The sequence below is a fragment of the Methylobacterium sp. D54C genome (assembly GCF_053345595.1).
Genome location: NZ_JBKFAK010000017.1, coordinates 1 through 57671, shown reverse-complemented (window position 1 = coordinate 57671; position 57671 = coordinate 1). Strand labels below are relative to the sequence as shown.

General features: G+C 70.5%; 47 protein-coding genes (1 of these 47 running past the window's edge). 29 read left to right on the top strand and 18 right to left on the bottom strand.

Annotation, left to right across the window (positions count from 1 at the left end):
- The 3 genes from ACLBYB_RS24310 to ACLBYB_RS24300 form a co-directional block, all read left to right on the top strand.
- Window positions 1-218 carry the final stretch of a GntR family transcriptional regulator gene (locus ACLBYB_RS24310; RefSeq protein ID WP_020096173.1) on the top strand. Its footprint begins 415 nt before the window's first position, so 218 of the gene's 633 nt are visible here — the last part of the coding sequence; its start codon lies beyond the left edge, outside the window; the stop codon is at window positions 216-218.
- A gap of 95 nt (window positions 219-313) precedes the next feature.
- On the top strand, window positions 314-1837 hold the full coding sequence (locus tag ACLBYB_RS24305; RefSeq protein WP_447700318.1) for an aldehyde dehydrogenase: 1524 nt from the start codon (window positions 314-316) through the stop codon (window positions 1835-1837).
- Window positions 1838-1920: 83 nt separating this feature from the next.
- On the top strand, window positions 1921-3327 hold the full coding sequence (locus tag ACLBYB_RS24300) for an MFS transporter (RefSeq protein WP_447700317.1): 1407 nt from the start codon (window positions 1921-1923) through the stop codon (window positions 3325-3327).
- A gap of 46 nt (window positions 3328-3373) precedes the next feature.
- Here the strand turns inward: ACLBYB_RS24300 and ACLBYB_RS24295 are convergent, their stop codons facing one another.
- The gene (locus tag ACLBYB_RS24295) at window positions 3374-3808 is read right to left on the bottom strand and encodes a YybH family protein (protein ID WP_020096170.1); all 435 of its coding nucleotides are present in this window, start codon (window positions 3806-3808) and stop codon (window positions 3374-3376) included.
- Between the two features lie 66 nt (window positions 3809-3874).
- Window positions 3875-4426 (bottom strand): lipocalin-like domain-containing protein, encoded by a 552-nt coding sequence (locus ACLBYB_RS24290; protein ID WP_447700316.1) that lies wholly within the window; start codon window positions 4424-4426, stop codon window positions 3875-3877.
- A gap of 410 nt (window positions 4427-4836) precedes the next feature.
- Between ACLBYB_RS24290 and ACLBYB_RS24285 the strand changes: the two genes are divergently transcribed.
- Window positions 4837-6927 carry a prolyl oligopeptidase family serine peptidase gene (locus ACLBYB_RS24285; protein WP_447700315.1) on the top strand — a complete coding sequence of 697 codons (2091 nt, stop codon included), beginning with the start codon at window positions 4837-4839 and terminating at the stop codon, window positions 6925-6927.
- 743 nt (window positions 6928-7670) lie between these two features.
- Here the strand turns inward: ACLBYB_RS24285 and ACLBYB_RS24280 are convergent.
- From ACLBYB_RS24280 to ACLBYB_RS24265, 4 genes are all read right to left on the bottom strand, one after another.
- The gene (locus tag ACLBYB_RS24280; RefSeq protein ID WP_020095857.1) at window positions 7671-7904 is read right to left on the bottom strand and encodes a hypothetical protein; all 234 of its coding nucleotides are present in this window, start codon (window positions 7902-7904) and stop codon (window positions 7671-7673) included.
- Window positions 7905-7923: 19 nt separating this feature from the next.
- Complete coding sequence (locus tag ACLBYB_RS24275) at window positions 7924-8118, bottom strand: hypothetical protein (protein ID WP_128083422.1); 195 nt, start codon at window positions 8116-8118, stop codon at window positions 7924-7926.
- A gap of 91 nt (window positions 8119-8209) precedes the next feature.
- Window positions 8210-8332, bottom strand: coding sequence for a hypothetical protein (locus ACLBYB_RS24270; protein ID WP_331297492.1), 123 nt, complete (start codon window positions 8330-8332; stop codon window positions 8210-8212).
- Between the two features lie 216 nt (window positions 8333-8548).
- Complete coding sequence (locus ACLBYB_RS24265) at window positions 8549-8716, bottom strand: hypothetical protein (protein ID WP_020095859.1); 168 nt, start codon at window positions 8714-8716, stop codon at window positions 8549-8551.
- A 412-nt stretch (window positions 8717-9128) separates the two neighbouring features.
- On the opposite strand from ACLBYB_RS24265, the gene ACLBYB_RS24260 reads away from it, so the two are divergent.
- Together ACLBYB_RS24260 and ACLBYB_RS24255 are read left to right on the top strand one after the other, a co-directional pair.
- Window positions 9129-9347, top strand: coding sequence for a hypothetical protein (locus ACLBYB_RS24260; RefSeq protein WP_020095860.1), 219 nt, complete (start codon window positions 9129-9131; stop codon window positions 9345-9347).
- A gap of 279 nt (window positions 9348-9626) precedes the next feature.
- On the top strand, window positions 9627-9917 hold the full coding sequence (locus ACLBYB_RS24255) for a hypothetical protein (protein WP_026605349.1): 291 nt from the start codon (window positions 9627-9629) through the stop codon (window positions 9915-9917).
- A 61-nt stretch (window positions 9918-9978) separates the two neighbouring features.
- Here the strand turns inward: ACLBYB_RS24255 and ACLBYB_RS24250 are convergent, their stop codons facing one another.
- Window positions 9979-10893, bottom strand: a complete 915-nt coding sequence (locus tag ACLBYB_RS24250; protein WP_010685278.1) for a manganese catalase family protein — start codon at window positions 10891-10893, stop codon at window positions 9979-9981.
- 223 nt (window positions 10894-11116) lie between these two features.
- Here ACLBYB_RS24250 and ACLBYB_RS24245 point away from each other — a divergent pair, with 223 nt between their 5' ends.
- The 7 genes from ACLBYB_RS24245 to ACLBYB_RS24215 all read left to right on the top strand — a co-directional run bounded on the left by ACLBYB_RS24245 (window position 11117) and on the right by ACLBYB_RS24215 (window position 18635).
- Window positions 11117-11326: a hypothetical protein gene (locus ACLBYB_RS24245; protein ID WP_020095863.1), complete on the top strand. Its 210-nt coding sequence runs from the start codon at window positions 11117-11119 to the stop codon at window positions 11324-11326.
- A 131-nt stretch (window positions 11327-11457) separates the two neighbouring features.
- Window positions 11458-12630, top strand: coding sequence for an alpha/beta fold hydrolase (locus ACLBYB_RS24240; RefSeq protein ID WP_447700314.1), 1173 nt, complete (start codon window positions 11458-11460; stop codon window positions 12628-12630).
- 129 nt (window positions 12631-12759) lie between these two features.
- Entirely contained in the window at window positions 12760-14061 is a 1302-nt protein-coding gene (locus tag ACLBYB_RS24235; protein ID WP_447700313.1) for an MFS transporter, read from the top strand.
- A 234-nt stretch (window positions 14062-14295) separates the two neighbouring features.
- The gene (locus ACLBYB_RS24230; RefSeq protein ID WP_447700312.1) at window positions 14296-15714 is read left to right on the top strand and encodes an FAD-binding oxidoreductase; all 1419 of its coding nucleotides are present in this window, start codon (window positions 14296-14298) and stop codon (window positions 15712-15714) included.
- Window positions 15715-16143: 429 nt separating this feature from the next.
- A complete protein-coding gene (oxlT, locus tag ACLBYB_RS24225) occupies window positions 16144-17445 on the top strand; it encodes an oxalate/formate MFS antiporter (RefSeq protein ID WP_447700311.1) in 1302 nt (433 codons plus the stop codon).
- 279 nt (window positions 17446-17724) lie between these two features.
- A complete protein-coding gene (locus ACLBYB_RS24220; RefSeq protein ID WP_020095868.1) occupies window positions 17725-18426 on the top strand; it encodes a GntR family transcriptional regulator in 702 nt (233 codons plus the stop codon).
- A gap of 26 nt (window positions 18427-18452) precedes the next feature.
- Window positions 18453-18635, top strand: a complete 183-nt coding sequence (locus tag ACLBYB_RS24215; RefSeq protein ID WP_020095869.1) for a hypothetical protein — start codon at window positions 18453-18455, stop codon at window positions 18633-18635.
- Between the two features lie 50 nt (window positions 18636-18685).
- Here the strand turns inward: ACLBYB_RS24215 and ACLBYB_RS24210 are convergent, their stop codons facing one another.
- From ACLBYB_RS24210 to ACLBYB_RS24195, 4 genes are all read right to left on the bottom strand, one after another.
- Window positions 18686-20026, bottom strand: coding sequence for a peptidoglycan-binding protein (locus tag ACLBYB_RS24210; RefSeq protein ID WP_447700310.1), 1341 nt, complete (start codon window positions 20024-20026; stop codon window positions 18686-18688).
- A gap of 184 nt (window positions 20027-20210) precedes the next feature.
- Window positions 20211-21515 carry a cytochrome P450 gene (locus ACLBYB_RS24205; protein ID WP_447700309.1) on the bottom strand — a complete coding sequence of 435 codons (1305 nt, stop codon included), beginning with the start codon at window positions 21513-21515 and terminating at the stop codon, window positions 20211-20213.
- Window positions 21516-21574: 59 nt separating this feature from the next.
- On the bottom strand, window positions 21575-22714 hold the full coding sequence (locus ACLBYB_RS24200) for a helix-turn-helix transcriptional regulator (RefSeq protein ID WP_020095872.1): 1140 nt from the start codon (window positions 22712-22714) through the stop codon (window positions 21575-21577).
- Window positions 22715-22868: 154 nt separating this feature from the next.
- Entirely contained in the window at window positions 22869-24737 is a 1869-nt protein-coding gene (locus tag ACLBYB_RS24195) for a di-heme-cytochrome C peroxidase (RefSeq protein WP_447700308.1), read from the bottom strand.
- 412 nt (window positions 24738-25149) lie between these two features.
- Here ACLBYB_RS24195 and ACLBYB_RS24190 point away from each other — a divergent pair, with 412 nt between their 5' ends.
- Entirely contained in the window at window positions 25150-27972 is a 2823-nt protein-coding gene (locus ACLBYB_RS24190; protein WP_447700307.1) for a hypothetical protein, read from the top strand.
- Window positions 27973-28791: 819 nt separating this feature from the next.
- Here ACLBYB_RS24190 and ACLBYB_RS24185 read toward each other — a convergent pair.
- On the bottom strand, window positions 28792-29010 hold the full coding sequence (locus tag ACLBYB_RS24185; protein ID WP_020095876.1) for a hypothetical protein: 219 nt from the start codon (window positions 29008-29010) through the stop codon (window positions 28792-28794).
- Between the two features lie 261 nt (window positions 29011-29271).
- Between ACLBYB_RS24185 and ACLBYB_RS24180 the strand changes: the two genes are divergently transcribed.
- Complete coding sequence (locus tag ACLBYB_RS24180) at window positions 29272-29937, top strand: phosphatase PAP2 family protein (RefSeq protein ID WP_447700306.1); 666 nt, start codon at window positions 29272-29274, stop codon at window positions 29935-29937.
- Window positions 29938-29951: 14 nt separating this feature from the next.
- Here the strand turns inward: ACLBYB_RS24180 and ACLBYB_RS24175 are convergent, their stop codons facing one another.
- Complete coding sequence (locus ACLBYB_RS24175) at window positions 29952-30113, bottom strand: DUF1127 domain-containing protein (protein ID WP_244540816.1); 162 nt, start codon at window positions 30111-30113, stop codon at window positions 29952-29954.
- 384 nt (window positions 30114-30497) lie between these two features.
- Between ACLBYB_RS24175 and ACLBYB_RS24170 the strand changes: the two genes are divergently transcribed.
- Genes ACLBYB_RS24170 through ACLBYB_RS24150 form a run of 5 tightly spaced genes read left to right on the top strand, consistent with a single transcriptional unit; the run spans window position 30498 to window position 35185 of the window.
- Window positions 30498-30995: a MarR family winged helix-turn-helix transcriptional regulator gene (locus ACLBYB_RS24170; RefSeq protein WP_447700305.1), complete on the top strand. Its 498-nt coding sequence runs from the start codon at window positions 30498-30500 to the stop codon at window positions 30993-30995.
- Window positions 30992-33034 (top strand): FUSC family protein, encoded by a 2043-nt coding sequence (locus ACLBYB_RS24165; RefSeq protein ID WP_447700304.1) that lies wholly within the window; start codon window positions 30992-30994, stop codon window positions 33032-33034. Before ACLBYB_RS24170 ends, ACLBYB_RS24165 begins: the two co-directional genes overlap by 4 nt.
- Window positions 33031-33240 (top strand): DUF1656 domain-containing protein, encoded by a 210-nt coding sequence (locus tag ACLBYB_RS24160; protein WP_056524255.1) that lies wholly within the window; start codon window positions 33031-33033, stop codon window positions 33238-33240. The genes ACLBYB_RS24165 and ACLBYB_RS24160 overlap by 4 nt, the downstream gene beginning before the upstream one ends.
- A gap of 57 nt (window positions 33241-33297) precedes the next feature.
- On the top strand, window positions 33298-34245 hold the full coding sequence (locus tag ACLBYB_RS24155; RefSeq protein ID WP_020095882.1) for an efflux RND transporter periplasmic adaptor subunit: 948 nt from the start codon (window positions 33298-33300) through the stop codon (window positions 34243-34245).
- 52 nt (window positions 34246-34297) lie between these two features.
- Complete coding sequence (locus ACLBYB_RS24150) at window positions 34298-35185, top strand: VOC family protein (RefSeq protein WP_447700303.1); 888 nt, start codon at window positions 34298-34300, stop codon at window positions 35183-35185.
- Between the two features lie 248 nt (window positions 35186-35433).
- On the opposite strand, the gene ACLBYB_RS24145 is transcribed toward ACLBYB_RS24150, so the two are convergent.
- The 3 genes from ACLBYB_RS24145 to ACLBYB_RS24135 all read right to left on the bottom strand — a co-directional run bounded on the left by ACLBYB_RS24145 (window position 35434) and on the right by ACLBYB_RS24135 (window position 36951).
- On the bottom strand, window positions 35434-35883 hold the full coding sequence (locus ACLBYB_RS24145) for a DUF6691 family protein (protein ID WP_042673736.1): 450 nt from the start codon (window positions 35881-35883) through the stop codon (window positions 35434-35436).
- A gap of 3 nt (window positions 35884-35886) precedes the next feature.
- Window positions 35887-36312, bottom strand: a complete 426-nt coding sequence (locus ACLBYB_RS24140) for a YeeE/YedE family protein (RefSeq protein WP_447700302.1) — start codon at window positions 36310-36312, stop codon at window positions 35887-35889.
- Window positions 36313-36627: 315 nt separating this feature from the next.
- A complete protein-coding gene (locus ACLBYB_RS24135; protein WP_020095886.1) occupies window positions 36628-36951 on the bottom strand; it encodes an ArsR/SmtB family transcription factor in 324 nt (107 codons plus the stop codon).
- Between the two features lie 599 nt (window positions 36952-37550).
- Between ACLBYB_RS24135 and ACLBYB_RS24130 the strand changes: the two genes are divergently transcribed.
- Window positions 37551-43910, top strand: coding sequence for an autotransporter outer membrane beta-barrel domain-containing protein (locus ACLBYB_RS24130; RefSeq protein WP_447700301.1), 6360 nt, complete (start codon window positions 37551-37553; stop codon window positions 43908-43910).
- A 185-nt stretch (window positions 43911-44095) separates the two neighbouring features.
- Here the strand turns inward: ACLBYB_RS24130 and ACLBYB_RS24125 are convergent, their stop codons facing one another.
- Together ACLBYB_RS24125 and ACLBYB_RS24120 are read right to left on the bottom strand one after the other, a co-directional pair.
- Window positions 44096-45553, bottom strand: coding sequence for an FAD-dependent monooxygenase (locus ACLBYB_RS24125; protein WP_447700300.1), 1458 nt, complete (start codon window positions 45551-45553; stop codon window positions 44096-44098).
- Between the two features lie 114 nt (window positions 45554-45667).
- Window positions 45668-45892 carry a lipase family protein gene (locus ACLBYB_RS24120; protein ID WP_427509013.1) on the bottom strand — a complete coding sequence of 75 codons (225 nt, stop codon included), beginning with the start codon at window positions 45890-45892 and terminating at the stop codon, window positions 45668-45670.
- Window positions 45893-46083: 191 nt separating this feature from the next.
- Here ACLBYB_RS24120 and ACLBYB_RS24115 point away from each other — a divergent pair, with 191 nt between their 5' ends.
- The 8 genes from ACLBYB_RS24115 to ACLBYB_RS24080 form a co-directional block, all read left to right on the top strand.
- Window positions 46084-46488 (top strand): hypothetical protein, encoded by a 405-nt coding sequence (locus ACLBYB_RS24115; RefSeq protein WP_244527014.1) that lies wholly within the window; start codon window positions 46084-46086, stop codon window positions 46486-46488.
- Window positions 46489-47169: 681 nt separating this feature from the next.
- Window positions 47170-47991 carry a hypothetical protein gene (locus ACLBYB_RS24110; protein ID WP_447700299.1) on the top strand — a complete coding sequence of 274 codons (822 nt, stop codon included), beginning with the start codon at window positions 47170-47172 and terminating at the stop codon, window positions 47989-47991.
- 301 nt (window positions 47992-48292) lie between these two features.
- A complete protein-coding gene (locus ACLBYB_RS24105) occupies window positions 48293-48607 on the top strand; it encodes a hypothetical protein (RefSeq protein ID WP_020095892.1) in 315 nt (104 codons plus the stop codon).
- Between the two features lie 390 nt (window positions 48608-48997).
- The gene (locus ACLBYB_RS24100) at window positions 48998-50647 is read left to right on the top strand and encodes an ABC transporter ATP-binding protein (RefSeq protein WP_447700298.1); all 1650 of its coding nucleotides are present in this window, start codon (window positions 48998-49000) and stop codon (window positions 50645-50647) included.
- Window positions 50648-51217: 570 nt separating this feature from the next.
- Window positions 51218-51727, top strand: a complete 510-nt coding sequence (locus tag ACLBYB_RS24095; protein WP_447700297.1) for an RNA polymerase sigma factor — start codon at window positions 51218-51220, stop codon at window positions 51725-51727.
- 72 nt (window positions 51728-51799) lie between these two features.
- A complete protein-coding gene (locus tag ACLBYB_RS24090) occupies window positions 51800-52747 on the top strand; it encodes a FecR family protein (RefSeq protein ID WP_091981566.1) in 948 nt (315 codons plus the stop codon).
- Window positions 52748-52864: 117 nt separating this feature from the next.
- On the top strand, window positions 52865-55498 hold the full coding sequence (locus ACLBYB_RS24085) for a TonB-dependent siderophore receptor (RefSeq protein WP_447700296.1): 2634 nt from the start codon (window positions 52865-52867) through the stop codon (window positions 55496-55498).
- 444 nt (window positions 55499-55942) lie between these two features.
- The coding region (locus ACLBYB_RS24080) for a S8 family serine peptidase (protein ID WP_447700295.1) at window positions 55943-57671 on the top strand (1729 nt) is incomplete at its 3' end.

The following is a 57671-nucleotide window of genomic DNA, read 5'->3' as shown; positions in this document are numbered from 1 at the left end:
TGCGCGACCTCGTCGAGCAGGCGGACCGGCTGGTCCGGGTCAGCCTCGACGGTATCCGCGGGCGCGACCCGGCGCAGCTGGTGGACGAGCACGCCGCCATCATCGACGCCGTGCAGCGCCGCGACGGGCGCGGGGCGCGCCGCCTCGTGCGCGCGCACGTCGCCCAGGCCGAGCGCCGCATCCTGACCGCCCTGGAACGCAGCGCGATCGTCCTCTGAACGAGGTCGCGCCCGGCGCGGAGCCGAGGGACGCGGTGGAACACGACACCGGGCCCGACCCGGCCCGACAACGGACCCGACACGGGAGAGACGCCATGACCCTGCACGCGCCGGAACCGACCGTCGAGACACGGGGCAACTTCATCGACGGGCGCGAGGTCGAGGCCGGCGACGGCGCGCTGATCGACGTGCGCAACCCCGCCACCGGCGCGGTGATCGCCCGGATCCCCAATTCGGGGCCGGCCGACGTCGACCGGGCGATGCGCGCGGCCCGGGCGGCCTTCGAGGGCCGGGAATGGGGCGGGATGGACATCCGGGCGCGCGCCCGGCTGGTGAACAGGCTCGCCGACGCGTTCGAGGCCAACCTCGACACGCTCTACCGGCTGGAGACCACCAACAACGGCCGGCCGGTCAACGAGACCCGGGCGCAGCTCTCGCGGCTGCCGGACTTCTTCCGCTACTTCGCGGGCGTGGCGCTGGCGCGGCGCGACGACGTCATCCCGGTCGAGGGCAACTACCTCAACTACACCCGCCGCACCCCGATCGGCGTGGTGGCGAATTGCACGCCGTTCAACCACCCGCTGATGATCCTGTGCAAGTCGCTGGCGGTGGTGCTCGCCACCGGCTGCACCACGGTGGTCAAGCCCTCCGAGTACACGCCGCTCACGACCCTGAAGCTCGCGCAGATCTTCACCGAGGCCGGCCTGCCGCCGGGCGTGTTCAACATCGTGCTGGGGCTCGGCGCCTCGACCGGCAAGGCGCTGGCCGAGCACGGCGACATCAACAAGCTCGTGCTCACCGGCGGCACCGAGGCCGGCCGGATCGCCGGCTCGGCCGCCGCGAAGGTCTTCGCCCACCAGACCATGGAGCTCGGCGGCAAGACCCCCGTGATGGTGTTCGACGACTTCGACGTCGAGCGGGCGGTGAACTACGCGGCCTTCGGCGCCTTCATCGGCGCCGGCCAGACCTGCGTCTGCGGCAGCCGCCACCTCGTCCAGGCCTCGATCTACGACGAGTTCGTGGAGCGGCTCGCCGCCAAGACCGCCGCGATCCGCCTCGGCGACCCCTTCGACCCGGCGACCCAGCTCGGGCCGGTCATCTCCGAGCGCCAGCGCGAGCGGGTGCTGGCCTATGCCGGCTACGGCCGCGACCAGGGCGCCCGCGCGGTGGCGGGCGGGCGGGCGGGCCGGGTGCCGGGCTTCGAGGGCGGCTACTTCGTGGAGCCCACCGTGTTCGCGGACGTCACCGCCGACATGCGCATCTTCCAGGAGGAGGTGTTCGGGCCCTTCACCAGCGTCACCCGCTTCGAGGACGAGGCCGACGCGCTCCGGCTGGCCAACGACTCGCCCTTCGGCCTCGCCGCGGCCGTGCGCACCCGCGACGTCGCCCGGGCCCACCGGGTGGCGCACGCGGTCAAGGCCGGCATCGTCTGGATCAACGACCACCACCGCCTCGACCCGGCCTCGCCCTGGGGCGGGGTCGGCGACAGCGGGCTCGGCCGCGAGTGCGGGATCGAGAGCTTCAACGACCATTTCGACGTGAAGAGCGTGATGGTCGCCACCGGCGACGGGCCCTTCGACTGGTACCGCGACACGGCCGGCCAGCGCCGCCTGAACTGACGACCGGCGGCGCGGGGGATGCGAGGTCCGCGCCAGACGGGCCCCTTCCGCGCCGGCCCCGAACCCGAGGAAGGAAACGCCCCATGTCCGAAGCCGTGAGCCAGGCGGTCAACGCCGGAGGCCGCCTCGACCGCCTGCCGATCGGCCCGTTCCACCGCCGCATCATGTGGCTGATCGGGATCGGCATGTTCTTCGACGGGTTCGACATCTACATCGCCGCCACCGTGCTCGGCGCGACCCTGAAGAGCGGCTTCTCGACCCTGCCGCAGAACGCGTGGTTCGTCTCGGCCACCTTCGTGGGGATGATGGCGGGCTCGTTCCTGACGGGCTTCTTCGGCGACCGCTACGGGCGCCGCTTCACCTACCAGGCGAACCTCCTGGTCTTCGGGCTGGCCGCCATCGGGGCGGCCTTCGCGCCCAACATGACGGTGCTGATCGTGCTGCGCTTCATCATGGGCGTGGGGCTCGGGGCCGAGAACGTCGTGGGCTACTCGACCATGACCGAGTTCGTGCCGGCACGCTCGCGCGGGCGCTTCCTCGGCCTCATGGCGGTGTTCGTCGTCACGGGCCTGCCGGCCGCCTCCCTGATCGGCTACCTGATCATCCCGACCTTCGGCTGGCGGGCGATGTTCGCGCTGGGCGGCCTCGGGGCGCTCGCCGTCTGGTACGCCCGCAAGAGCCTGCCGGAATCGCCGCGCTGGCTCGAGGCCGTGGGGCGCCACGCCGAGGCCGAGGCGCTGATGCGCGCGATCGAGGCCGAGGCGGCCCGCGGCGCGCCCCTGCCGCCCGCCGCCGCGGCCGCGCCCGTCACGCAGCTCGGGCTCGCCGCCCTGTTCCGGCCGCCGCTGCTGTCGCGCCTGCTGCTGGGCTGCCTGTGCCTCGTGGTGATCAACACCCTGCTGTACGGCTTCGTGACCTGGCTGCCGACCTTCTTCATCCGGCAGGGCCTCTCGGTGGCGACCTCCTTCGGCTACGCGCTGCTGATGGGGCTCGGCGCGCCGGTGGGCAGCGCCATCGGCGCCCTGACCGCCGACCGCTGGGGCCGCAAGCCGACGATCATCGGCGCCTCGGCGACGGCCATCCTGTTCGGGATCCTCTACCCGATGACCCTGGACCCGGTCCTGCTGCCGCTGGTCGGGTTCGGGCTGACGGTGCCGATCTACGTGCTGGTGGCCCTGCTGTTCGGGATCTACATCCCCGAGCTGTTCCCGACCGAGGTGCGCCTGCGGGCCTCGGGCCTGTGCAACACGGTCGGGCGCGGGGCGACCATCGTGACGCCCTTCCTGGTCGTGACCCTGTTCGAGGCCTACGGCATCGCGGGCGTGACCGGCCTGATGATCGGGCTGCTCGCCCTGCAGATCGTGGCGGTCGCGGCCTTCGGCGTCGAGCCGCGCAGCCAGAGCCTGGAGAGCCTGGAGGCCGGCGTCGCGCCGGCCGAGGGCGGCCCGGCCGCCCGGGCGCGGGGCACGGTTCCGCGCCCGATCCACTGAGACCGGGAGGCGCTCCGCCCGGCCGTCCCCCGGCTGGGCGGAGCGATCAGTTCCAGGTGTGCAGGACCGTGCGCCAGGCGCCGTCGCGCTTCTCCAGCACGTTCACCCAGTTGCCCTCGAACTTCTTCTTCGCGCCCCCGTCCCCGGGGCCGGTCATCTCCCAGCGGCCGGACACGATGAGCAGGTTGTCCTTCGGCAGCGCGGATTTGACCGTCGTCTTGTGCTCGTCCCATCCCTTCGCCTTCAGCCCGGCGAAGAACTTCTGGATGCCGTCGCTGGTCTGCGGCGCGCCCTTCGTGACGACGATCGCGTCGGGCGTGTAGAGCTTGGCCAGCGCGTCCATGTCGCCGCCGTTATACGCCGCGTCCCACTGGCTCGCGGCGCTCTGCGCGTCGGCCTGGACGGTGTCCGACCGGCACAGGCTCGGCGTCATCAGGGCGACAGCGAATACGGTCGCGTGCAGGACGTGGGGACGCAGCATGTCTTCCTCCATCGTGAAATGTTCTGGTTGATGAGAGCGTGACGGCACAGGATCTGCGGGGGCGGGCTAAGGGTATTTCTCCCAGGTGAGCGTGATGACGCTCATCCTGCCGTCGACGTTGAACTTGAACGGCACCGTCGTGAGGACGAGCCGCCCGTTCTCCTGCGCGACGTGCCGGACCTGGGAGGTCCCGGTCCAGGCCTCGTTCCAGGACGTGTCGATGTCGTGGACGATCCGGTCGCCCTCGAGCCGGTAGGTCCCGGCATAGGCGAAGAAGGTCTTGTGGAGCTTGATCCGGTCCGCGTCGGACATCTTGTCGTTGGCGATCGGCCGCTCTCGGCCTTCGTGGGCGCAGACCACCATCATGCGCCCGTCGAGGCCGTAATGGATCCATCCGGTCGGCTTCGGGCCGCCGTAGGCGTCGATGGTCTCGCCCGTGTCCACGATCCGGCGCGTGGCCGCGGCGAGGCGCCAGGTCCCGACGACCGCGTCCGCGTCCACCGCCCATCCGGGCGAGGTGCCGAGACAACCCGAGACCAGGACGGCGGCGCCCGCGACGCCGACCATCGCCGCCTCGGCGAGCCGAGACCTGCGCAACCCCTGTTCGACGACGCGCATCGCAGCGACCCCCGGTAAGGCCATGGGGACTCAGAGCACGAACCAGACCGTACGCGACAGAACCATCATTGAATACCATGATCGGTGCGAATGCAAGGCATATGTGCTGATTTGATAAAAACGAAAACAGTCAAAGATCTGATATGGTCCGAATGGTGCTGGAAAGATAAGTATAGATGCGCCCGAGAGACCTGCGCGGCCTGCCGGCCGAGTCGACGGCGCGCGCGGAGGCGACGTTCGGGAGGGGGATCGGCCGCCCGCATGCGGAAACGTCCTGATCCGCGTGTCTGGATCGTCCTTTCCACCTGCGCGAGGCGTGCGAACATCTGCGCGTCCGAGACGATTGACCGCTCATCGGGAGAATGCCGCGCGCCTATCGAGGGTGGCGCGCAGGGGCTACGCTCCCACTGATGTCCGCGGCAACCGACCCCCACCCCGACCCCAGGCCGACCCTCGCGCGGCCCGACGACGATCCGTACCTCTGGCTGGAGGAGGTCGACGGGCCCGACGCGCTCGCCTGGGTCGAGGCGCGCAACGCGGAGACGCTCGCCCGCTACGGCGATGCCGGCTTCCTCCGCGACCGCGACATCGCCCGCGCGCTTCTCGACCGGCCGGACCGCATCCCGTTCGTCCAGCGCTTCGGCACTTGGCTCTACAATTTCTGGACGGACGGCGCGCATCCCCGCGGCCTGTGGCGGCGCGTCGACGCGGCCGGCTACCGCGCCGCGGTCCCGGACTGGGAGATCCTGCTCGATCTCGACCATCTCGCGGCGACGGAGGGCGAGGACTGGGTCTGGGCCGGGGCGACGATCCTCAGGGACGCGCTCGATCGCGCCCTCGTCCGCCTCAGCCGCGGCGGCAAGGACGCGGCCGTGATCCGCGAGTTCGATCTGGACACCCGCACCTTCGTGGCCGACGGTTTCGTCCTGCCCGAGGGCAAGGGCGGCGCGACGTGGCTCGATCGCGAGACGGTGCTCCTGTCGAGCGCCCTCGGCCCGGGCATGGCCACGCGGTCCGGTTACGCGCGCACCGTTCGGCTCTGGCCGCGCGGCACGGACCCGCGCGACGCGTCCGTCCTGTTCGAGACCGCCGAGACCAGCATGGCGGTCTGGGGCGCGTCCGACCGGCAGGCCGGGACCGAGCGGATCACGGTCGTCGAGCAGCTCGGCTTCTTCGACGCGGCTGTCCATATCGGCGATCGCGGCGGCCTGCGCGCGCGCCTCGACCTGCCCACGCATGCCGGGGTCCAGCTGCACCGCGACCACCTGTCCGTGCGGCTGCGGCGGCCCTGGACGGTGGACGGCGTCGCGCACGACACCGACACGGTGCTGGCGATCGCGCTCCCCGACCTGCTGGCGGGAGGCCGCGCCTTCACGGTCCTCTGGCAGCCGGACGCGCGGCTCGCCCTGCAGAGGGTGTTCTGGTCGGCCGGACGGCTGATCGTGGACGTGCTCGAGGACCTGCGTCCCACCTACCGGGTCTTCGAGCCGGGGCCGGGCGGCTGGACCGAGCGGCCCCTCGCCGGCCTGCCCGCCCTCGGCTCCGTCCATCTCTGGCCCCTCGACGGCGATCCGGAGCGGGCGGACGGAGCCCTGCTGGCGCTGGCCCAGGATCCGGTGACGCCGCCGGCGCTGCTCGCCTTCCCGCCCGCGCTCGATGCCCCGGCCGTCCTGCGTCGGGCGCCCCCGGCCTTCGACGCGCGCGGCGTCCGGGTGACGCGCCACGAGGCCCGGTCGGCGGACGGGACGCGCGTGCCCTACGTCCAGGTCGGACCGGAGGCCGAGACCGGTGCGGCCCCCGTCTACCTGACGGCCTATGGCGGGTTCGGGCTCTCGCGCCTGCCGGATTACCAGCCCGTGCTGGGCAAGCTCTGGCTGGAGCGGGGCGGCACCTGCGTGACCGCCAACATCCGCGGCGGCGGCGAGTTCGGCACCCGGTGGCACCACGCGGGCCGGCGCGAGGGCAAGGCCCGGGCGCACGACGACTTCGCCGCGGTGGCCGCCGATCTCGTCGCCCGCGGCGTGACGCGGCCGGGGCGGATCGCGGCCGAGGGCGGCTCGAACGGAGGCCTGCTGATCGCCAACATGCTCACCCGCTACCCGGAGCGGTTCGGGGCGCTGGCCTGCACGATCCCGCTGATCGACATGCGCCGCTACACGAAGCTCCTGGCCGGCGCGAGCTGGATCGGGGAGTACGGCGATCCGGACGACCCGCAGGACTGGGCGTTCCTGTCCGGCATCTCCGCCTACCACGCCGCCGAGGCCGGGCGGGCCTACCCGCCGATCCTGCTGGCCACGAGCCGCGGCGACGACCGCGTCCATCCCGGCCACGCGCGGAAGATGGCGCAGAAGCTCCGCGTCCTCGGCTGCGACGTCGCCTTCTACGAGCCCGCGACCGGCGGGCACGGCGCCGGCAAGGACAGCGAGCAGACGGCGGCGTTCCGGGCGCTGGGGCTCACCTTCCTGCGCCGCGCCATCGGATGGGATGACCCGGTCGCGTGAGCGCGGCCTCGATCCGAACCGCGGCATCGTCCGGGTCCGCATACGGGAACGGCGGGGCTCTCGCCCCGCCGCTCACGCCGTCCGTTCGGGCAGTCCGTCGCCCGGGCGGCCCCGAGGACCGCCGCGGCTCAGAAGCCCATCAGCACCCCGGCCGAGCCGGTCACCGTCATCGCGAGGCCGCCCAGGAAGGCGCCGATCATCGCGTAGGAGAAGCCCTTCAGGACCATGTCGTGCACGCCTCTCATCGAGCAGCGGGTCTCGGGCGAGACCCGGGATCACCGCCGGGATCACCGCCGGGATCACCGACTGCAACGATGATGCCGCATCGGCCGAGCGCGTGCGGTGCGAAGAGTCACGCTGCACCGCGGAACCGTTCGGCGCGCGTTCAGGCGGCGACGGTCAGCGAGACGGCCGCCGGGCCCGTCTCGCTCACGCGAAATGGGCCGGCAGGCTGAGGGCCTGCGCGTAGGTCACGAGGGCGACCGCGCCGGCGATCAGAGTCGCGGCCAGGGCAATGCGGTTGGTCCAGGTCATCGTCGTCTCCATCGGGTTCGCGACTGTGTTCGCGGTGTGATCCCGATGTACGCCCAAGCTTTCAGGTCCGGCGTGTCCCGGAACACCTGCAGGGCCACCGCTCGCGCACGGATCCCGGGCCGCGCACCGGCCGGAGGCGGGCTGGGAGGCCGCCTCCGGGCTCGGAGGGCCCCGCAGAGCGGGACGGGACCCTGATCCGCCGGCCCGCTCTATCCAGCCCCCGCGCCCTGATCCGCGTTGGAGGCGACCGTGAAACCCTCGCGATCGAAGACGGTGTAGAGGATGCCGGCCGGATCGAGGCCGAGACCCCCGATATGCGCGATCGCCGCTTCCTTGGCCTCGGCCAGCGTGCTGAACGGGTCCGGCAGCTGATACATCCGTGAGGCCTGCTCGGCGCCGTCGATCCGCACCGGCGGCGTGGTGATCTCGACCGTGTAGGGCACGACGACTGTCCGCCTCGACCTAGTGGAACACGCCGAGGAAATACAGCAACAGGATGATCGGCAGCGGGATTCCCAGCAGCCACAGCAATCCACCGCGCAGCATTCGCGCCTCCTCTATGTCGACAATCGCACCGAAATATCGGCCGGTTCGAGATTGGAACGCGCGAACATCGGAAAGGGATGCACAATACTGGTGCGAATGCTCGGAGCGCACCTTCGGTAGAGCTGCGTGAGATCTGCAGGCGTCCCGCCCCGCGCGGATGGCCGTCCGCGCCCGACCTCCGCCCGGCCGCGGCTGGGACGGCTCAGCGATGCAGCGCGGCGATCCAGTCCCTCAGCGGATCCACCACGTAGGCCATCCAGGTCCGCGCCCAGGCCAGGGCAGGGCGGTTCGCGTCGATCGGCCGGGCGGCCATCAGGGCCGCCACGTAGGCGTCCTCCTGGGGCTTGCACGCGTCCAGGGCGCCCCGCTCCCGGCTGGGCCTGCTCCGGTGCGCCGGCTGCCGGTCGAAGGCCTCGCGGACGCAGCCGTGCCACGCCCGCTCCAGGCCGGCAGGTCGGCCGGCTCCGCTGCCAGCGCCGCGGCGGGCTCGGCCCCCGCCAGGGCCGCGAGGAGCGTCAGGCCGGCCGCGAGGGGCGAGCGTCTACTCATCCGACGCGCGCTCCGTCTGCGGGGCCGCGTCGGCGAGGGTCATCGCGCGCGCGGCCGTGCGCAACTCGTGGCGGGCCACGCCGTCCGCGAGCGCGACGAGGGCGACGAGCACGAGCCCCAGCATGAGGAGACGGCGGATGGTCGGGGCGGGGATGAGCATCTAGGGCGCCTCAGGGAGACGTCCGCACCGTAGCGGAGCCGTCGCGCGCCGGCTGCCACTCCGATGCCACATGAGTACGGAAAGCGAACGTCCGTCCACGAAATCCCGGCGGGAGCGCCCCGGCGCGCCCGCGAGTCGCGGATGCCGGCCATCGCCGCGCCGGATCGAGCCGCGGTGCCGGGCGCGCCCAAAAGGGGCCGGTCCGGCGCGACGAAGAGACCTCGCGCTCGATCCGATACTGACGATTGTGCGGCGTCGCACGCATTCGCGGCAACCGCCGGCCTAACATCCATGTTGAAGGATGACATTCGGCCCGACAGAGCCGAGGCGATCAAGACCGCCGGAACGACGATCTTCCTCACTCGCGACAGTTGACCGGATGACTTCGTGCCGAAGTCAGAAGAGGTTTGCCATGACCGTCCGCCTGTTCGCTGCCGCCGCGCTCGCCGCGACCCTCGCCGCCGCCCTCGCGACGCCCGCCTCCGCGCAGGGATCCGCCGCACGCCACGGCCTGTCCGACGTCACCGCGGTGATGCTGCCCGAGATCTCCGTCACCTACCACCGGCCCGTGCCGGCCGACCGCTCCGCCGGCCCGCACGTCGCCGGCCCGGCCGGCCGCCAGCCGCGCTGACCGGTCAGGCCCGGCGCCCGCAGGATTGCCGGCCTTCCGCGATCTGACCTGCACGAGGCCTGTACGGTGCCCGCATGATGCCTGGCGAGGAGGGCGCGTCTCACGGCGCAAAGGCAGATCTCGATCCGGTCGGGCCGGGCGGCGACGCGCATTCGCCGAGCGCGCCCGGTCGACATGCACGCGCGATTAGTGTTGACGGCCGTCAATGCTATGCTCGGTGGTCCGTCCACGGTATGCATCGACTTCAGGAGCGCGCCGGGACGCGAAGGGCCGATTGCTATGACACGCTTGACCGTCGCCGCGCTGGTGTTCGCCCTCGCAAGTCCCGCGATCGTCGCGCAGGCCCAGCAGGACATCCCGATCCAGCAGGATCTCAAGCGCATGGATCGCCTCGATCAACGGCTCGGGCGCGAGGATACCGAGTTGAAGGTCGACCCCAACGTGACGCCGGACAATCCGGACGGTGTCGTCGGCTTCGACGGACCTCCGTTCAACTACGGGGATCCCGGCGTGATGGGTGACGGCCCCCTCCCGCCGGGATCGCCCGCCGACGACGACGACTGGTACTGACCGGGGACGGCGCGGCCCGCGGTTCTGAGACCGCGGGGCCCTGCCCGGTTCTCAGCGCGCCTCAGCGCCCCTTCTTGTAGAGCTTGCTGGCGATCTCGAAGATCTCCTCGGGGGCGTAGTTGGGCGCGAAGGCCCCGTAATTGCCGTCGAGTTCCGGGATCTTGCCGCCCTCCGGCAGGCCGTCGACGACCTCCAGGTTGCCGGGCGGATCCCCCGGCAGCGCGACCTCGTCGTTCGACCAGACGCCGGCCGCTTCCTTGTAGTCGTCCGGGCTGAAGCGGTAGAGGCGCCGGTGCGAGCCCTCCTGCAGATACTTCTGGCACTCCGGAATCTTGTCGAGAACGATGTTCGGGGTCGGCAGCATCTTCTCGATCTCGACGCCGGTCAGCTTCTTGAGCGCCAGCGCGTAGGCGTGCGCGTGCACCGAACCGCGCACGAGCAGGTAGCCGCAGACCTCGCGGCCGGTCGGGTCCTTCAGGGTCTCGTACACGCGCAGCTTGTGCAGGCGCGCGCCGCACTCCAGGTGGAAGTTGTGCAGCAGGTCGATGATAATGTTGCCCGTCGTCGTCACCATGTCGACGTTCCAGGACTGCGCGTTGGAATTGACCGGCGTCGCGCCGCCGCCGTTGCTCAGGAAGCTGCCGGCGAGCCGGATGTCCTGCATGTCGTGGAACGGGGCCTTCGAGACGTCGACCTCCTCGGTGTCGTCGCCGGGGCCGTTGTTGAGCATCGCGATGCCGGTCGAGACCAGCTCCACGTGCCCGAGTTCCTCGGCGAAGATGCTCGACACGAGGCTGTAGAAGGGGCGCAGCTTCGACTTGTTGCGGAAATTGAAGCTCTGGAACATGTAGTTCCCGAGGGTCGACATCTCCCCGTACTTGCCGCCGAGCAGCTCCTGCAGCGCGGCCGCCGCGTTGGGATCGGGCTTCTTCGGCTGTGGCAGTTCGGCCTGAAGGCGGTCGAGCTTCATGAACATGCGAGCAGCTCCGTTCGCGCGGGGTGCGCATGACGGCATCTTCCCGCACGGACGATTGTTCCTGCGGCTGAGACGGGGCGCCCCGCGGGCGGTCTCCCGGCGGCCGGTGCCATCCGGCTGTGGACAGGGGCCTCGGCGCGGGCGCCCGGCCGCCATCCTTTCCGGAGCGGTAACCATGCCGGTCCTACCAGCCGCGACCCCGGACGGTGAGGCAGGTGGACGAATGGGCGACGACGTGGCGGCGATCCTGTTGACCCTCGTGACCGAGAATTCCGAGTTGCGCGAGCAGCTCGCCAGCGCGCAGGACATGCTGATGGAGACGGCCATCGATGCCGGGCAACTCCATGCCCGGATCCAGGGCCTGGAGGCCGAGCGCGACGCGTGGCGGGCCGAGGCCGGGCACCGGCAGGCCCGCGCCGCCCTGACCGCCTGACGGTTCGGCGGCGCGCCGACCGGGCGCGGAGGTGGGGCAGGGCCGGATGCGCGCGGGTCGGATTTCGCGGTCGGATCGCGGAGCGTGTACGCTCGGCGGCCGTCGAACAATCGGCACGGGAGCGCGCGCCCATGGTGACGAACGTCCTGCCCCCGCTCGATCCGGCCGCCCTCCCGGCCGGAATCCGCGCCCGCTTCGTCGAGGGCGTCAACGGCCTGCGCATGCACGTGCTGGAGGCGGGCGACGGCGGTCCCGACCGCCCGCTCATCCTCCTGGTGCACGGCTTCCCCGAGATCGCCTATTCCTGGCGGAAGGTCATGCCGGCGCTGGCCGCGGCGGGCTACCACGTCGTCGCCCCCGACCTCCGGGGCTACGGCCGCACCGCGGACGCGCCGGTCGCCTTCGCGGACGACCTCGCGCCCTACCGGCTGCACAACCTTCTCCTCGACCTGCTGTGCCTGATGAGCGCCCTGAAGCGCGACAGGGTCGCGGCGCTCGTCGGACACGATTACGGGTCCTGGGTCTGCGGCTACTGCGCCCTGGCGCGGCCCGATCTCTTCGGCATGGTCGCCCTCATGAGCGCGCCCTTCGCGGGGGCGCCGGGGCTCGACGCCCTGGCCCGCGGCCTCCGGACGCCGGCCGACGACCCGATCCACGCGGCGCTGGCCGCCCTGCCGCGCCCGCGCACGCACTACCACCGCTACTACGCGACGCGCCGCGCCGCCGCCGACATGGAGCGCAGTCCCCAGGGCCTCGCCGCGTTCCTGCGCGCCTATTTCCACCACAAGAGCGCGGACTGGCCGGACAATCGACCCCGCGCGCTCGCCGGCTGGACGGCAGAGGCCCTCGCCGAGATGCCGACCTACTACGTGATGGATGAAGGCCGGACGATGCCCGCGACCGTGGCGCCGGAGATGCCGGAGCGGGGCGGCGCGGACTGCGCCTGGCTGACGGAGGCGGAACTCGCCGTCTACGCGGCCGAGTACGCGCGCTCCGGCTTCCAGGGCGCGCTCCAGGGCTACCGGTGCCGCATGGATGGCAGCATCGACCGCGACCTCGCGCGGTTCGCCGGCCGGCGGATCGAGGTCCCCCTCCTGTTCGTGTCCGGGGCGCGCGACTGGGGCCCGTTCCAGGCGCCGGGCGCGCTGGAGCGCATGAAGGAGGCCGCCGGCGCGGGCCTGGTCGGCTGCCACTTCGTGGCGGGGGCGGGGCACTGGGTTCAGCAGGAGCAGCCCCGGGCCGTCGCGGACCTCCTGCTCGACGCGCTCGGTCGCGGCGGGGCCGGATCCCGCCCCGGCGCGTAGGCGCCCGCCGCCGCACCGCGTCCGCTCCTATCGGGCCGCCGACGGCCCGGCTATGTCTCCCGCCAACCGACCGGAGGCCCGGTCGGATCGGGCGCCCGGCGTCCGTTCCGGATCCTCGAGGGGGCGACGATGGATGTGGAAGCGCGCGCCATCCGGCGGGTCAGCAGGCGGCTCCTGCCCCTCCTGATCACCTGCTACTTCATCTCCTACCTCGACCGGGTCAATGTCGGCTTCGCCGCGCTGACCATGAACGGGGACCTCGGCATCTCCGCCACGGCCTACGGGCTCGGGGCCGGTATCTTCTTCCTGAGCTACTTCGTCTTCGAGGTGCCGTCGAACCTGATCTTGGAGCGGGTCGGGGCGCGGGTGTGGATCGCCCGCATCATGCTCACCTGGGGGCTCCTGTCGGGCGCGATGGCCTTCATCGTCGGCGAGAAGAGCTTCTACGCCGTGCGCCTGCTGCTGGGCGCCGCGGAGGCCGGGTTCTTCCCCGGCATCATCTTCTACCTCACGCTGTGGTTCCCCGCGCGCTACCGCGCGCGCATCATCGGCGCCTTCATGGCCGCGGTCCCGCTCTCGAGCGTCATCGGCTCGCCGGTCTCGGGGGCGCTGCTGGGCCTCGACGGGGTCTGGGGCTTCAAGGGCTGGCAGTGGCTCTACGTCCTCGAGGCGCTGCCCGCCGTCATCCTCGCGGGGATCGTCCTGGCGTTCCTGACGGACCGGCCGGCGCAGGCGGCCTGGCTGCCCGAGGACGAGCGCGCGTGGCTCACCGAGCGCCTCGCGCAGGAGCGGCGGGCGCGCGAATCCGCCCGCCGCTACAGCGTCGCGGAGGCGCTCCTCGACCGGCGCGTGCTCGCCGTCGCCTTCGTGTATTTCGGCAACGTGGCGCTGCTCTACGGGCTCAGCTTCTTCCTGCCGCAGATCGTCAAGGGCTTCGACCTCACGAACGTCCAGACGGGTCTCGTCAGCCTCATCCCCTTCGCGATCGGGATCGTCGGCATGCTCGCCCTCGGGCGCTCCTCGGACCGCAGGGGCGAGCGCAAGGGGCACGCGGCCTTCGCGCTGCTGCTCGCGGCCGGCGGCACGGCCGCGGCGGCGCTGGTCTCCGATCCCTACGCCAAGATGGCCCTGTTCAGCGTCTCGGCCTTCGGCATCTTCGGCGGCCTCCCGGTGATCTGGACGCTGCCCACCGCCTACCTGTCCGGCGCCGCGGCGGCCGGCGGCATCGCCATCATCAACGCCCTCGGCAACCTCTCCGGCTTCGCCGCGCCCTACGCGGTCGGCGCGATCAAGGACGCCACCGGCACCTTCACGGGCGGCCTCCTCCTCATCGCGGCGGCCGGCCTCGCCGCCATGGTGACGGTCCTCTGCCTCACCCACGACCGGCACCTGGAGCAGGCCGCGGCGCGCGGCGCGCGGGCGGCGGAGTAGGCGCGGCGGGGCAGACGCGGCGGGGCAGACGCGGCGGGTGAACGCGACCCGGGGGGAGGGGGCAGCGCCGCCGCCCTGCCGCGCCCGGGTGGCGGGCGGCCGCCGATCGACCTACGGTCGCGTTGCTAGGTCCTCCCGGCGGAGGCCGTGTCGCAGGGCCGCGCGCCCCCCGGGACACGCCGTCCCCGGCGCCGTCCCCGGCGACGCCCCAGTTCGAGCCCATCGGAGCAGCCCATGAACGCCCCCGTTCCCGCCCCGCGGACCCGCCCGGACGCGGCGACGATCGCGGGTCTCGCCGAGGCCCTGCGGGCCGTGCTCGGGGACCGGGTGACGGCGAGCCCGGCGGTGCGCGAGCAGCACGCCAACCAGCTCACCTGGGCGCCGTGCGAGCCGCCGGCCCTCGTGGTCTTCCCGCACTCCACCGCGGAGGTGCAGGCCGTCGTGCGCGCCTGTGCCGAGCGCGACGTGCCGATCGTGCCCTACGGCGTCGGCACCTCCCTCGAGGGCCACGTCAACGCGCCGTTCGGCGGCGTCTCGATCGACACGGGGGCGATGAACCGCGTCCGCGCGGTCCATGCCGACGACCTCGACTGCACGGTCGAGGCCGGCGTCACCCGCAGGGCGCTGAACGCGTACCTGCGCGACACCGGCCTGTTCTTCCCCATCGATCCCGGGGCGGACGCCACGATCGGCGGGATGGCGGCGACGCGGGCGTCGGGCACCAACGCCGTGCGCTACGGGACGATGAAGGACGCGGTGCTCGCGCTCACCGCGGTGATGCCGAACGGCGACATCGTCACGACCGCCCGGCGGGCGCGCAAGTCGTCGGCCGGCTACGATCTCACCCGGCTCCTCGTCGGCTCGGAGGGCACGCTCGGGATCATCACCGAGGTCACGCTGCGCCTGCACGGCATCCCCGAGGCGATCTCGGCGGGCATCTGCCCGTTCCCCTCGATCAAGGCGGCCTGCGACGCCACGATCCTGACGATCCAGTCCGGCATCCCGGTCGCGCGCATCGAGCTGCTCGACGAGGTGCAGGTGGCGGCCTGCAACCGCTACTCGAAGCTCGCCCTACCGGAGACCCCGCTGCTCCTCGTCGAGTTCCACGGCACGGACGCGGGCGTGCGCGAGCAGGCCGAGCGGTTCGGCGAGATCGCCGCCGATCTCGGCGGCGGCCCGTTCGACTGGGCGACCGGGGCCGACGAGCGCGCGCGCCTCTGGCAGGCGCGCCACGACGTGTACTGGGCCTCGGTCGCGCTGCGGCCGGGTCCCACGATCAAGAACATGTCGACCGACGTCTGCGTGCCGATCTCGCGGCTCGCGGAATGCGTGGAGGCAACGAAGCGCGACATCGCCGCGACCGGGCTCACGGCGCCGATCGCCGGCCATGTCGGCGACGGCAACTTCCACACCCTGCCGCTCGTCGATGCCGACAGCCCCGAGGAGATGTCCGCGGTGGCCGGCTTCCTCGACCGGCTCGTCGCCCGCGCGCTGGACCTGGGCGGCACCTGCACGGGCGAGCACGGGATCGGCCAGAAGAAGATGCGCTTCATGGAAAGCGAGCACGGGCCGGAGGCGCTCGGCCTCATGCGGACCCTGAAGCGCGCGATCGACCCCCGGAACCTCATGAATCCCGGCAAGCTGATTCCCTGACGCGCCCCGCGACCCGGCGCCGCCGTCCGCGTCGCCCGTCGATCCCTCCGATCCGGGCCGATCGTCTGCATCGGTGCTGTTCAGGGCCGAGCGATCACGTCGTCCGATCCTCAAAGCTGGGGATCGCGCCGACGCCGCGGGGCGGGTCTCAGATGGCGCCGGCACACCGAGGACGGGCGTCCGCGAGAGCGGCGGCCGGCCGCGCGATCCGGTAGCACGCGCGAGATCGCCCTCTAATCCCGAATTCTCGGCAGAAACGGATGAATTATTCTGCTTGCCATACGTTCCTGGCACACAGAATAATGCATGCCGCCGTGCCAATTTCGGAACCCGGCATAAGGTTCCGGCGCGGGCAAGGAATTCGTCGGCGTGCACGCCAATCCTATAGCACGCCGCTGAATGTCAGCGCAGGAATGAGGGAGGAAGCTCATGGCCATGCCAAATGCCACGCCGGCTACGGCAGTACCCAGTACAAATCGATGGCTGCAGATCGTGCTCGGCGTGATCTGCATGGTTGCAGCGGCGAACATCCAGTATGCCTGGACGCTGTTCGTCCCCGAGATTCAGAAGACCTTCGGCTGGGACCGCGCCGCGATCCAGGTCGCCTTCACGATCTTCGTCGTCGTCCAGACTTGGCTGACCCCGATCGAGGGCTATTTCATCGACAAGTACGGCCCGAGCCGCGTCGTCATGTTCGGCGGTCTGATGACGGGCCTGGCCTGGGTCATCAACTCCTACGCCACCAGCCTGAGCGGCTTCTATCTCGGCTCGGTGGCCGGCGGTATCGGCGTCGGCTGCGTCTACGCCACCTGCGTCAACAACGCGCTCAAGTGGTTCCCGGACAAGCGCGGCCTGGCGGTCGGCCTCACGGCGGGCGGCTACGGCGCCGGCTCGGCGCTCACCATCCTGCCGATCGCCAAGATGATCGATGGCGGCAACTACGCCCAGGCCTTCTTCGTCTTCGGCCTGATCCAGGGCGCGATCATCATGGCCGCCGCCATCGCCATGCGCGCGCCGCGCAAGGATCAGGTGCCGTTCTCCACCAAGGTCCTGCAGTCGCGGCGCGACTACACGCTGGGCGAGGCGCTGCGCACCCCCGTGTTCTGGGTGATGCTGCTGATGTTCACCTGCACGGTGACGGGCGGCCTGATGGCGGTGGCCCAGCTCGGCGTGATCGCGCAGGATCTCGGGGTGAAGAACTTCCAGGTCAACCTGTACTTCTTCGCCATGGCGGCGCTGCCCTTCGCGCTGATGCTCGACCGGATCATGAACGGCATCTCGCGCCCGCTCTTCGGGTTCGTCTCGGACCGGATCGGACGCGAGAAGACGATGTTCATCGCGTTCGCGATGGAAGGCATCGGCATCGTGGCGCTGGGCTATTTCGGCTCCAACCCGTGGGCCTTCGTGATCCTGTCCGGCGTGGTGTTCCTGGCCTGGGGCGAGGTCTACTCGCTGTTCAGCGCCACCGCCGCCGACACCTTCGGCTCGAAGCACATCGGCAAGATCTACGGCGTGCTCTACTGCGCCAAAGGCTTCGCCGCGCTGTTCGTGCCGGTGGGCAACCTGATCATGCAGGCGACCGGCACCTGGGCGACCGTCCTCTACACGGTGGCGACCATGGACCTGATCGCCGCCATCCTGGCGATCGCGGTCCTGCGGCCGATGCTCAAGCAGCACCACGCGGCGAACAACGACGCGGCGGCTCCGGCGATGAAGCTGGCCCACGCCTGAGCGACGGCCCCGGCCGCTCCGCGGCCGGGGCGAAGCCTCCCCGACCCGGCTCCGGAATTCCGGAGCCGGGTCGGCCAGCACCGGGCAGCTGGCCCGCACGGAGACCGTCTCGTCGAGACGCAGGGCGCCGCGGACGATCGCGCATGTTCGGGCGCGCATCGACGATCGGGCGAGGGGCGGCTGTCCTGGCGCCTCGCTCTCACGCGATAGCCTGGCCGCGCTCGGCGCCATTCCAGGACCTGAGGCCAGAATCCATTCTCGCGTTCCCGGAGTTCGACTGTGCTGCAGCCTTCCGAGACCTCTCTGGGTCTAGCCTCGATCGGACAGACCCTGAGTCTGCGTGAACAGGCCTACGACAGCATCAAGCAATCGATCCTGGCGATGGATCTCTACGCCGGATCGGCGCAGATCCGGCTGCACGAACACCAGATCGCGCAGGATCTCGGCATCAGCCGCACGCCGGTCCGCGAAGCCCTGACGCTCCTGGAGCGGGAGGGCTTCGTGTCCACGGTGCCGCGCCGCGGCCTCTTCGTGACGCGCAAGAACAAGCGCGAGATCGTCGAGATGATCACCGTCTGGGCCGCGCTCGAAGGCATGGCGGCCCATGCCGCCGCACGGAACGCCGAGGATGCCGATCTCCGCGCGCTCGGCAGGGCCTTCGAGGCGTTCGATATCGCGACTCTGCCCGACCATCTGAAGGCCTACGACGAGGCCAACCTCGACTTCCATCGGACGATCATCCGTCTCGGCGGCTGCGGGTTGATGGTCGAGATGACGACCAACCTGTTCATCCACATGCGGGCGATCCGGTCGGCCTTCCTCCATCGGGCCGGGAGGCTCGAAGACTCGATGCGCGAGCATGCCGCCATCATCGCCGCCTTGCAGGCACGCGACGCGGATCGGGCCGCGATCCTCGTCCGCGATCACGCGCTCGGGCTGATCGCCCATGTCGAGGCGCACTGGGTTTGGCCAGAGGGGTGAGAGGCACCTCTGACGGAGGACCACCGATGCTACCGTCCGTTCAGACGACCGATCTGCTCGGCCTCGGCTTCCTGATCATCGGGCTCGCCGCAGCTGGGATCGCCAGCGCGAGCCGGTCCGCGCGTTTCGCAGAGGAGCCGCGCGAGGAGCTCGCGGGCGGGGCTCTGCTGGTGGCGATCCTCGGCCTCGCCTTCGTGCTCGCCGAGTGAGCGGGCGCGGCGCGTCGTGAGCGCCGCCCTTCCCGGAGAACCGCCGCGCGCTACGGGGTCGCCTGCCCCGCGCGTGCGTTCCACTTCTCGAACTTCCCGAGCGCGCCCCACGCCGTCAGCCCGATAAAGATCGGCATCGTGTAGGGGCTCAGCCCGAAGGCGGGCGTGAGCTGTGCGAGCACCTGCCCGAGACCGGTGTTGAGCGGCACCTGGGACAGGATCTGCGTGGCGACGGCGCCGATGATGCCGATCGCCGACTTCTTACCGGAGAGCAGCTGCCCGATCGTATGCCCGAGCGCGCCGTTGACCGGCCCGAGGACCGCGCCGTCGGGACGCGCCGCGGGCGGGCCGGGCAAGATCGGGGCGGTCGGGAGGCGCGCACCGTCGATCTGTCGGCGCAGGGCCTGGAGGAACTCGTCGAGCCGCGTCGCGACGTCGGCGGGCGGCGCGGCCGGCGCGATCACCACCGGGGGCATCGAGGCAGGTTGCATCGGGGTGGCCGCCCTCGCGGCGAGCTGTCGCTCCAGGTCCTGGATCCGCGTCAGCACCGCGTGGTCCGGCGCCGCCGGCCGCAGCGCCTCCTGGATGGCGGCGATCGTGCGCGCGTCCGCGAGGCCGGTATCGTCCAGACCGCACCGCGCCTGGAACGTCGCGACGGCCGTCATGGTCCGCGGCCCGTTCCGGCCGTCCTCGACGAGGGGCGGCGTCGCGCCGAGGCGATTGAGCGATTGCTGGACCCAGAGCGTGCTGTCGGCGAGTTCGTCGTCGGGCTCGCGGGACACGGCCGCCTCGACGGCGCGCGGCGCCGCGAGCGCGACCGTCGCGTCGAGGTCGATGAGGCTCCGCAGGATCACCGCGGTGCCGATCTGCGTGTCGACCACGTTCGGGTCGAACACGTGGTCGCGCACGAACTTGCCGCCGCGCGCGCCCGGCGGCCCGTAGGCCGTCGATCCGCCCCAGAGATACGGCGAGTTCACGCCCCGGCCGTGGTAGCCGTAGCCGTTGAATCCTTCGAGCCGGTAGAGGGCCCGCGCGACGCTCCAGTCGCCGAGCCCGACCAGGCCCTGGAGGCGCAGCGCGTCGACCGCCCCTTCGACGAAGGCCTGCGGCCCCGTGAACGGCCCGCGCCCCTTCGGGACGATCGTGGTGCGCCGTCCGAGCTTCTGTCCGTTGCCGAGATACGTGTCGAAATCGAAGGCTGATTCCCGGTAGTGGCAGAGCCCGATGAACCACCAGGGCACGCCGGTGCGCGCCTCGATCTCCTGGTAGCGCGGCTTGCCGGCGGCGAGCTGCTGCGCGAGCTTGCGCACGGTCGCGAGCTTCTCCGGCCGGATCTGGAGCGACGCCCAGGTCCGCTCGTAGCCGTCCTGAAAATCCTGGAAGGATGCCATGTCGATGCTCCGGGCTCTGCGGTGACGAAGCCTTGATGGGACGGCCGGCACCCGCGCGCGGCCGGGCGCCGATCGGGCGGGGCTCCGGGCGACGCCCCGGATCCGGGCGCGCGCGGTCGCGCGCCGCCCGGGCTCGCGACGGAGGGACCGGGCGCGGTGTCGGCGACGTCCCGCGCGCGCCGGGCTAACCGGGCCCGGCGGCCCCCGCCGGCCGGCCGGCGCAGGAGATCCGGAACGCGGTCGGGAACGGCGTGCCCCCGTCCTCGACCGCGCCCTCGGCCCGCACGGCGTCGCGCAGGAGGATGCGGCGAACGATCTCCGGGACCATCGCGCCCGCCACGTAGCGGCCGAGGCACTCGTGATGGCCCCGGCCGAAATGGAGATAGGTCTGCTCCGGGCGGGCCGGGTCGAAGCGGTCCGGGTCGGGCACGCCGGTCGCGTCGAACATCGCCGACAGGCTGAGGGGCAGGACGACCCGGCCCTTGGCGATCCGGCTCTCGGCCGGGCTGCCCCGGCCGAGCACGTGGTCGGTCTCCGCCTGGCGGAACATGAAGGCGACGATCGGCGCGAAGCGCAGCGCCTCCCACACGTAGCCGTCGAAGGCGGCGGGTCCGGTCCGGGCGGCCGCGCGGGCCGCCGCGAGGATCTGCGGCCGGCCGAGGAGCTCCGCGAGAGCGTGCACCACCGCTTCCGACGTGGTCTCGATGGCCCCGATCAGCAGGCCGCCGACGTTGATGACGACGCGGTCCATGCCGAAGCCGGTCGCCGCCGGCAGGTGCAGCCGGAGCAGCCGGGTGAGGACGTCGTCGGGCAGGTCGGCGCCGGCCTCGATCGCCGCGACGCGCGCCGGGATGATCCTGGCGAAGGCCGCCCGCATCTCCTGGCGCGCCAGATCCGCCGCCGCGTGGATCGCGTCGGCGTCCGGGCGCTCGTCGAAGGGGAGGTTGTTGAACTGGTCGAACTGGTTCGCGTACGACCAGCGCAGCAGGTCGGCATCGGGCGCCGCGAACCCGAAGAAGCGCTGCACGATCCGCAGCGGGACGCGGCGCGAGATCGACGCCACGACGTCGATGGATCCGCCGCCCTGGTCGAGGCCCGCGTCGAGGCCCGCGTCGAGGGCCGCGTCGGTCTCGGCGCCCGCCAGAGCGCGGATCGCCGGGAGGTCGCGCCAGGACAGCACGGCCCGCATGACCGCCTTGTCGCGGTAATTCACCTCCGTGCCGTCGAGCGCCAGCATGAACTCGCCCATCTTGGGCTTGTAGAGCGCGACGGAGAAGACCTGCGGCAGGGACAGGATCTCCTCGACCTCGGCGCGGCCGGCGACGAGGATGGCCGCGCCGCAATCCAGGGCGGTCCGTCGCGCGCGCAGCTGCGCGAAGAAGGGCCGGGGCGCGCGGGCGATCCAGTCCCGGGCGCGCTGCCAGCGCTCCGCCACCGGCAGGGCCTCCAGGAAGGCGAGGCAGGGCGTCTCGGGAGCGGCGGCGCGCATGCACGACCTCCTGTGGCGTTCGCGGAGCGGCGCGGGCCGTCCGGCCCGACGCCCGGTGATCAGTTGAGCGAGACGTCCAGCCCCTCGCGCAGGCGCGCCACGAGCTCGCCCTGCCGGTGCGTCTCGGTCTTGGCGAACAGGGCGCGCAGCTGGGTGCGGGCGGTCGAGATCGCGATGCCGCGGTCCTGGGCGTGGTCGTCGAGGGACCGTCCCGAAGCGACCGCGTTGGCGAGGATCGACTCGGCGACGGTCAGCCCGAACAGCTTCTGCAGCCGCGCGGCGTTGCTCCCCTGGACCTTCGGGGTCCCGGTCCGGATCACGATCGCCAGCTCGGCCCGCACCTTCGACCCGGTGCCGGCCGGGCGCTTCGACAGCGGGTGCAGCGACACCCGGTAGGGCATGCCGCTCTCGCCGCAGGTCACGGTGATGTGGTCGGCCTGCGTGATCGCGACGTCGCCGCTCGCGGCCGCGAGCGCCTCGCCGGCCGCGCGGGCGATCCGCCGCCCGGTCTGGCTGTCCTTGAGGACGAGGCTGCCCTTCACGAAGGACAGGCCGGTCCGGGACCGCGCCAGCGCCTCGGCGGCGCGGTTGGCGTGCGCGACGCGCAGGTCGGAATCCGTGAGGATCACGGCGGCGTCGAGCAGGTCCAGGGCGGAGGCGAGATCGGACGTGCGCTCGGAGGCCTGCCGCATCAGCGCGTACAGCTCGAAGGCCCGGCGCAGGTGCGGGACGAGCATCGCCAGGCGCCGGACCTCGTCGGACCGGAACGGGCCGCCCTCCTCGCCCCGCATCGCCGCGAGCGTCGCCATGACGTCGGCTTCCTTGGCGAAGTAGGTGACGAGGCTGTGCTCGATCTCGAAGGGCTGCACGACCTCCTTGAACAGGGCGGACTCGCGGAACTGCACCGCGTCGACCCCCTCCTCGGCGCGGATGACCTTGCCCTGGTTCGACAGGATGTAGGGGAGGCGCGGATCCTCGGTGGCGTGCCGGTAGAGGAACTCGCGGTACCGCGACCGCTCGAAGCCGGACACCGCCCAGAGCGGCTTGCGGTTCCCGTCGAGGCTGAACACGGCGAGCTGGCCGACCCGGCCGCCGACGAAATCGGTCAGATCCTCCAGGAGCGCCGACCACTCCTCCGGCTGGCCGACGCGGTCGTAGATCGACCCCACCAGAACCGAATACGCCTCGAGATCCTGCATGGCCACGCTCCGCGCTGAGTGCGAGTCTTGAGTGTTGTCAGATCTCCAGCCATCCGGTCGGACCGACAGGTGCCGAAATCGGTTGTTCCATTACGGATGCAATCGAACGACAAATCAATACTGATAAGATAGAAATCGAAACCGCGGAGCGCGCCTACAGGGTTCGCAGATACTCCAGGAGCTGCCGGCGCTGCGCGTCGTCGAGCTGCTCGGTCCCGTAGGCCGGCCCCTCGTGGCCGGTATTGGCATTGCCCGGCAGCGCGGTGTCGAACAGGAACGGCCCGACATCGGACCGGAACCCGATCCGGTCCTCGTCCAGCTCCCGGCTGCCGACCCGGAACGTCCTGGATCGCCGGCTGGACGGCAGCAGGAGTTCGTACAGGTTCGGCACCGAGCCGTTGTGCAGGTACGGGCCCGTCGCCCAGATGCCGTTGAGCGGCCGTGCCTTGTAGACCATGAGGTCGCGGTCTCTCCGCGAGCCGACGAACGTGGCGACGAGGCCCTTGCCGCCGGCGGTCGAGACGTCGTCGAGCATCGCGTTGCGGGCCTCGAGGGCGGCGGTGCCGCGCTTGAGCAGCCGGTCGAGGATGACGGCCTGGTCCGCCCCGACGCCCGCCGGGTCCGGTGCGCGGTCGAGGGGCGCCAGGATCGCGCCGGCGACGAGCGTGGCCACGAGTTCGAGGCTGCTCGTCTCGGCGGCCAGCGGCGGCGTCGTCGCCAGGAACGGCATTCGGATCCCTTCGAGGATCCCGGTCCGCGCGCGCCGGGACACGGCGTTCGTCGCCATCTTCGGGTCGGTCCCGATCTCCGCCAACGGCGTCAGGGTCACGGTCAGCGTGCGGTTCGCGCCGGTCGGGGCGATCGCGTGGCAGGACAGGCAGTACCGGTCGTAGTGGACCTTGCCGGCCGCGGCGTCCCGGGCCTGCGCCTCGGTGCGCGGCGCGATCCGGTCGGGCCAGGCCGGCGCCGTGAGGGCGCCCAGCTGGTTCTCGATCCGCAGGAGGTTGACCCGGTCCGCCGAGGTCTCGAACCAGAGCGGCGGCAGGGTCGGCTCCCGGATGTCGGTGCGGGCGAAGACCCCCAGCACCTCGCCGACATTCCGGCCCAGGCGCTCGACGGCGAGCCCGTTCGCGGCGGAGCCGTTCCACTGTACCCGGTCGTGCCACGACGTATCCCACAGGAACGGGTAGCTGACGGGCGCGTCGGGCGGGGCGATGTTGTGCGGGTCGCGCAGATCGATGCCCGTCGCCCGGTTGAAGATCATGCCGAACGCGTCGAGGCGTGCCGGCCCCCAGGGCACCGCGGTCCGGCTCGACGCGACGTAACGGGAGAAGTCCTCGGCCAGCCGCGTCAGGCTGGCGCGCAGGCGGCGGCGGTCGGGCTCGGACGGGCCCGTCCCCGGCGTCGACAGTTCCGCCGGGATGACGCGGCGGGCGAAGCGCTCGAAGCGCGCCGGGTCGTCGCGTGTCCGCGCGAGGGCGCGGCCGAGTTCCTCGATGAAGGCGAACATGTCGGCATCGGCCGGGCCGCCATCGATCAGGATCGACCGACCGCGCAGGTCGACCCGGTTCACGTGGCAGGCGGCGCAGGTCATGCCGATCCACTCGCCGCGATCGTCGACGTCCTTCACGAACCCGATGGGGAGCCCGCTGCGGTCCGATCCGCGCGTCCCGTCGTACGGGTTCGGCAGGTAGCCGAAGCGCGCGAGCCCGTCCGCGACGAAGAGCGTGTCGTCGTCCGGGCGCTCCAGGGACATGAACCAGGCATACGGCATGATCTGCGAGCCCTGGCTCGCCCGGTAGAACCACGCGCGCTCCTGCGGCGTCCAGGATTGTTCGAGAAAGTGCGGGGTGCCGTCCGGCCTGTCGCTCGGCCCGTCTGCCGGCCCGTCTGTCGGTCCTCGGTCGGCGGCGCGCGATCCGGCCTGCGCCGGGAGCAGGATCGCCGCGGTGAGCGCGACGACGCGGGCGGCGTGGCGGGCGGCGTGGCGGGCGGTCTGGCGGGCGGCCTGGGAGCGGGTCACGATCGCACCTGGGACATGGCGGGAACCCTGCCTTCGCGAAGCGTCTCGCCGATTTCAATAAACGCCGATCCCCATGCGCGCGTCATTCGAATGGATGATGTTCGAATACAGTTTTTCTGTGAGGGTCGGCGCGCCGGTAGTTTCGGGCTTCGGTCGTGCGGCGCCCCTGCTCGTCCGCAATGCTGATTCGGGTAACCTGTTCTCCCGTTCGTTATTCTCGATATCGTTTATATAGCGGTTACTGATTCCGTAAAATTTTATCGTCACTTGTTTCGACATCGGGCGGGGAGATGTTCGAGAGGTCACCGATCAGGACGGCCGGGGCGCCGTCGCTGTCGTGCACCGGCGGCCGAACCGCACAGTCCGGCACGGTCCGGCACCGCGCGGGCGATAGCGGGCGATAGGAGGAGCGATGAGCGCCAGTGTCGCGGACATCCAGGCGGATGCCTCTCCCCACCATCTGCCCGCCCTGACGACGGGCCGGGACGCGTGGTTCCTCGACACTGAGCAGGCGCTCGCGGAGGAGATGGATCATTTCTGCGGGCCGCCGGAGCCCGGCGATCGCGCGCCCTGGCAGGCGCGGGCCGACCAGGCCCGGCTCGCCGCCCTGTGCCTGTCCGGCGGCGGGATCCGCAGCGCCACCTTCTGCCTCGGCGCCCTGCAGGCCCTGGCCAGCCGGCGAATGCTCGGCGAGTTCCACTACCTGTCGACGGTATCGGGGGGCGGTTTCGCCGGCGGCTGGTTGCAGACGTTCATCCGTCAGTGCGGCAGCATCGCCGAGGCCGAGCGCCAGCTCGGCGGCTCGGGCAACGAGATCTTCGCCAAGCTGCGGCGCTACACGAACTACCTGACCCCGGAAGTCGGGATCCTGTCGCGCGACACCTGGGCCGGCATCGTTCTCTACATCCGGAACACGATCCTCAACTGGTTGATCATCTTCCCGCTGCTGCTGTTCGTCCCCCTCGCGCTGCTCGCCTACCGGACGGCGCTCGAGGCTGCGAGCGGCAGCACGCTGTGGCTGCCCCTGGTGCTCGGCAGCGCGGCGCTGTTCGTCGCGACGTTCAGCGCCTGCACCCTCCTGCCGAGCCATCGGCCGCGGATAGGCGGCGTCACGGCGTACGCCTCCCCGGCGCGGATCGCGGCCTGCATCATCGCGCCGACCTGCGTCTGGGCCCTCGCGCTGCCGTTCACGCTCCGCGCGCTGTTCGAGCAGCCGCTGCCGGTCTCGGGCCTCTCCCTGTGCCGCCTGGGCCTCGCCTACTTCGCCGTGCAGGTCGCGGCCTATCTCAGCGGCCTGATCTGGCAGACCTCGAAGGGCCATCCGGGCCTCTGGCTGTACGAGCGGAATCTCGGTCCCTGGCTCGCCAGCAGCCTCGTCTCGGCCGGGCTGATCTGCGTCTGCGCCGACGCGTCCATCGGCTGGCTGGTCGGTGGCTCCGCTGCCGGCTTCGACGCCGCGAAGGCCGAGGTCTCTCAGATCCTGACGGTCGCGGCCCCGCCGGCGCTGATCGTCATCCACCTTCTCCAGAGCGTCATCTTCATCGGGTTCCGGAAGAGCGCCGAGTGCGCCGACCTCGACCGCGAGTGGGTCGCGCGGGTCGACGGCCAATTCCTGCTGGCCGCGATGGGCTGGACAGGCCTGTGCCTGTGCTGCCTCGTCCTGTCCGCCGACGCCCTCGGCCGCCAGGACGCGCAGATCCCCGCCCTGTTCGGCGCGCTCGGCGCCCTCGCCACCGGCCCGGCCGCCGCCTTCCTGGGCAAGCAGGTCTTCGTCCGCGCGCAGTCCCTGGCCGCCAAGGGACGCATGGACGACCTCGTGATGATCGGCCTCAGCGCGATGGCGGCGGTCTTCGGGATCAGCCTGTTCGCCCTGATGGGCTGGTGCCTCGGCCGCTTCCTCGGCCAGGCGCACGATTGGTGGGGCAACTGCCTGCTGCCGCGCCGGGCGCTCGGCGGCGCGGACACCGGCGCGGATGCCGGCTCCGTCTGCGGCATCAACCCCTACGGCATGATCGTGATCCTGGACGTCGCGGTGGCGGCAATCCTGGCCGGGGCCGTCTGGCTGTTCGGCCGCGTCAACGTCAACCGCTTCTCCATGCACGGCGTCTACCGCAACCGCCTGACCCGGGGCTTCCTCGGCTCGGCGCGGACGCGGCGCGACGCCGATCCGTTCACGGACTTCGACGAGGAGGACAGCCCGCGCATCGCCGATCTCGGGACCGAGAAGCGGCTGCTGCCCGTCGTCAACATGACGCTCAATCTGACGGATCTCCTCCACACCGAGTGGGCGGAGCGGAAGGCCGCCTCGTTCACCGCGACACCCTTCGCCTGCGGCTCGGCGATCCTCGACCGCGCCGACAGGGCGCGCGACCGGCCCGGCACCGTCGGCCCGCGCGGGGCCTACATCCGCACGTCGCAATATGCCGGGATGGAGACCCCGGGCGACCGTGTCAGCGCGGGCCGAGGGCCGCTGCTGGGCGGTCTGCTGACGATCTCCGGGGCGGCGGTCAGCCCGAACTGGGGCTATCACTCGTCGCGCCTGATCGCGTTCCTGATGACCCTGTTCAACGTCCGGCTCGGCGCCTGGCTGCCCAACCCCGCGGTGGCGCGCCGGGACGACCTCAAGCTCGCGAAGCCGAGGAACTCCGTGCTCGCGCTCCTGAGCGAGCTCGGCGGCCGCAGCACCGATGTCCGGCAGGCGATCTACCTCTCGGATGGCGGCCATTTCGACAATCTCGGCGTCTACGAGATGCTGCGGCGGCGCTGCGCGCGGATCGTGGTGATCGACGCGGGCCAGGACGAACGCTGCACGTTCTTCGACCTCGGCAACGTGATCCGGAAGGCCGAGGTGGACGGGCTGGCGAAGGTCCAGATGGGCGAGATGCGCATTCTCCCCCGCGCGACGATCGAGCGCGAGGGCAAGCGTGCCGGTGCGCTGGGCTACGCGCGGGGTACGATCGCGTATCCGGGGGCCCGCGACGCGGCCTCGCTGATCTACATCAAGCCGAGCTTCCTCGACGACATCCCCGCCGAAGTCCGCGCCTACGGCGCCACCAGCCCGGCCTTCCCGCACGAGAGCACGGCCAACCAGTGGTTCTCGGAGAGCCAGTTCGAGAGCTATCGCGCCCTGGGCTACTACCAGGTCAGCAAGATGTTCGGCTCGCAGCTCACGACCTTGTCGGACTGGTCCGTGTATCTCGACAGCGAGATCGGGCGCCGGACCGCGGATTCCTAGCGCGGGCGACGCCGGACGCGCGCACCTCCCGATCACGGTCGCTCGGCCGAACGCTGCGGCCGCGCGGACGCGCAGGTCCGGGACGACCGGCGCCGGGGTGGGGTGTCCGTCGCGCCGGCCGCGCCCCGGCGGCGGCGCGTCGTAGCAGAGCGGAAGATCAGTTCCTTCCGGGGCGGTCAAAGCGCAGGAAAGCCGATGCCGATCCGGCCGCGCTCAGGATCTCGGCACATCGTTCAAGGCATCGCGGCTCGACCAGAGCGCCCCCTGTCCGCGGCATCCCGAGCGCCGCCCGGCCGGCGGGGCAGGGAAGTCCTTCGAACCCGCGCGCGGTCTGTGTCGAGCCGGCCACCGTCTGCCACGAGACCGAGCGGCCGAAGCTGATCGGGGCCGGGATTATTTCGTGCGCAAGCCAGATCGGTGAAGCGAGGGACGTGGAAACTCTATTGCGCGGCCCGATCAGGGCATCGATTGAGAAATCTACGTAAACTTGCGCGCTGCAGAGGCGCGGAATCGATCAAATGATGGATGCGTTAATTGAAAGTAGCTGCTAGGACACGTCGTGATGTCGTGCGGAGGAGCGGATGCGCTACCGGGCCGTAAGTGTCTTGGATGTGTCGGCGATGGCTTCGGAAGAGAACCCGACGGACGAGACCCTCATGCTCCGCGAGCACATCCGCCGTATCCTGCGCAAGCTCTCCCGCGCGCGGGCCGAGCTTCAGTACAGCTGAACGGCGCGGGGCATGCCGGCATCGGTGCGGATCGCCGCGCCCGCACCGTCGCGATGCGCGGCGTCGCGCGCCGGTCCGAGCCTCCGCGGTCTCACGAGGTGACGTCGGTGTCGTGGCGGCTCGGCGCGGGTTCGACGTCGCGACAGGACGGGGTGTAGGCGCACCAGCCGCACTGCCCGAGGTCGGCAGCCCGGGGCGCGTTCCACTGCGAGCACAGCGGGCAGACCTTCAGCACCAGCTTGGCGCCGTGCGCGAAGGCCAGACCGCGGCCGCGGAACGTGACTCTACCCTGGGGGAGATCAGTGGACATCGTCGCCCTGACTGTAACACAGGTTAGTCACTGGAACCTGTCCAATCTGTCCGATTCCGTCAACTCCGGGCCGGCCTGACGGGTATTCGGGGCCGAGCCGCATGTCCGATTCCGCCGGTCCTGACTGAGATCCTGGCTCAGATCCTGGCCGATCCTCTCCATCCGCCGGGCCCGAGTTCAGGCGATCACGGCCTCTCCCGTCCGGACCGTGAGTTCGCCGACGCGGCGCGCGTCCCTGATCGGGCGCGGGTGCGGTGGCGGGTGCCGTTCGCGGGGGCCGCATCGAACGAACGCCCGTCGGGCGCGTTTATGGCCATGCTTGCGCGATCCCCGAACAGACCGTCCGACGTCAGAGCACGCGACACCGCCAACCGGTTCGAGGCGGCCGACGTCGCCCTCGGCGTCGGGCTGGCACGCGCGAAAGACCACCCCGTCGTTCGAACGGTGGGGACGGCGAGCGAGATCGGGAGCTGGCAGTCCCTGCTCTCGCTGTCTGCCGGCACCCTCGTCCTGGGGCTCATGGTGCGCGATCGCCGGATGGCGGAAGCGGGGCGGCACATGCTGCAAGCCGGTCTCCTGGCCGGTGTCGTCAAGACGAGCTTGAAGCGGGCGGTGCATCGGACGCGGCCGAACGTCCTGATGGACGAGGGGGTCTACGTGCGGGGATGGCCGGGAACGGGCATCGGTCCGTGGCAATCCTTCCCCTCGGGTCATTCCGCCCTGAGCACCGCCGTCGCGCGCGCCGCCGCGCGCGCCTATCCGGAGATCAGGGGACCGTCCTACGCCGCCGCGGCCGGCGTCGTCACGGCGCAGGTTCTCCGCGGGGCGCACTTCCCCGCCGACGTGCTGGCGGGTGCCGTCATCGGCATCGCCGCGGAGTTCGCCGTCGACCGCCTGACACGCGACCGGCGCAGGTCGCCGCGCTGACGGCGCCGGGATCCTCAGGCCCCGCCTCTCCGCACGGACCGCGCCGAGGCGATGCGCTTCACGTCACAGCCGACGAGATCGAGATCCGCGAGGTCGCGCTCGCTGAACGACGCGAGTTCGCTCCGCGCGCGACGGCAGTCGAGCCATCGCCTGATGAGGGAGAACGGAGCCGTCATCTGATCCTCCTGACCTGCGGAGGCTGACATGCCCTGTGCGCCGCTCCGCGACCGTGACGAAGGTCACGGACGCCCGGACGCCTGGCCCGTCGCATGGGCGGGAAGGTGGGAGCCCCCCGGCCGCACACGCCGCGTTGCCGGGGCGTCCCAGGTGGAGACGGCGCCGGTGTCGGCTCATCGGCCGCGAGGGGCGCATCGCCGAGGCCGGCGTCGCGTTCCTCGCGGACCGGGCTTCCGGCCTCGAAGATCCGCGGGCTGGACCACCGCGCGTTGTGGCCCGCCGGCGCGCGCCCTTGAACAGCGCCGCGCCAATCGATAGGTTACTATCAATATCGGTGCGGGGCCGCCCGATGCGCGTCACCACGATCCGCCGGGAGGCTTGAGATGGCAGCCAAGACCCTGCGGCAGCTCCGTCTGGCCTACACCCACACGCTGCTGCTCTCCGGACGTCAGTGGCGGCGCCTGGCCAACGCGGCGACCGAGGCGCACGGCATCTCGGAGGCCAAGGCCCTGCCGCTGGTGCTGATCGCCCGCATGGGCGGCGAGCCGCGCCAGACCACCCTGGCGGACGCGATCGGCATCGAGGGGCCGTCGCTGGTGCGGCTCCTGGATCAACTGGAGAAGGCGGACCTCGTCGCGCGCCGGGAGGACCCCACCGACCGCCGCGCGAAGGTGCTGACCCTGACGCCCGCGGGACAGGCGGTCGTCGCGCGGATCGAGGCGGATCTCGAGCGCCTCAGGGAGACGGTGTTCGCGACCGTGAGCGCCGCGGACCTGGAGGCCGGCCTGCGGGTGTTCCAGGCCCTGCAGGATCATCTCCGCGGCGAGGCCGGGCTCGACGGGGCGGAGTCCGGGGCGCGTCGCGGCGAGGCCGCGGAATGACGCTCCCCGGCTGGCGCGACTGGGCCTTCGCGCTCAAGACCTTCGGTGCCGGCATGCTGGCCCTGTTCCTGGCGTTCTGGATCGATCTGCCGAACCCCTACTGGGCGCTCGGCACCGTCTACATCACCAGCCAGGTGCTGGCCGGTGCCACCCGCTCCAAGGCGCTCTACCGGGTGCTCGGCACCCTGCTCGGGGCCGTGGTCACGGTCGCCCTCGTGCCGAACCTCGTGAATGCGCCGGAACTCCTGACGCTCGCCATCGCGACCTGGGTCGCGACGTGCCTGTACTTCTCCCTCCTCGACCGGACCCCGCGCAGCTACCTGATGATGCTCGGCGGCTACACGGCGGCGCTGATCGGCTTCCCGGCCGTGGGCGATCCCGGGACGATGTTCGATGTCGCGGTGGCCCGGGCCGAGGAGATCACCCTCGGCATCCTCTGCGCCAGCCTCGTGAACACGATCGTGCTGCCGCAATCGGTGGCGCCGGTGATCTCCGGCCGGCTCGACCTCTGGCTGCGCGACGCGCGGGGCTGGGTCATCGACGTCCTCGGCCGCACCCGCGAGACGACGGACACGCAGGCCACCCGGCTGAAGCTGGCCTCGGACGCGGTCGCGTTCGATGCCCTGGCGACGCCGCTGCGCTACGACATGACCGGCGCGGAACGCTCGGCGGATGCCATGGCGACCCTGCGCCAGCACATGCTGATGTTCCTGCCCATCGCCTCGGCGGTCTCGGACCGCATCGAGACGCTGGAGCGGGCGAGCGCGCTGCCGCAGCGCCTGCGCACCCTCCTCGACGCCATGGCCGCCTGGCTCGCCTCCGGAACCACCGAACAGGCCGAGGCCGACCGCCTGAAGGCCGAGGCGGACGCCCTCGAACCCGGGCTCGGGGAGCGGCCGTCCTGGGACGCCCTCGTGCTGGCGAGCCTCCTGGCGCGGCTGCGCGACTTCATCGACCTGCGCCAGGACGCCCGGATCCTGCAGCGGCACATCGCGGACGGGACGCCGGTCACCGAGGACCTGACCTTCCGGTACACCGCGGCGGCACGCACGATCCGCCACCGCGACCACGGCATGGCGCTGCTGTCGGCCCTGGGCGTGTTCCTGACCATCCTGGTCACCTGCGCGATCTGGATCGCGACCGGATGGCCGCACGGCTCGGCCGCCCCGATGATGGCCGCGGTCGGCTGCTGCTTCTTCGCCGCCCAGGACGATCCCGCCCCGTTCATCGTAAGCTTCGCCAACTCGGCCATCGTCGGCGCCTTGGGGGCGGGCGCCTACCTGTTCGCGGTCCTGCCGCTGGCCACTACCTTCGAGATGCTGGCCCTGGCGCTGTCGCCGGCCCTCCTGGCCTGCGGGGTGTTCATGGCCCAGCCGAGGACCGCGCCCCTGGCGATGGGCGCGGCGGTCAACGGCTCGGCCATGATCGCCCTCCAGGGCAGCTACACGGGGGACTTCGCGGCCTTCACCAACGCCTCCGTCGCGGTCATCGTCGGCATGTGGGTCGCGGCCATCGTCACGCGCCTCGTCCGCTCGGTCGGCGCCGGCTGGTCGGCGCGGCGCCTGCGGGCCGTCAACCGCCGCAGCCTCGCCCGCGCCGCCGGGCGCCAGGGCGCGCAGAACGGTCTCGAACTCGCCGCGCTGATGCTCGACCGGGTCGGCCTGATCGCGCCGCGGCTGGCCGCCCTGCCGTCCGACGACGCGGAATGGACCGCCGACCTCCTCGCCGAGGTCCGGGTCGGCATCAACGTCGTGGAACTGCGGCGCGACCGGCGGCAGCTCTCGGAGCCGGCCCGGGCGGCGGTCGAAGCACTCCTCGTCGCGCTGTCGCGGCACTTCGCGGCCGAGCCGGGAAAGCCCGCCCCCGGCCTGCTCGATGCCGTCGACGGGGCCCTCGACGCCGTCTCCCGCGACGCGCGGCGGGCGGCCGGCCGGGCCGCGCTGATGGGTCTCGTCGGCGTCCGGCGCGGCCTGTTCCCGGACGCGCCGCCCTACCGGTCGACGCTGCCCACCACCACGCATCCGGAGCTCGCGGCATGACGGGTGAACTCGACCTGTACGGTGTGTTCGTGCCGAGCCTCGCGGCCTGGATGCTGATCGCCTTCGCCCTGAGCCTGCTCCTGCGGCGGGTGCTGGCCCGAACCGGGTTCTACCGCATGGTCTGGCACCGGCCCCTGTTCGACCTCGCCCTCTACGTCGTGCTCCTCGGCCTCGTCGTCTCGGTCGCGGTCCCTCTCACATCCTGACCGGCGGGCTCGTCCGGCCGCCCGGTCTCGCCCTGCCCACACCTTCCGGATCCCTCCATGCCCCGGCTTCTCGCCCTCTCGTTCCGCCTCCTCGTCACCCTCGGGACGGTCGCCGCCGCGATCGTCGTCGGGCTGGCGCTGTGGGACTACTACATGGAGGCGCCGTGGACCCGCGACGGGCGCGTGCGCGCCGACGTGGTGCAGGTGGCCCCCGACGTCTCCGGCCTCGTCACCGAGGTGCTGGTGGCGGACAACCAGGTGGTGAAGCGGGGCGACGTGCTGTTCCGCATCGATCCCGAGCGCTTCGATCTCGCCCTGCGCCAGGCGGAGGCGGTGGTCGAGGGCAAGCAGGCGACCGCCGAGCGGGCCGCGGCCGACTACGTCCGCTATCAGAAGCTCAGCGACGCCGCCGCGTCCCAGCAGAGGGTCGAGGCCGCCCGGGCGACCGACCTGGAGGCCAGGGCGGCGTACGGGCAGGCGGTGGCCGACCGTGACCTCGCCAAGCTCAACCTCGAACGCTCCGCGGTGAAGGCCGCGGTCAACGGGCGCATCACCAACATGGAGCTGCGTCCCGGCACCTACGTGTCCACCGGGCGGGGCGTGATGGCGCTCATCGACAGCGACACGCTGCGCGTCGAGGGCTATTTCGAGGAGACGAAGCTCCCGCGCATCCATGTCGGCGACAAGGCCAGCGTCCGCCTGATGGGCGAGACGTCGACGCTGAACGGCCGCGTGGAGAGCTTCGCGGGCGGCATCGAGGACCGCGAGCGCACGGCGGGCTCGAACCTGCTGGCCAGCGTCAACCCGACCTTCGCCTGGGTCCGGCTGGCCCAGCGCATCCCGGTGCGGATCAAGCTGGACGACGTTCCCGACGAGACCCGCCTGGTCGCGGGCCGCACGGCGACGGTCGCGGTCGCGTCCGAGGGCGGGACCCCGCATTTCAGCCTGTTCGGATCCTGGCGCGGGGCGCCGGAGCCCGCCGCCCGGGAGACGAGAAGCCGCTGAGGACCGGCCGGCGATCCCACCTGCCGGACGGACAGAGATCGGGAGACGAACCATGGCGACACCCGCTTCGAGCCGGCCCCAGGCCGGGCCGGACCGCGTCCTGGCCGAGGCGCCGTACCGGATCGGTGCGGTGACCCTGGCCGTGCACGACCTCGACGCGCTCACGCGGTTCTACCGGGACATCATCGGGCTCGGCATCCTCTCGGAGACCGAGAGTGCCGTGCAGCTCGGGACGGGCGACGCGACGCGCCTCATCCTGCGCCGTGACCCGAACGCGCGGTCACGGGACCCGCGCGAGGCCGGCCTGTTCCACACGGCGTTCCTCCTGCCCGACCGGAGTGACCTCGGTGCCTGGCTCCTGCACGCGGAGAGGCACGGCATCGCGCTCACGGGCGCCGCCGACCACCTCGTGAGCGAGGCCGTCTACCTCGACGATCCGGAAGGCAACGGCATCGAGATCTACGTCGATCGCCCGGCATCGGCGTGGCCGCGTGCGTCGGACGGTTCGGTCGTGATGCGCAACGAACGGCTCGATCAGGCGGGGATCGTCGGTGCCGCGACACGTCCCTGGTCGGCGATGCCGGCCGCCGCCTGCGTCGGGCACGTCCATCTCCAGGTGGGCGACCTCGGAGCGGCAGAGCGCTTCTACGCGAACCTGCTCGGCTTCGACGTGATGTGCCGCTATCCGGGGGCCCTGTTCCTCGGCTCCGGCGGCTACCACCATCAGCTGGCCGGCAACGTCTGGAACAGCCGCGGTGCGGCCGTCAGATCCGAGGGGCGGACGGGCCTCGCCGAGGTGCTGCTGCTGGTCGATCGACCGACCCTGGCATCGACGGGAGACCGTCTGCGCGAGGCCGGCGCGCCCCTCGGCGCGGACGACGGCGCGCTCGTTGTCCGCGATCCCTGGGGCATCGCTCTGCGGCTCCAGCCCACCGACTGACAGCGCCGCCGACGCTCCGTCGGGCGCGATGCGCGGAGCGCGAGACCCGAAGGCTGGAGCCGCATCGCCGTCGCGGCCGCCACCATCGGAGCGATGGCGGATTCCGGCCCCGAGCCGCGTCCGCCGCGCCCGCAGAGCGTCGCCTTGAGGCTGTCGGACCGCGAGCGCACGGCGACGCCGGCACGCGGGCGACATGGCGGGAGCGTCCGATCCCGACGCAGCGTACCCGCTCGCCCGAGCGGTGCGCTTCAGGCGCCGGCTCCCGGCACGGCCTTCGGCTTCGGACGCACCGGCGGCACGAGGCGGAACAGCAGCATGCCGGCGACCATCGCCGCCACGAAGGTCAGGGCCTCGGCCGGGGCCACCGTCAGGATGGTGAGGGCGGGGCCGGGGCAGAGGCCGACCAGGCCCCAGCCGAGGCCGAAGATCGCGGCCCCGGCGATGAGACGCAGGTCGAGGTCGCGCCGGGTCGGGACATCGAACCTGGGCGCGAGCACCGGCCGGCCGCGCCGCAGCGCCAGGCGGTAACCGGCGGCCGAGACCGCGACGGCACCCGCCATGACGAGGGCGAGGCTCGGGTCCCAGCGGCCCGTCACGTCGAGGAAGGCGCGCACCTTGGCCGGGTCGGCCATGCCCGAGACGAGGAGGCCGAGGCCGAACAGGAGACCGACGGCGAGGGCGGAGACGGTCTTGGCCATGGCTCAGGCTCCGACGAGACGCCGCGCGACGAGGACGGTGAAGATCGCGACGGTCATGAACGTGCCGGTGGCGGCCAGCGAGCGGGGCGAGCCGCGGCCTATGCCGCAGACGCCGTGGCCGCTGGTGCAGCCGGATCCGAGGCGCGCGCCGAAGCCGACCAGCAGGCCCGCGACCACGAGGAGCGGGAACGACGCCCCGATCGTCACCGGCGGCAGGTCGCCCCCGAGACCGCTGTAAGCGACCGGCGCCAGGACGAGGCCCGCCACGAAGGCGGCCCGCCAAGCGGTCCCGCGCGCGGGCGGGACCAAGAGGCTGCCGAGGATGCCGCTGATGCCGGCGACGCGCCCGTTGAGGAGGAGGAGGAGCGACGCGGATGCGCCGATCATCGCTCCGCCGAGAAGGGCGCCGACCGGGGTGAAGTGATCCATCTCGATCTGCCCACAGCTCCGGTCCAGGCGAGGCCCGGCTCGGCGGCGGAGAACGCTGTCCCGCGCGAGAACATTAGATGGTTCTTATTTAGCGCACCCTAATGTTCTGCGGCAAGCGCTGCGAGCGCCGGAGCGACGCGCCGGCCGGCTTCCCGGAGCGCGCGGGCTTCCTCCGCGATCGCCGCGCGCGACGGGCTGCAGGCTCGCTCTCGCCATCGCCGCGATGGCGTCACGCCGCAGCGGGCCGAGCCTGCGGCTGCGCAACCGGCCGGACCGTTCGGGACTCGCGGTGGAGATCCTGCGTGGCTGACGCGGTCAGGCGAGTTCCGGGCAGAAGATGTCCTTGAGGGTCGCCAGCACGCGGGCGACCCGGGGATCCTCCAGGCGGTAGTGAAGCGTCTGGCTCTCGCGCCGGTACGCGACCAGCCCGTCCTCCCGCAGCTTGGCGAGGTGCTGCGACAGGGCCGACTGGCTGAGTCCGACCGCCTCGGCGAGGCTCGTCACGTCCATCTCGCCGCGGGCGACCAGCAGGCACAGAATGAGCAGGCGCTTCTCGTTGGCGAGGAGACGGAGCAGACGGGCCGCGTCGCCGGCCCTGTCCTGAAGGCGCAGCAGTTCGTTCGGCGTGACGACGTCCATCGGTCCGGATCCGGGCGCTCTCAGGGTCTCTTATTTAGCGGATCCTAATATATCCGGGGCGTCGCCATTTGCCACGCCGACGCGCGCCTCGCCTCACCGAGCAGCCCGGCGAACGTGTCCGGTTCCGACGGCCGGCTACGGCGACGAGACCCGGCAGGACGGTCGTCGAGGGACAGCCGTCATTCCTGTTCCGTCTCCGGCCTGTGGCGGTGTGAAACGCGTCCCCCGACGGGGTGGGCAACGCCGACCGTCTGAAATCGACCGCACCTACATTGCTGCACCCGCGACGCGTGCAATTCGCTCCAGGCGCGGCCTCGAATATCTGAGGACATTCAAACATGGACTCAGATACTAAAAATCGTGAATTCACCAAGAAATATGGGTTCGGTCGCTGTCGGAAATATCGATCTCAGTCCGCACATTTGCTCCAGAATTGGGAAAAATAGGACCATCATCGGCCCGAAAGAGCGTTCTAAACGTTTTGTTAACCATGTGAGAGGAATGCATTCAAAACTTCGTGTGGACGATCGCTGGGTGCCCTGAGCCGCGAGGGCCCGGATTTATTTCTTGAGACAGCGGCGCAGAGAGACGCGTTCCTGATGGGTCACCGGCCAGGTCAGCTCTGTGTCCCACGCCGCGACCGGCAGATCCGCGATGGCGGACGGCTCGTCGTCGCGGCCACCACCGGCCTGGTCCTGGTCCTCGACCTGCCGGCGCGCGCCCTGGAGCGACCTCGGCCCGAGGTGGTGACCGCCACCAGCGGCCGCGATGGTAGAGCCAACGTCATCGCGTCGAATGTCGTCGCGACGGCCGGTGCTGACGGCCCTGACCTGTCCTTGATCAATGTCGATGCCGCGGCCGCCGGCAACGACCTCGCCGCGACGATCCGGACCGGTTCGGTGGGGGGAGCGGGCGGGCGCGGCGACGCGATCCCGGGGCTGGCATCCGTCCCGGGCGCGAGCGGTGGGCGCGGCGGTGCCGTCGCGGTGACGCTCGGAGAGGATGTGAGCGGAGAGGGGGATCAGGTCGGCTACACGACGCGCGCCCGCGTCTCCCAGCTCCAGTTCCGGCCGATCCCGCGGTTCTGGGTCTTCTCCCGGGGTGGGAACGGCGGCGACGCCCAGAAGGATGTCGGCGCCGGCGGCGATGCCGGGCCGGCGACCCTGACCCTGTCGTCCCGCGTCGCGACCGAGGGGCAGGCCTTCCTGGGGGTCCGGGTCAGTGCGGTCGGCGGCGATGCCGGCCGCGGGGGCACCGACGCCGACCAGACCGCCTCCAGACGGGGCGGCGCCGGCGGCGCGGCCGCGCTCACGGTGACACGCTCCGGGCAGGTGACGACCGACGGTGTCGGGGCGACCGCGGTGATCGTCGAGTCCATCGGCGGCGCGGGCTCGATCCGCGGGTCCGGGACCTTCTACAGCAACCCCTTCGTGACGCCGGGCGGCGCGGGCGGCACCGCGCGCCTCGACATGGCCGGGACCATCCGGACCTCCGGCGACTCTGCCCTCGGCGGCCTCGTCCAGAGCATCGGCGGCGACGGCGGGATACAGCCCGATGCCGGCGGCCGGCCCGGTGGCCGGGGCGGCGATGGCGGGACCGTGACGGTGACCCAGAGCGGCACGATCGTCACGGCGGGCGACTACGCCCTGGGCCTCGTGGCGCAATCGGTCGGCGGGCCGGGCGGCAAGGGCGGCGGCGGCGTGTTCGGCGGCGGCGGCGGGGGCGATGCCGCCCCGGGCGGATCGGTGACCCTGACCAACAGCGGGACGGTGACGACGTCCGGCGCCGGGGCGACCGGCCTCGTGGCGCAGAGCATCGGCGGCGGCAGCGCCCTCTCGGCCCTGCCGCTCGCGGCGCTCAACGTGGCGCCCGGGAGCGGCGGCGGTGCCGGAGGCATCTCGCTCTGGTTCGGCCGCGGTGGGGCCGGCGGGACCGGGGGCGCGGGCGGGACCGCGGAGATCGTCAACGCGGGTGGTCGGATCACGACCGAGGGCGACTCGGCCTTCGGGGCGTTGGTGCAGAGCATCGGTGGCAGCGGCGGCAGCGGTGGCGGCGCCTTCCCGGCCGGGGCCTTCTTCGCGGTCGGCCTGGGCGGCAGCGGCGGCGGCGGCGGTGATGGCGGTCTCGCGCGCTTCACCGGCCGGGCCGGCGCGATCGAGACCGGCGGGGCGGGATCGACGGCCGTGCTGGTGCAGAGCATCGGCGGCGGCGGCGGCGCCGGCGGCGACGTCAGGAGCATCGCGGTGGGCGCGGCGCTCTCCGCCTCGTGGGCGATCGGCGGATCCGGTGGCAAGGGGGGCAACGGCGGCGAGGCCCGCATCGAGAGCAGCAGCACCGTGACCACCGCCGGTCTCGGGGCGGACGGCCTGGCCGTCCTCAGCATCGGCGGCGGCGGCGGTGTCGGCGGCCTGGCCAGCGCGACGGCGATCACGACGCCCCTGGCCACGCCGAGCGGGCAGTCGCTGCCGAGCTTCGCTTTCTCCACCGCGATCGGCGGCTCGGGGGGCGACGGCGGCAATGGCGGCCCGGCGGGCGTGATCAATGCCGGCCGGGTCACCACCTACGGCGACGCGGCCGCGGGGCTGCTGGTCCTCAGCGTCGGCGGCGGCGGCGGGATCGGCGGCGATGCCGCCGCCTACGCGCTGGCGGTCGCTCCGCCGGGCCAGATGGCCGTGTCCGCCACCTCCACGCTGGGCGGGACGGGCGGCGGCGGCGGCAATGGCGGCACCGTCACCGCCGCGAATAGCGGCGCGGTGCGCACGTCCGGGGACGGCGCGATCGGCATCCAGGCCCAGAGCATCGGCGGGGGCGGCGGCAATGGCGGGGGCGCGACCGCGACGAGCAACAGCCTGAGCCTCAAGCAGAATGTCACGGTGGCGCGGAGCGTCGGCGGCACCGCGGGCGTCGCCGGGATCGGCGGCGCGGTCACGGTCACGCAGTCCGGCAGCGTCACCACCGGGGGAGCCGGCGCGGTCGGCATCCTCGCGCAGAGCATCGGTGGGGGCGGCGGCAACGGCGGCAACGCCGCGAGCCTAGCGGCCCCCGGCTTCTCCTTCGACAAGACCCTGAACGGCCTCGTCGGAAAGCTTCCGATCGCCGATACCCTCTCGGTGACGGAGACGATCGGCGGCGGGAAGGGCAAGGGCAATGTCGGCGGCGCGGTCACGGTGACGAACCGGGGCGCGATCACGACCGGGGGGTCGAACGCCCACGGCATCGAGGCGCAGAGCATCGGCGGCGGCGGCGGCAACGGCGGCACCGTGTCCGGATCGGCCGTCGGCAAGCTCACCGTCGGCCTGACGCTCGGCGGCCAGGGCGGCAGCGGCGGCAGCGGCGGGGACGTGACCGTCACCAATGCCGCCGCCGGCGCGATCGCGACCAGCGGCGACGGCTCGCACGGGATCGTGGCGCAGAGCGTCGGCGGCGGCGGCGGCATGGGCGGCAGCGTCGCGGCGCGTGACGTTTCCGACCCCGACACCGTCGGAACGATCTGGACGCAGATCAAGAAGACGATCGGTGTCGCCGCCTACCAGGAGTGGGCGAAGGACAAGGAGAACAAGGACGATCTCGATCGATTCCTGAAGGACATCAAGTCCAGCGACACGTACAAGGGCCTGGCGGATCAGCTCAAGAACTCGGATTTCGGCAAGGCGCTCAAGTCCTACAGCGGCAGCGTCTCGAGCTATCTGGACGCGCAGAAGAAGGGCGCCACCAAGCTGCCCGACGTGGCGTTCACCCTGTCGCTCGGCGGGAGCGGCGCGCAGGGCGGGAACGGCAGTACCGTCTCGGTCGAGAACGGCGGCACCGTCCGGACGATGGGGATCGGCGCGCACGGCATCCTGGCGCAGAGCATCGGCGGCGGCGGCGGCCAGGGCGGCCTCGCCTACGCGGAGGCGACCAACAGGACGACCGTGACGGCGACGCTGGGCGGCACGGGCGGCAGCGGCAACATCGGCGGCACGGCCAAGATCGTGAACACCGGTTCCGTCGCCACCGCGGACGATGCCGCCTACGGCCTCTACGCGCAGAGCATCGGCGGCGGCGGCGGCAACGGCGTCGGCGCCACGGTCGCCGGCAGCCAAGCGAACAAGGGCCTGACGCTCAACCTGACCGTCGGCGGATCGGGAGGGAACGGCGCCCGGGGCGGATCTGTCCAGGTCGATAACCGCGGCTCGGTGACCACCGCCGGGGCCGAGGCGCATGCCGTCGTCGCCCAGAGCATCGGCGGCGGTGGCGGAAGCTTCTCGGCGCCCTCCGCCGAGGCCGACGCCGACACCCCCGACGCCGACACCCCCGCCGCTGCGGCGGAGGGGACGAGATCATCCAAGGAGCCGGGCGCGAGCCAGGTTCAGAGCCAGACCAAGAGCGAGACGAAGGGCGGGACGAGGAGCGACGCCCAGGCGCTGGCGGACGCCCTGCTCGCCGCGCTCGACATCGAGCGGATCGCCCCACCGGAGGATCCGGCCGGCGTCTCCGAGAGATCCGGCAGCCTGACGCTCGGCGGCTCCGGGCGCGTGGCGGGCGACGGTGGCGGCGTGACGATCGTGCAATCCGGCACGGTCGCCACGACGGGCTTCGGGGCGGTGGGCATCCTGGCGCAGAGCATCGGCGGCGGCGGCGGTCTCGCCTCGGTGGCGGCCGGCCCGGGCGGCCACCGCTACACGTTCGGGATCGGCGGCGCGGGCGGCGCCTCGGGGAGCGGCGGCCCGGTCGCGGTGAGCCTGACCGCGGGCGCGCAGGTCTCCACCGTCGGCGACGCGGCGCCGGCGCTGCTGCTGCAGTCGATCGGCGGCGGCGGTGGCTACGGCGGCGCGCACCAGGCGATGGGATACGCGGTGCCCTACGCCCTGCGCGACGGGTCCGACGGCAACGGTGGGACGATCCGGGTGACGCTGGAGGAGGGCAGCGCGATCCGCACGTCGGGCACCCAGTCCCACGGCCTCCTCGCCCAGAGCCTCGGAGGCGGCGGCGGCCTGCTCCTGGACCTCACCGGCCCGGCCGCCGGGGCGTCGGGTCAGAGCCGTCTGAACGCGACCGGCAAGGGCGGCGACATCTCCGTCGCGTCGTCCGGATCGATCATCGCGTCGGGCCGCGACGCGAACGCGATCTTCGTCCAGTCCGGCGTCCAACGCACCGACGGGAGCCTCGAACCCGACCCGGAGCGGGGCGGCAGGATCAGCCTCCAGGTGAACGGCCTCGTCACGGGCGGCAGCGGCACCGGGGCGGCGATCCGCATCGACGGCGGGCGCTCCACTACGATCGTGATCGGCGGGCGCGCCGTGGTCAGCGCGGCTTCGGGCCGGGCCATCATCGGCGCGTTCTCCGCCGGCGAGATCAACAATTACGGCACCGTGATCGGCGACGTGGACCTGGCCGCCGGCCAGGCGGGGGGCGTCACCTTCGTCAACGGCGGTTTCCAGAACACGGGTGGGACCTCGGCGATCCTGCGCACCGGACCCGAAGGCGTCATCGCCCTGGGGCCGAACGGCCGCCTGCACAACAGCGCCACCCTCGACATCGGCGGCGTCGGCAAGGTCGCCCGAGCGACTGTGACCGGCAATTTCGAGCAGAGCGCGTACGGGCGGATGCTCGTCGACGTGGCGCCCCTGGCGCCGGAGGGGGCCCTGCGCGCCGATCTCCTCACCGTCACCGGCACCGCATCGCTGAAGGGCCTCGTCGAGCCGCATCTGATCGACGGGCTGCTGCCCGGCCGGTACGCCTTCCTCCGGGCCGGTCAGGTCGTGGAGAGCGGCGCCATGGCTGTCGGCAGCAGCCTCCATTCCGGCGCGGTTCCGATCTCCTGGTCGATCGTCGCGTCGGGCGACACCCTCTCCCTGGTCCCGAGAGCCCGGTTCACGGAGCCGACGGGCGTCACGCTCACGCCGGACCAGCGCAGCGTCGCACAGGGCCTGCAGGACGCCTGGGACGGCAATACCAGGCAGCTCGGAACGCTCTACGGGCGCTTCCTCTCGGTCGACAGCCAGAAGGCCTACGCCGCCGCCCTCGACGAGTTGAAGCCCGAGTCCAACCAGGACAGCCTGACCGACCGGACGCTCGACACCCGCAAAGGTCTTCAGCGGGCCATGAGCTGTCCGGCCTTCAGCGGCACCGGCACGCTCCTGCGTGAGGGCGAGTGTGTCTGGGGGCGGATCACGAGCGCCCACACGACCCTTTCCGCGACCGCGGAGGACGGCGGCTATCGCCAGACCGCCCTCAGCTACCAGACCGGCCTCCAGACCGAGTTCGCCCCTGACTGGTTCTTCGGTCTGACCGGCGCCTACACCCGCGCCATCCAGAGCGATCCCGACCGGATCACCGGGACGACCAGCGATGCCGGCGATGTCTCGGCGGCGCTCAAGCACCAGATCGGCCCCTGGCTGCTCGCGGCATCGGCCAATCTCGGATATTCCTGGGCCGAGAACAGGCGCCTGATCGACTTCGGCGGCGCCACGGCCACGGCGCGCAGCAAGTCCGGGATCCTCTCGTCGGGCGGGCGGCTGCGGGCAAGCTACCAAGTCCTGTTCGGCGATTGGTATCTCAAGCCCTACGCGGATCTGGATCTGCTCTACAGCTACAGTCCCGCCTATTCAGAGACCGGGGCCCTCGGCTTCAACCTCGACATGCGACCGGTCGCCAAGACGCTGGTGGCGTTCAGCCCGATGCTGGAGATCGGCGGCCGGATCGACCTCGATGCGGGGCGCTGGATCCGGCCTTACGGTATCCTCGGCGTGACGCTCCTCTCGGACGACCATTTCACCGGCAGGGCGAGCTTCCAGGGGACCGGCGCTCTCGGCCTGTTCGCTACGGAATCGTCGATCCCCGATCGCCTCGGCGAGATGGGGCTGGGCTTTCAGATCAGCCTCGGTGGCGGCATCGAGGTGACCGGCGAGTATCAGGGTCAAGTCGGCGATCACTTCCTCTCGCATGCGGGGACTGCTCGGATGCAGCTGCGCTTCTGAGCGCGACGTGGACCATTCCAGGGACGTCGCGTGGGCGGCGGTGACGAAGCGGGCGTGACGGACAGACCGGTGTGACCTGACCGACTGGCTCTGGACCGGGCTGATTGAGAGGATCGGCCAGGACCGAAGGAGTCGGGCATGCGGCGAGGTCAGAAGACGAGCGCGGAGCAGGTGGTGCTCGGACCTTACGCGAGGGCTCGCAGATACTGCTCGGCGGTCTCCCACGCGCCGTCCCTCGCGGCCAGACCGATATAGCCGTCGGGTCGGACAACGATGAGGTCGGAACAGCTCGGCAGCGACCGACGCGTCGGTTCGAGCAGGCCGGGGAAGCGCTCGATCAGTTCAGCCCCACGCGTCGCGTCCGTCGCATAGAGGACGAAGCGCGGCTCGCTGCCGGCGCCCGGGGGCGGTCCCGCGTAGGCAGCAGGCTCCCAACGCGCCCCGGCGCCGTGTCCGAGGGAGAGCGGGCTGTCGGCATAGGCGATCTCGATCTCGCTCAGCTGCGTCGCCATCCGGTCGCGGACGACATGGAGGCCGAGCAGGAAGCGCAGCGCGAGGTTGCGCGCCGTCTGCGCCGCCGGGTTCGACAGCGTCGCCATGTCGGTCAGCCGGGTCGCGTTGCGCAGGACCAGCTCCCCGACCGCGCTGCGCTCTGGGCTGTAGCTGTCGAGCAGGGACGCGCTCGCTTGACCGCGCACCACCATCGCCAGCTTCCAGGCGAGGTTCACCGCGTCCTGCATACCGGTGTTCATCCCCTGTCCGCCTGCGGGACTGTGGATGTGCGCCGCATCGCCGGCGAGAAAGGCGCGCCCGCGCCGGTAATCCGCGACCTTGCGCTCGTTGATGCGGAAGTGCGTCAACCAGACCGGGTCAGACACGCGGAAGCCGCCGCCGGCGCGCTGATCGACGAGGGCTTGCACGTCGTCGAGGGTGGGCTCCGGCCGCGGGTGCGCCGCATCCGCCTTGCCCACCGTCGCGATGACGCGCGCCCGACCGCCCGGGATCGGGAAGACGACGAAGGGGCCGTCACGGTGCAGGTAGGTCGCGATCTCGTCCGCCGGCGGTGCTGCGGGCCCCTCGAGGCGCACGTCGGCGAGCAGCCAGTCGTCCCCCTGCGCCGAGCCGGAGAACGGGATGCCGAGTTTGTGCCGGACCGTGCTGTGAGCACCGTCGCAGCCGATCAGCCACGGCGTCCTCACCGTCTCCTCGCGCCCGTCGGCGTGTCGCACGTGCGCGTCGATGCCGTCGGCCGTCTCGGCGAAGTCGACCAGCTCGACCTGACGCTCGATCTCGACGCCGAAGGCGCCCAGCTGCGCGGTGAGCAGGCGCTCCGTCTCGCATTGTGGGATCATCAAGGCGAAGTTGTACGCGCTCGCCACGCCTTCCAGGCGCGGGCTGCCGAGCACCTTGCCGCCGCTGCGGATCGAGGCACCGGGAGCGCGCAGTCCCGCATCCAGGAAGGCTCGCGTGCAACCCATGCGATCCATGAGTTCGAGGGTGCGCGACCAGACCACGAGGGCCTTCGAGGTCTCCGTGGCGTGCGGGGCGCGGTCGATCAGGCGCACTCCGACGCCGTAGCGGGCCAGCTCCGCCGCCATGGTCAGACCGACCGGCCCCGCGCCGACGATGAGAATGTCCGTCATGGACCCGCCTCCCGCGCCACGTGGCTCGCTCGGTCGCATATCCTGAGGCGGTACCACCTCAGTCTCGAATTCGCCCAGCGGAGAGACCCGACCCTAAAGGGCGCCGTCCGGCGGTCAAGGCTCGCCGCACTCGCTCGGTGCCCGCACGCCGGCGGAGCGGTCACCGATCCGGTCGAGGGCCGCCGGCGCAGCGTCCTTGGCCATCGACAGATGTCCCACGCCAGGCACGCGGTCGAACGCGACCCGGCTGCCGGCTCGGCACAGCCGCGCGCGATGGTCCTCGGTCACCCGCGGCGGCACGCGGTTGTCCGTGCTGCCCTGCGCCAGGAAGATCGGGATGCGCGGCAGAGCAAAATCAGGAGCCGCGTGAGAGCTGGAGAGCCGCGCCTTCGTGCGGCCTGAGCGGCATCCGGCCTGTGCCGCACGTCACCGCATCCTCTGGAAGATCGCCTACAATCCTACACAGTTCGGCGGGCCGACGTAAACGCGGATCTGCTAGACGCCACCATGCATGCAGAAGGTGTGGGATAGTGAAGACGTTGCTCGCAGCCGCCATACTTCTCGGATCGACGGTCGGCGCGATGGCGGTCGAGTCGTACGGGGATTACCGTGACTATTTCGATGCGAAGCCCGTGACCGCGAAGCGCGCGCCGCGCAGCGCTTCCCGGAAGATGGCTCCCATCGACATCACCACGGACCTGAGCGCGGTGCGACGCCGCGCCGATGGCGACCACCGTGAGATGTACCGCTACGAGACTGGGTCGAGGCTGATCGCCGACATGAGGCCTCGCAACTGGGACGGCGGGCATGTTCCCGTGCAGCCGCACAGTTGGTCGCCGGATGGCTTCTGGAGCCCGATGGTACAGTCACACGAGGGGCGCGAGCGGCCCGACCAGTCATTCGAGGGGCGGGGACGGCCCGAGCGATTCCGGTGATGCTGCGTCCTGTAGGGCGCGATGGACGCTGCGGCGTGAGATCTTGAGCGCTCGTTCGAGGCGGTCGAGTACGCCACCCTCGAATGGGTCGACTGGTTCAACCACCGGCGGCCGCTCCAACCGATCGGCACGCTGCCTCCGCCGAGACGGAAACCCGCCGCTTCTGCCGAAGCCAAGGTCCAGGCCTTGGTCCAGGCCTTGGTCCAAGCCTTGGCCGCCTGACCCGAACCGGACAGGCTCCGGGAAAGCCGCCGCGGTTCACTGCGGGTGACGGCGCAGGCCCGCAGAACCATAGACCTCGATGAGCTTGTCCAGCGGACTAGCTCATCGCCGTGGCGTGACGACGCCTGTTACGCGGCGTACAGAAACACAGGCGCTTGCGCCGCGCGGACTCGGATTTGTCCGACGGGTCTGCGACGGTTGCCGAAGTCAGAGCAGGAATGTTGGTGGCTCGCGGCAATGAGCAAGCCTAACATTCGCCAACCATACAGGGCCGAGTTCCTGCTAAACCATAGCTGGTGACGTCGCTTATTCGCGGACGTGCGACAAGGTCGTCGGATGAATTCCTTATCCCGTCTCTTTGTGGCCGCATCACTGGTCGGATTTTACAGCATTGGGTGCGCGCGAGGGCATGCTCCGGGACTGGGTGACGCACGTGGGGCCATCGTGCGTCCCGCGGCCATGAAGCTGTTTGACGCCGAGCCCGTCTTTCCTCGGGTCTCGGCGATCATGCCAAGTCCGTGGATGCCCCTCGAGGTTGGGTGGACCATGGGGGCGATCTGCAAGCCCCACGACGCGGGCGGAGGGACCTCGTTCCTCGGGCTTCATTTCGACGATCACTGCTTCGGCCCGGCTCCTGAGCACGTGGCACACGCTGTCTTGGCCCTCCCTGTCCGAGCGTTCGACCTCGAACGTGACACGCGCCGTGAGGATCTGCGCAAAGCTTTTTACCTGGCGGCTCCCGGCTTCGGGCGCCGTCCTGACTTCACGCTGGGGGCCGGCGCGTTCATGGTCCGCAGCTTCGAGGGAGCGGACCCCCGAGACACCGTGTACCTGATCTGGCCCGTACGATGCGACGAGGGTGAGGCGGGGTTGGATTGCCACAACGGCATGGGTCGGAAGGCTTTTCGGTTCGCTGCCGACGGCGCCTTGCGGGATGTCAGTGCGGACGTGCTGCCGGCGGATCCGGTCCTGAGCTCCGACGACCGCGTGCGTCAGACGAAGTACGGCGGCAGCGTCCTGTTTCTGCTCGACGACAAGCTGCCTTATGCGCCCACCATGCGCTGGATCATGGAATTCGATCCTGACTCGCCACCACTCGAGAAGGACGATCCGAAGGCCGCGGGCCCTTGGGCCCACTTCGGTTTCGTCCACTGGACCGGTTCTCGTTTCGAGCTCGTCGATCGAATTGCCCGATCGCAATGGCCGTGCCGGAAATTCCATGACGCCCCGGCCTGCTCGACGTATCCCGACGGCTTCGAGGATCCCTTTGTCATCCCGTGAGCGGAACTCTCGAAGTGGAGGGTGGGGCGGTGCCATCGCCGGAGCATTTGCTGCTCAGGATCGACGGTCCGCCTCTCGATCCGGGTGACGCTCGTCCTCTGTTCGCTCTCTCAGGGAGACGGTGATCGTCCCGACACTTTTGAATAGGGGCGCATCGTGGCTCTGTCGGGCGACCGTTGGCACGCGACAGAGGAGGTCGAACAGGCAGCGATGGAAGGACATCGGCGAAGGCGCACGCCCGCATGGCGTGCTCAGTGTGGCCGGTTGCACCCTCGACGCGGCCAACACCGGAGACACACCGTTGACCAGCCGTCCCAAGATCAGCTCCGTTCCGATCGTCCCCAGTGAGGTCGAAGGTACTCTCGAAGCTCCCGTCATCTACTTCGAAGCCACATCGACGCATGGCGTCGGAGGAGGCGTCGGTCGCCTCGCTCTCGAGATGATGCTCTCCGAGCCCAGCGCGGACGGCACCCCGATCAGTCGGCGAAAGATAGTCGTACACCTGCGCGGCCCGCTGGGCGCGTTCATAAGTCTGAAAGCCGCGATTGAACACATCGAGGAAATGGCCGCCGGCCCGCTCACGGCGGACATCGCGGAAGATGGGAAACCCAATTGAATCGCGTGCAGATCTGCGTCAAGCGGTGCTCTCGTACTCAGGTCCTATTGGTTCATTCCGGTTCTCCGTAAAATAGAACTTGTATTGATGCTTGGATCGGAGCGGGTCGAATTTCCGGATTGCGTGAGGGATAATCGATTGGCATGGCATTATGTGATGTATCCCGCGCCGGACATGTAGCGTGTTGATATCGGGTATTCGATCGTCATCCGGTCATAGGGCAGAACAGGGCGGCTATTCGGGATAGTCGGCTTCTTGCCCGTCCTCTCCCGGACGGCGGATGCATCGCGGCGGACAGATCCAGTCGCGGGTTGCCGCGAAAAATCTTGCATTCCTCAAGCTTGCGAGGGATTCGAAAATCGCCCTCAGGATTTTCCCTGGCAATTTCGAATGATATCGATTCTGAACGCGTTGCTGCGAGCCTACTGGCGTGACGCCCGCCTGACGACCATCGCGGTGATCTCGGCCAGTTTGCTCGGTGCATTGGCCTCGATCTCGGCTCCGTACCTTTTCTCACGCGCCGTCGACGATCTGGCCCGCGGACAAGTGCGGTCCGACGCGCTCCCGCTCCTCATGTCCTACGCGTTCCTGTTCGGATGCGCGAAAGCTCTGGGCATTGGATCACGGTTCCTGATCGTGCTTTGCGCGGAGCGTCTATCGTTCATTGCAAATACGGCCTTCTTTGCGCGCCTCCTACACAAGACGCCAGCCTTCTTCCTGGAGCACAACGCCGCGGAGATCGGGACTGCCCGTCAGCAGGGAACCCAGACGCTGAACCTCATCACCCAGCTCGGGCTCGGAGGCTTGCTCCCTGGATGCGTCCAGATCGCCTTCAGCGTCCTAGTCCTCGGCAACCTCGTCAGCTGGGACATAGCCCTGATCATATTCATCTACGGCGTGGTCGTGATCGCGCTCGACTACACGCGTATCGGCAAAGTCAAACCCGCTCTCAATGAGGCGATGAATCAAAGTCAGGCCAATGCGCGCCTGGTCGGCAACGCCATCGCCGTCATCGACACCCTGCGCCAGACACGCGGCGAACGATGGATCACCGAGCGCTTTACTGCCAGCGCGGGTGATGCCTTCGCGAATTTGCGGCGCTACGCGCTGGTGAGCAGCGCCTTCTGTGGGCTTCTGGGCATCGCTGCAGCCTTGCAGTTGACGGTCACGTACCTGATCCTCGTCCCCCGGTTCGAGGGCGGCCTGATCTCGATTGGCGGCATCGTGCTCTTCAACACGTTGCTGATCCAGTTGAATGAGCCGTTCCACATGGTCGGCATGGCCATCAAGGAGTCGGTCGAAGCAGCGGCCCGCTTCCGGCCCTTAGCGATGATGTGGAGAGCACCGGAAGAGCTCGAGCCCGACGATCCGCTGCCCTACCGGCCGTCCCTCGGCATCGTCGCTTTCGAGAACGTCAGCTTTCGCTACGCCAATGGTCGTGGCGTTGCCGACCTCTCCTTCGTCGCTCGCCGCGGCACGCCGACCTTTCTTACGGGTGAGACTGGTGCAGGCAAATCAACCGTCGTTCGCCTGCTGTTGAAGGGGTTGCAATCGAGTGGCGGCCACATCTTCGCCGACGGAACCGACCTGACTCGCATCGCGAGCGATGATTGGTTCAACCATGTCGGCGTCGTGCCGCAAGAGGTGACACTGCTCAACGATACGCTGTCGGCCAACATCGTGCTGGGCCGTCCGTTCGACGCGGAGCGCGTCCGCCGGGCCTCCGCGCAGGCCTCCATCCTCACGCGCATCGAGGCCATGCCGGAAGGGTTTGAGACCGTCGTGGGCGAACGGGGCCTCAAGCTGTCGGGCGGTGAACGGCAACGCATCGCCATCGCGCGGGCGCTCTACGGCGAACCGGCGATTCTCGTTCTGGACGAAGCCAGTTCGGCCCTCGACGACGAGACCGAGCGGCACATCATGGACGGCTTACGTGACCTTGTTAACGGGTTGACCATCATCGCGGTCACGCACCGCACCTCCATGATACGGCCAGGAGATCAGAACGTCCGCCTGTCGGCTTCCCCACCACAGGCGTAGCCGTCTGAGATGAGCCGACAGCCGAAGGGCGGCTCCGGGTGGAATGCCGCCATTTTTGCTGTGGGACGGCAGATGTAGCGAAGCGGATAATAGCCGCACGGACCAAGTCCGACCCTTTTCAGACCCTCGCAGCGCCAGATCGCAGGCCGCGTTGCGAGGCGAAGGTGCGTGGCCGGAACGGGCGGCTCCGCGATCGGCCGGGTTCGAGCACCATGTCGAGGACGTGGGCGTTCGACGTCTGACGGAAAGCCGCCCCGGGACGCTGAGCGCGTCTCGACCACGAACGGCGCGAAGCCGGGTCCAAGAGCGCCACCGGCATGCCCCGATCCATGCCGCAGATTTGCAACAGAACATGGAAAACAGCCGTTCTACTAGAACTATTCCAGTTCAAGGCCCTGCATTCGCATCGCTGTTTCGTTGCGGCCGAACAAGCGTTTGGCTGAGAGCAGGTGCATCAGTTTAGATCGGCTAAAAGCGTTCAGAACGCTTGCGTCTATCCTCGGCGTGACAGTCTAATCGGTCGGCGCCGCGCGCTCGTGTGCGTCGGCGAGGCACCTGAGGATTGGAGTTATGGCGGCGGTATCATTGGATGCCCTACATCGCAGTGAGAACCTGAACCTCCAGCGGTTCCTTCTTCGCAAACTCGGGAACCCTGCCGACGCAGCCGACGCCGCGCAGGAGACGTATCTTCGCCTCGTCAAAGCACTCACGACCACCGACTTGGAGCATCCGCGCCTCTTCCTGTTCCACCTCGCGCGCAACGTCGCCGCCAATCTCGGCAAGCGCCGCCGGTTCGAAGCGCGCCTCTTCCGATCCATAACCGATCTCGAACTGTCGAGCGTCGTGGACGGGCACGCCCAGACCGAGACGCAGGTGATCGCCCGCGAGCAGCTGCGCCTCGTCGCGGCAACGATCGACGGGCTGCCGCCGCGCTGCCGGGAGGCGTTCCTGCTCAGCACCGTCGAGGGCCTCTCGAACGGGGAGGTCGCCGTCCGTCTCGGCGTCAGCCGCAACATGGTCGAGAAGCACCTCATCAAGGCGCTGCTGCACATTCGTCGCGCGTGTCACGAGTTTTTCTGATCGGGCACGTCAGGAGTTCGCGGCCTCGATGGTCTTCATAGGTCGGACGGGCGGAGCGGGCAGCGGGTCGACATGGAGGAGGAGCGCAAGCCCGCGGGCGACGACGAGGCCGCGGACGACCCGATCTACGCGCGGGCCGCGTTCTGGGTGGTTCGCCTGTCCTCCCCCGACGCGACCGACGCCGACCGGGCAGCCTTCGAGACCTGGCGCGCCGCCGACCCGGCCCATGCCGAGGCCTACGCGGAGATGGAGGCGTGGCGGGGCATCGCCGGGCGCGTGCCCGATACGCGCCGGCGCAGGCGGCCGCCGCCGACGCGCCTCGTCGGTCTCGCGGCAGCGCTGGGCCTGTCCGGATTCATCATCTACGAGAGCGGGATCCTCGACCGTGTCCGCGCCGACGTCTGGACCGGGATCGGGGACATCGAGACGGCGCGGCTCCCCGACGGCAGCCGCGCCGCCCTCAACACCGACACCGCGCTCGCCCTGCACTTCACGGCCGCCGCGCGCGACGTCCACCTGCTGCGCGGCGAGGCGGTGTTCGATGTCGTGCCCGACAGCGCCCGACCCTTCGTGGTCTACGGCGGCGGGTTGCGGGTGCGCGCTGTGGGGACGCGCTTCTTCGTCCGGGCCGGCGGGGACGCCGAACCGGTCGGCGTGGCGGAGGGGCGCGTGGACGCGTCGACGACCGCGGGCGCCGTGACCATCGGAGCCGGCGAGGTCGCCCTCCGGAGCGCCGACGGCCATCTGATGGTCGAGCGCGGCGATGTGGGGCGCGCCACGGCGTGGCGGGAGGGCAAGCTCGTCGTCACGGGGCAGCCCCTCGCCGCGGTCGTGGCCGACCTGAACCGCTATCGGCGCGGGCGCATCGTCCTGCTCGGTTCGGGGCTCGGCGCGCAGCGCTTCAGCGGGACGCTCGACATCCGCGACACCGACGACGCGCTCGACGTTCTGGCCGCGACGATGGGCCTGCGCGTCACGCGCCTGACTCCGTACCTCGTCCTCGTCAGGCCGCCGGCCTGACGAGGCGAAAAAAACCGACGCGGGGAGGTCAGGAGTTTCGCGCCTCGATTGTCGTTTGTCCGTGAGGGCCACGGAGCGCGCGCCGAGCGCGCCGCCCTCCGCGGAACGGGGGCATGAATGGCAGTGTGGGATCTTGGCGGCACGCTCGGCCGCGCGCCGGGCGGTCCATGGCGCGGTGCGGCCCTGGCGAGCGCGTCCCTGATCGCGCTCGGGCAGGCGTCGGCCGCGCAGGACCGTTCGATCACCCCGACCTTCGTGCGGGCGGGCGAGCGGCTCAACATCGTGCCCGTCGCCACCGGCGATGCCGCGCCGCCGCGCGCGCTCTCGGAGCGGCGCGTCCGGCTCTCGATCGCGCCCGGCCCCCTCGAGCCGGCCCTGGCGAGCCTCATCGCGCGGACGGGCCTGTCGCTGGCCTACCGGACGGCGCTGACCGAGAACCTCGCGACGCGGGGCGTCGAGGGGGACGTCCTGCCCCTGGAGGCGCTGACGCAGCTGCTCGACGGGACGGGGCTGACCTACCGCGCGGCGAAGCACGCGACGATCACACTCGTGAACCCGCGCTACGCCCAGGCGTCCCTGCCGCCGGGGGATTCGAACGCGCCGACGCCGGTCGGGGCGACCGCCGCGTCGGTCACCCTCGACGAGCTCTCGGTCGAGGCCCAGCAGCCGACCTTCGGGACAACGGGCTTCGTCGCGACCCGGTCAACGGCGGGCTCGAAGGGCAACGATTCCATCCTGGAAACGCCCGCCACCGTCAGCGTCATCACCCGCGACGAGCTGAATGTCCGGGGCGTGCAGGACGTCAACCTCGCGGTCGCCTACACGCCCAACGTCCAGGCCGTCGACTATCCCGGCGGCCAGGGCGGTCCGACCTTCACGCTGCGCGGGTTCAACGCCAACAATTTCGACAGCGTCTACGAGGACGGCCTGCGCTACGGCTTCAACTCGTTCGACCAGAACATCGAGCCCTACGCCTACGAGCGCATCGACGTCGTGAAGGGGCCGATCTCGGTCCTCTACGGCCAGGGCCAGCCGGGCGGCATCATCAACCTCGTCTCGAAGCGCCCGACCTTCGTGCCGTTCAACGAGGTGTTCATCCAGGGCGGCAATTACGGTCGCGTCCAGGCCGGCTTCGACCTGTCCGGCCCGGTCGAGGGGGCGCCGCAATTCGCCTACCGGGTGACCGGCCTCGTCCGCAACGCCGACAGCCAGGTCAAGTACACGCCGGATGACCGGACCTTCATCGCCCCGGCTCTGACCTGGCGGCCGGACGCCGACACGTCGCTCACGGTGCTGGGCAAGTACGCCGAGTACCGCGGCGGCGGCTCGGAGCAGAGCCTGCCGATCGTCGGCTCGATCCTGCCGAGCGCGCGCGGCTTCTTCCCGCGCAGCCCGTTCGTCGGGCAGCCGAACTTCAACACCGGCCTCCTGGAGAACAAGGAGATCGGCTACATCCTCGACCACAGCTTCGCGCCGGGATGGCTGCTGCAATCCGCCTTCCGGGCCTACGAGACCACCTCGAAGTTCGACGCGGTCGGCGCCAGCCCGGCCTTCACGCCGCCCGGTTTCCTCGCCGTCTCGGTCTTCCCGTACCTGCGCGACCAGTCGAGCCAGGGACTCCTGACCGACAACTATATCCAGGGGCGCTTCGACACCTGGGACATCCAGCACGACGTCGTCTTCGGCGTCGGATTCCAGAACTACTACCGCCGCGACGCGCGGACCTTCCCGAACGGCTACCCGACGATCGCCGCGAACCGCCTGATCGACCTGTACAATCCGGTCTACAACCTCGGCATCGCCTTCCCGCAGCGCACGAACGTCTCGACCCGGGCGCTCCAGCAGCAGACGGGTGCGTATGTCCAGGACCAGATGAAGTGGAACGGCTTCATCCTCACGGGAAGCCTGCGCAACGACTGGGTCGACCAGCAGGTCCGGACCACCTTCAACTTCCCGAACCTGCCGGTCGCGACCCTCAACCGGACGACGGTCGACAACCAGAACTTCTCGGCCCTGAGCTACCGGGCCGCCCTGGGCTACGAGTTCGCCGCCGGAATCGTGCCCTACGCCGCCTACTCGACGTCGTTCAACCCGCAGATCGCGGGCCAGCGGGCGGACGGGTCGGCGCTGCCACCCCGCGAGGCCAGCCAGATCGAGGGCGGCGTCAAGTGGCAGCCGCCAGGCACCAACGCGCTCGTCACCGCGTCGTATTTCGAGATCACGCAGACCAACATCCCCCTGGCCGATCCCCGCAACCCCGGCTTCTTCATCGTGACCGGCGCGGCGGAGTCGCGGGGCTTCGAACTGGAGGGCAAGGCGAGCCTGTTCGACGGGTTCAACCTGATCTTCGGCTACGCCCACCTCGACACGAAGGTCACGCGGAACGCGACCAACCCGGCGCTCGTCGGCAATCGCCTGCCGAACGCGCCGGACAACACCCTGTCCCTCTTCGCCGACTACACCTTCCCGCTGAACTCGCCCTTCGCCGGCTTCCGGGCGGGGGCGGGCGTGCGCTACGTCGGCGAGCGGACGGACGCCACCAACGTCGATCGCATCCCGGCCTACGCCCTCGTCGACGCCTCGCTGAACTACGACCTCGCCCAGCTGAACCCGGCCTGGAAGGGCGCAATCCTGTCGGTGAACGCCAACAACATCTTCGACCAGCGGTACTTCACGTCGGGCTTCTACACCGGCTACGTCTTCGAGGGGTTCCGCCGGAGCGTGTTCGGGACGCTCACCTATCGCTGGTAGGATCGTCGGACGATGACGCGCGCGGCGCCGACCGTCTCCGGGCGGCCGGGACCGGAGGGGAATCGGCGGGCGTCGGCCTCCCGGTTCACCGCCGCGCGAACCTTCCGCCAGTGCCTGTGGCCGCATCGTGGGAGCGGGCTGGTCCCGGCGCCGTTCTGGCCCGATCTGGCCGCATCGAACCGCGGCGCTCGGCCAAGCTCGCGATTGCGGGGGGCTATCCGTTCCAGAAAGGGGGATCCCCGTTTCAGGACGTCGCGCGCGGCACCGAGTGTGGCCGCAATGTGATAGTCCGTTAAACCCGCATTTCCTAACCCCCGTGCAAAGCTTGCGGCAGGCATGACGGGGGTCAGTCCGGTGGTCCAACAGTATAGCGATGTAGAGCGTGTGACCGGATCCTGTGATCCGAGCCGGGGCCGGGGCGCCGGAAGCCGGCGGCGCGGCCCCGTGCGGCTCGGATTGCTGGTCGGCAGCTCGCTCGCGACGCTCGCGCTGGCTCTGGGACCTGTGGCGGCGCAGACCGTGCCGGCGCGCTCGCCCTCGACCTTCGATGCCTTCGGCGTTCCGTTGACGGCGGCGCAGTTCGACACGCCCGAATACCGGGCTGATTGGGGGTTAGCAGCGATCAACGCCGCGACCGCCTATTCGCGCGGCTTCACCGGAAACGGCGTCCTGGTTGCTGTTGTTGATAGCGGCATTGACCCGAATCATCCCGAATTTAATAACCGCCTCGGCCGTATTTCTCCATATTCCCGCAATTTCATTCCTCCAAACGATCCTTTTCTTCTCGGTGACACGGACCCCAAAAGCCACGGCACCCATGTAGCGGGAACAATAGCAGCAGCCCGCAACGGAACGGGTATGATGGGCGTCGCTTTCGACAGCACGCTCCTAGCACTCTTCGACCTGACGAATACTGCAAATGCAATCGATTACGCAGCTCAGCAGAAAGCTAGGGTTTTAAATGGCAGCTATGGACCTGCTGTTTCCGAACCATTCGATAGTAACGGCATTCCGAATCCAACCTATCGGAGATTGACGACACAAGAATACACGCTAGGCGATATTAATGAGTATCGAGCGATAAAGCGGGCGGTCGACCGCGACATGCTTTTGGTGTTTGCGGCTGGCAATGAACGTCTGGATCAACCCGATGTGACGACGAGTCCGACGGGTGCCGCGCTATACCCGTTCATCAAGCCCGAAAATGCCAATAGCGGCATCTACCAATTTTACACTCGCCGCGGACTGAACTCCGCCAACATGGAAAGCGTGGATGTGGCTCCGGTCGGACCAGTCGATCAGAGCAAGATCGACTTCTCCAGTCTTTCTGGCTACATCATGTCTGTAGTCGCAGTTGACTCCAGCAACCGAATTGCCTGGTTCAGTAATCTGTGCGGTGTCACAGCGGCGTGGTGCATTGCCGCGCCGGGAACAAACATCTACTCCACCGTCCAGGTCGGAACGGGGCTTAACGGCTCAAACTACGGATCTAAGCAAGGCACCTCGATGGCCGCGCCGCACGTAGCAGGTGCCGCCGCTGTCCTGCGTCAGGCGTTCCCGTTCCTGACGGCGCCGCAGATCGCCCAGACCATGTTCACCACCGCCACCCATCTCGGCGACGGGCCCGCCAACGCCCCGAACGCCACCTTCGGCTGGGGCCTGCTCAACCTCGGCAAGGCCATCGACGGCCCGGGCCAGTTCACCTCCGACTGGACCGTCAACACCACCTACAACGGACAGGCCTATTACGGCCGCTTCGCCAACGCCATCTCCGGCGTCGGCGGCCTGACCAAGGTCGGGCTCGGCACCCTCGAACTCGCCGGCACCAACACCTATGCCGGACCGACCACCGTCGCCGGCGGCACCCTGTTCCTGTCCGGCAGCGGCAGCCTGACCTCACCGGTCTCCGTCCAGAGTGCGGGCACCTATCTCAATGCCGGCTGGACCCAGAGCAGCGTCAGCAATGCCGGCCTCCTGATCAACACCGGCACCATCTCCGGAGGTGCGACCAATGCCGGCACGGCGCTCAGCAGCGGCGTGATCGCCGGCGGCGTGGCCAACAGCGGCACGCTGTCCAACAGCGGCACCGTCGCGGGCGGCCTGACCAACACCGGCACGGCCCTCAACACCGGCGCCATCGGTGGTGGCGCGGCCAACAGCGGCAGCCTGGTCA

What these genes read in the sequence shown, in the direction of transcription:
- ACLBYB_RS24090 (WP_091981566.1), top strand. Translation starts at nt 51,800, where the DNA reads ATGGAGGAGGAGCGCAAGCCCGCGGGCGACGACGAGGCCGCGGACGAC.
- ACLBYB_RS24285 (WP_447700315.1), top strand. Translation starts at nt 4,837, where the DNA reads ATGTCCGCGGCAACCGACCCCCACCCCGACCCCAGGCCGACCCTCGCG.
- ACLBYB_RS24165 (WP_447700304.1), top strand. Translation starts at nt 30,992, where the DNA reads ATGACGCTCCCCGGCTGGCGCGACTGGGCCTTCGCGCTCAAGACCTTC.
- ACLBYB_RS24200 (WP_020095872.1), bottom strand. Translation starts at nt 22,714, where the DNA reads ATGCAGGATCTCGAGGCGTATTCGGTTCTGGTGGGGTCGATCTACGAC.
- ACLBYB_RS24140 (WP_447700302.1), bottom strand. Translation starts at nt 36,312, where the DNA reads ATGGATCACTTCACCCCGGTCGGCGCCCTTCTCGGCGGAGCGATGATC.
- ACLBYB_RS24210 (WP_447700310.1), bottom strand. Translation starts at nt 20,026, where the DNA reads ATGGCATCCTTCCAGGATTTTCAGGACGGCTACGAGCGGACCTGGGCG.
- ACLBYB_RS24110 (WP_447700299.1), top strand. Translation starts at nt 47,170, where the DNA reads ATGAAGCTGTTTGACGCCGAGCCCGTCTTTCCTCGGGTCTCGGCGATC.
- ACLBYB_RS24260 (WP_020095860.1), top strand. Translation starts at nt 9,129, where the DNA reads ATGACCGTCCGCCTGTTCGCTGCCGCCGCGCTCGCCGCGACCCTCGCC.
- ACLBYB_RS24170 (WP_447700305.1), top strand. Translation starts at nt 30,498, where the DNA reads ATGGCAGCCAAGACCCTGCGGCAGCTCCGTCTGGCCTACACCCACACG.
- ACLBYB_RS24240 (WP_447700314.1), top strand. Translation starts at nt 11,458, where the DNA reads ATGGTGACGAACGTCCTGCCCCCGCTCGATCCGGCCGCCCTCCCGGCC.
- ACLBYB_RS24215 (WP_020095869.1), top strand. Translation starts at nt 18,453, where the DNA reads ATGCTACCGTCCGTTCAGACGACCGATCTGCTCGGCCTCGGCTTCCTG.
- ACLBYB_RS24145 (WP_042673736.1), bottom strand. Translation starts at nt 35,883, where the DNA reads ATGGCCAAGACCGTCTCCGCCCTCGCCGTCGGTCTCCTGTTCGGCCTC.
- ACLBYB_RS24245 (WP_020095863.1), top strand. Translation starts at nt 11,117, where the DNA reads ATGGGCGACGACGTGGCGGCGATCCTGTTGACCCTCGTGACCGAGAAT.
- ACLBYB_RS24135 (WP_020095886.1), bottom strand. Translation starts at nt 36,951, where the DNA reads ATGGACGTCGTCACGCCGAACGAACTGCTGCGCCTTCAGGACAGGGCC.
- ACLBYB_RS24095 (WP_447700297.1), top strand. Translation starts at nt 51,218, where the DNA reads ATGGCGGCGGTATCATTGGATGCCCTACATCGCAGTGAGAACCTGAAC.
- ACLBYB_RS24265 (WP_020095859.1), bottom strand. Translation starts at nt 8,716, where the DNA reads ATGCTCATCCCCGCCCCGACCATCCGCCGTCTCCTCATGCTGGGGCTC.
- ACLBYB_RS24100 (WP_447700298.1), top strand. Translation starts at nt 48,998, where the DNA reads ATGATATCGATTCTGAACGCGTTGCTGCGAGCCTACTGGCGTGACGCC.
- ACLBYB_RS24130 (WP_447700301.1), top strand. Translation starts at nt 37,551, where the DNA reads ATGGGTCACCGGCCAGGTCAGCTCTGTGTCCCACGCCGCGACCGGCAG.
- ACLBYB_RS24150 (WP_447700303.1), top strand. Translation starts at nt 34,298, where the DNA reads ATGGCGACACCCGCTTCGAGCCGGCCCCAGGCCGGGCCGGACCGCGTC.
- ACLBYB_RS24295 (WP_020096170.1), bottom strand. Translation starts at nt 3,808, where the DNA reads ATGCTGCGTCCCCACGTCCTGCACGCGACCGTATTCGCTGTCGCCCTG.
- ACLBYB_RS24290 (WP_447700316.1), bottom strand. Translation starts at nt 4,426, where the DNA reads ATGCGCGTCGTCGAACAGGGGTTGCGCAGGTCTCGGCTCGCCGAGGCG.
- ACLBYB_RS24125 (WP_447700300.1), bottom strand. Translation starts at nt 45,553, where the DNA reads ATGACGGACATTCTCATCGTCGGCGCGGGGCCGGTCGGTCTGACCATG.
- ACLBYB_RS24190 (WP_447700307.1), top strand. Translation starts at nt 25,150, where the DNA reads ATGAGCGCCAGTGTCGCGGACATCCAGGCGGATGCCTCTCCCCACCAT.
- ACLBYB_RS24155 (WP_020095882.1), top strand. Translation starts at nt 33,298, where the DNA reads ATGCCCCGGCTTCTCGCCCTCTCGTTCCGCCTCCTCGTCACCCTCGGG.
- ACLBYB_RS24085 (WP_447700296.1), top strand. Translation starts at nt 52,865, where the DNA reads ATGGCAGTGTGGGATCTTGGCGGCACGCTCGGCCGCGCGCCGGGCGGT.
- oxlT (WP_447700311.1), top strand. Translation starts at nt 16,144, where the DNA reads ATGGCCATGCCAAATGCCACGCCGGCTACGGCAGTACCCAGTACAAAT.
- ACLBYB_RS24235 (WP_447700313.1), top strand. Translation starts at nt 12,760, where the DNA reads ATGGATGTGGAAGCGCGCGCCATCCGGCGGGTCAGCAGGCGGCTCCTG.
- ACLBYB_RS24305 (WP_447700318.1), top strand. Translation starts at nt 314, where the DNA reads ATGACCCTGCACGCGCCGGAACCGACCGTCGAGACACGGGGCAACTTC.
- ACLBYB_RS24250 (WP_010685278.1), bottom strand. Translation starts at nt 10,893, where the DNA reads ATGTTCATGAAGCTCGACCGCCTTCAGGCCGAACTGCCACAGCCGAAG.
- ACLBYB_RS24160 (WP_056524255.1), top strand. Translation starts at nt 33,031, where the DNA reads ATGACGGGTGAACTCGACCTGTACGGTGTGTTCGTGCCGAGCCTCGCG.
- ACLBYB_RS24255 (WP_026605349.1), top strand. Translation starts at nt 9,627, where the DNA reads ATGACACGCTTGACCGTCGCCGCGCTGGTGTTCGCCCTCGCAAGTCCC.
- ACLBYB_RS24205 (WP_447700309.1), bottom strand. Translation starts at nt 21,515, where the DNA reads ATGCGCGCCGCCGCTCCCGAGACGCCCTGCCTCGCCTTCCTGGAGGCC.
- ACLBYB_RS24300 (WP_447700317.1), top strand. Translation starts at nt 1,921, where the DNA reads ATGTCCGAAGCCGTGAGCCAGGCGGTCAACGCCGGAGGCCGCCTCGAC.
- ACLBYB_RS24230 (WP_447700312.1), top strand. Translation starts at nt 14,296, where the DNA reads ATGAACGCCCCCGTTCCCGCCCCGCGGACCCGCCCGGACGCGGCGACG.
- ACLBYB_RS24175 (WP_244540816.1), bottom strand. Translation starts at nt 30,113, where the DNA reads ATGACGGCTCCGTTCTCCCTCATCAGGCGATGGCTCGACTGCCGTCGC.
- ACLBYB_RS24185 (WP_020095876.1), bottom strand. Translation starts at nt 29,010, where the DNA reads ATGTCCACTGATCTCCCCCAGGGTAGAGTCACGTTCCGCGGCCGCGGT.